The sequence below is a fragment of the Halorubrum sp. Hd13 genome (assembly GCF_002252755.1).
Classification (GTDB): domain Archaea; phylum Halobacteriota; class Halobacteria; order Halobacteriales; family Haloferacaceae; genus Halorubrum.
This window is the reverse complement of the sequence record NZ_NHOY01000017.1, coordinates 1-54,994: the sequence shown is the minus strand read 5'-3', so window position 1 is coordinate 54,994 and position 54,994 is coordinate 1. Positions and strand designations below refer to the sequence as shown.

Genomic DNA, 54,994 nt, shown 5'->3' with positions numbered 1-54,994 from the left:
CCGTCAGCGCGGTATCGACACGATCGTGCTCGTGGGGATGAGTGCGAATCTCTGCGTAGAGTCGCACCTGCGGGACGTCGTCGAGAACGGCTTCGAGGTGCCGACCGTGACCGACGCCACGGCGGCCGCCGGCGAACAGGCGCTTCAGGCGGCGCTCACGAACGACGGGTTTATCGCCCACGAGACCGCCGAGACCGACGACGCCGTCGAGCGGTTGGCGGCGGCAGAGTAGGACCGGCGTCGTAGGGGAACCCGGCTACGCGGCGTCTTTCCACGTATGAATCGTCTGTGGTCGACAGACGGCTGATCGATGCGACTCCTCACGAGGTAGCGCGGTCGAGCCACACAACCGGTACACTTCTTTACAAACGGAAAATAATCGAACGTATGGACCGACCGTCTCCGAGCGACAGTCTCGCGTTTAAATCCGAGGGCGTCGCGATAGCGGTCGTCGCGTTCGCGCTGACGCGGGGGACGGTCGCCGACCTGTTGGTGACGGAGAGGAGATTCGCGACGGAGGTGAGCGCGGTACTGGTGTTAGCGGTCGGATTCGGCGTCGTCCTGTACGGGATCAACCTCGCGGTCAGCGCCCGGGACCGGACGTACACCCGGACCGTCCTCGGCTGGTTCCTCGGCGGCGCCGCGGCGGTCGGACTCGTGCTCGGACCGTTGCTGATCGCGGCGTCACCGGGGGACGCCACTGCGACAGCTGCCGCCGTCGGGATCGTCGGCGGCGGCGCGGGATTGCTCGTCGGGATCCGCGGCGCGGAGGCGGACCGACGGCAGGCCACCGTAGACCGGCAAATCGAACAGGCGCGGCTCCTCAATCGGATCCTCAGACACGAGGTTCGGAACTCCGTCACGATCCTCCGGGGCCACTCGGAGATTCTGTTCGAGGAGCGCGAAGAGACCGCCGACTGGAGCAAGACGGCGATCACCGACGCGATCACGCGGATCGAACGGGCAGTAGACGAGACGCGGTTCCTCACTGTCGGCACAGTCGACGGCGGCAGCGCGCTGGGGCCGGTCCGGCTCGACGAGGCGATCCGGAGACACGCTGAGCGCACGGGTCGCGACGAGTCGGCGGTGTCGGTCCCGTCGGTGACGATCAGAGCGGACCGATACGTTGACCGCCTGCTCGACGAACTCGCGGCGCTCCCCGACTGGGCGGACTCGGGCGCCGATCCCTTCGCGATCGACGTCGGGGACCGGTACGTCGAGTTGTCCGTCACGGCCCCCAGAGCGTGGCTCAGCGCTCGGGAACGGGAAGTGCTCGTCGAGGGAATCCCCGAACAGGAGCGGAACGACGTGGACTACGGCGTCCCGGTCGTCCGGCTCCTCGTCGCGAGATACGGCGGGGATATCGGCGTCGACGACACCGGCGAGGCGGCTACCCTCCGGGTGCGGCTCCCGCGAACCGGCCGAACCGGCACGGCGGGCGACACGCCGGGACTCGCGAGCGGGACGCTGTGGCGGACGCTCGGCATCGGGCTGGCGGCCGGTGTCGCGATGGGCGCGTTCTTTCAGGCGACGACCGGAACACTGCCGGTGATCGGCGCGCTGTACGGAGCGTCCGTCTCGTCGGTGGGGTGGGTCGCGCACCTGTTCCACAGCGCCGTGTTCGCGACCGTGTTCACCGTTGTCCGCTCCGAGATACCCGGCAGGCTGCTCGGTGAGTCCGTCGGGGCCAGCGTCGCCGCGGGGGCCGCGTACGGGCTCTTCCTGTGGTTCGTCTTGGCGGGAGTGGTCATGAGCCTCTGGTTGAACGCCGTGGGAGTCGCGACGCCGCTCCCGAATCTCGGCCAGGCCTCGTTCGTCGGTCACCTCCTCTGGGGCGGACTCGTCGGTGCGCTCTCGACGACGCTTCCGCCGCTTCCAGACCGGCAGACGATCCGGGACCGAGTGTTGGCAGCCATCGGTCGATGACGGGCTGATCACCATGCGACGGTCGAGCGCTTTCTCGGTTCGGTCGAACCGCCCGTGCGCTCTCGACGCACGATCTGAACGCTGTTAACATCCGTTGACTCCGACTTATTATATGGTACAGATTGACAGACAAACCCTGCTCGGCGCCCTCGGGGTCGGGATATCGTCGGTCTCGGGGTGTCTCGGATCCTCCGACGTCGGCGCCGAATCTGGGTCGATTGACGACGGCTCTGACGGATCGAGCGGTTCGGCTGCCGAGGGGCCGCCGACGGTCGAGCGGTCGCTCCCGGCGGCGGCGAAGTCGAATCCCGCGACGCCATTGGCGGCGCCTGCGACCGCGACGACGACGGCGATCGTCGCCGTCAGTTCGATCGAGAGCGCGAGCGTCATACCGCTGCGAAGCGGCGAATGGTCGTAGACGGCTGCTACGTGTGCGGGGCGGAAGCACTGTCTGGCGGGCGGCTCGAGCCCATCGACTTGATCGGACAACCTGACCCGGACCACAGCGTGTGCGATCACACCACACTATCGGCCGGGGCTCATGCCGTCCCGACGCCGACTGACACGTATGCTCCGAACCGGACAGACGGCGCCGACGTTCGAACTTCCGGGTGCGGGCGGCGGACGGATCGACACCCATAGCCTGGCCGAATACACCGACAACGGGTGGGCGGTCGTATTGGTGTTTTATCCGTTCGACTTCCATCCGGTCTGTACGACACAGATGTGTACGCTGCGGGACAGTGAGGCGCTGTCGCTGCTGGAGAACACCGTCGTCCTCGGTATCTCGACCGACAGCGTCTACAGCCACCGCGCGTTCGCGGAGAAACACCGGATCGATTTCCCACTGATCTCGAACAGCGACGGCCGTGTCGCCGAGGCGTACGGCGTGCGCGCCGACGAGATAGACGACCACCGCGGGGTCGCGCGCTCGGCGGTCTGCGTGGTCGATCCCGACCGCACCGTCCAGTACGCGTGGCGAAGTGGGGAGACGGACGACGAGCCGGACCTCACGGCCGTCGAACACGCCGCGCAGTGTCACGGCGACGAGTGCGAACTGCCGGACGGGAAGTCGTACCTGTGAGCACTACCGACGACGACGATTACCGGCCGGTAACCCAGTTACCGATCCGTTCGCGCGCTTTTATTGGGTAGTCTCGTATCTAGGTTACTAGAGGTAACCTGCGTCGGTTCGCCGGCGCGTGTCACACATCATGGTAAGCGTATTCACCGGACTGATCGCTGGACTGATCGCGACCGTCGTCATGACGATGTTCATGATGACGATGGGAGACAGCTCGCCGCCGCCGACCGCCGCCCTCTGGGCGAAGTACGTCGGCGACGAGGGGCCCGAGTCGTACATGAAACAGGGCATGCTGCTCCACATGCTGTACGGGGTCGGCGCGGGGGCCGCCTTCGCGGTCGGCGCGACCGCCCTCGTGCTGGATGTCGGCGCGGGAGTCCTCGTCGGGAGCGTACTCTGGGGGCTCGCTTTCGGACTCGTCCTGATGGTCGGCGGGATGATGTTCTGGATGCGGATCGTCCTCGCGATGGAACCCGACCCGAAGACGATGGCTTCGTTCGGCTTCTTCCACGTCGTCTACGGGGTCGTGTTGGGAGCGGGACTCGCGCTGCTCCCGGTGTAAGGCGTGCGCACGAACACGAACGCGGACGGTCGTCGCCCGGGATGTCTGCGCGACGACCACCCGGTGCGCAGGTGTACCGCGGCGGCCGGCTCGGCGGTCGGTCGCGGGATAGAAGCGGCCGTTCGACGCGCCGCGTTCTGGACGGCGATCGCGTTCCCGGCGGTCTACGTCTTCGGAGCGGTCGATCCCGTCGCGGCGGCACTGCCGGTCGGCTGGCTCCCGCTCGCGATCGCGACGCACCTGCTGTTGCTGTGGGTCGGCCACGGCGCGCACCACTCAGCGTGATCGATGGCGGACGCACTCGCACTGATGGCCGGGATCGACCCGCTGCCGCTGCTCTCAGTAGTGTCGGTCGATCGAGTCCTCGATCACTGGTGGGTGTTCCCCGCGTCGGTGCTGTTCTCGATGGTCGCCATCGCGGCCGGCGTCTCGGGCGCGCTCTTTTTCAGCCCGTTCTTCCTGTTGGCCGTCGGGCTCGGTCCCGCGCAGGCGGTCGGCGCGGGCCTGATGACTGAAGTGTTCGGGATGGGGAACGGTCTCCGGTCGTACGTCAAGCAGGGCGTCGTCGACTACGCGACCGCGAAGTGGCTGTTGGTCGGCGCGCTGCCGGCGATCGTGATCGGCTCGTTCGCGGCACATTACGTCCCCGACACGCTGTTGCGCGGCGGGTTCGGCGTCGGGCTGTTCGTGCTCGGCGGGTTCCTGTTGTACTCCGACTCCCCGGAAGAGACCGAACCCGGCGAGCGCGAGGGCGAGTTCCTCGAAAAGAAGAACGCGGAGTGCGGTACCACCGTCGTCACCGCCAGCGGCGGCGAGCGGTTCGTCTACCCGACCTGCTGGCGCCCGCCGGGCGTCGCGCTCGCGGCGCTCGGCGGAGCGATCACGGGATTGATCAGTGCCGGCCTCCCCGAGATCGTGACGACCCAGCTCGTGGCGCGGTGTCGGATGCCGCCGCGGGTCGCCGTCGCCACGTCGGTGTTCGTGCTCGCGATCGCCGCGGTCGCCGGGGCCGCCGTCCACGCGCTGGCCGCGACGCCCGTCTGGTACGTGGTGGTCTGGTCGATCCCAGGGGTGCTTGTCGGCGGGACGATAGGTGCCCGCGCCGGAAAGTACGTCCCGAGCGGGCTCATGGAGCGCGGGCTCGGGATCGTCTTCGGGGTCGTCGGCGGGGTCGTCCTCGTGACCACATTCGGGGTCTGAGACCGTGGCCGGGTCGGCCTCCCGGAATCCCTCTCCGGCGCAATACACGGCCGCTGGAGGCCCCGGATCGCGGGTGACACGTCATCGCGTGACGAGTCGGCGTTCAGGACACACACTCCCGGGTGGGCCTCGCGGACGACCACCGTTTTTTAATCCCCGTTTCGAACGGCTACGCATGGACACGGCTACGTTCGTCGATCCGGACGGTCGCCCCGTGACGGCGGTCACAGCCGCAGAGATGCGGGCGGTCGACCGCGTTGCAGTCGAAGAGGTCGGTCTCGATCTACCCCGGATGATGGAACACGCCGGTCGAGGGCTCGCTGAGGCCGTTCTTGAGGTCCGATCGAGCAACCGGAGCGAACTCCCCGTCACGGTGCTCGCCGGCAACGGCGGGAACGGCGGCGGCGGGCTGGCGTGTGCTCGGCATCTTGCGAATCGGAACCTCTCCGTCCGAGTCGTTCTCGACCGAGCCCGGGCCGAAGTCGACGGCGTCACCGCGGAACAGCTCTCGATACTGGAAGCGATGGACGTGCCGGTCGAATGGGCCGACGGCGACTCCGGCCCCGACATCGACGCGGCGCTCGAGGGTGTCGTCATCGACGCGCTGATCGGCTACGGACTGACGGGCCAGCCCCGCGGCGCCACGGCAGAACTGATCGAGGCCGTTGGCAGCGCGTCGGAAGCGACCGTGTCGCTCGACGTCCCCTCCGGCACGAACGCGACGACGGGAGAGCGGCCGGGCGTCGCGGTCGAACCGGATCTCACGGCCACGCTCGCTCTGCCGAAGACGGGGGTCGCGGCGGTCGACGGCGACCTCCTGCTCGTCGATCTCTCGATTCCCTCGACCGCGTACGATCGCCTCGGGATCGGGTACACGAATCCGTTCGGAGAGGCGTTTTCCGTGCCGCTATCGAGGACGTGACGCCCGACACGCGGTACGATCCTATTCGTTCGCCATCTCGTACGCCAGGCGGTGCGGCATCAGCGCCAGCGTCCGGACGATCGCCGCGAGGGCGACGAAGATCCCGACGAGGACGTGCGCGACGCCGCCCAGCTTCAGCCAGAGCAGCACGGACGGGAAGGAGTGGATCGCCGCGAGCTGCGAGTTGAGCGCGGTTTCTCCCGCTCTGTCGGCGCCGCCACCGGCGAGGCTCCACCCCGTGTGGGTCGCGAAGTACTCCTCCAACAGCGGGTGGAACGCAGTGATCTCGAGGAAGAGCGCGAACCCGACAAGGAGGTAACCCACGACGGCGAACGCCGCGCCGATCTTGAGCATGCGCTTGATCCCGGCCATCGTCGATTCCATCTCCGCGGTCGTGAGCGGCTGCAACGCGGCCGCCTCGGTCTCGGCTGCCATGTCACTCCCGAAGCGACACCGGACATAAGCGTTGTCTGAGGGGCGCGTGACCGGGTTACGCCCATGTGATGTGGTCACAGGTCAGTCGGTCCCCGCCCATCGAGATCGGCCCTCGACAGGGGCGGTTACTTCCGGCTCACCGGAGGGTTATACGCCGCGAGACGGTGCGTACGGTCGTCAATGGCCCCAGTGATCGCCGACGCGAACCGCGGGACGTGCGACGACGAGAGAACGGACGCGGTGGGGGTGCGACGGACCCGATGAGCGCCGAGAGCGCACGCGACCCCAAACGGGTCGCGACGTGGAGCGACCTCGCGGATCGAGAGCCCTCACACGCCCGAGCCGCCGGCGTCGACCTCGTGGTCGTCCGGTACGACGACGAGGTGTCGGTGTTGTACGGCCGGTGCCTCCACCGCGGTGTACTCCTCGGCGACGGCCGCGTGGAGGGCGAAGACCTCATCTGTGGCGTCCACGGCTGGGACTACCGGTACGACACCGGGGTCAGCGAGTACGACAACTCCGAGCGGTTGGAGAAGTTCCCGGCGTGGATTGAGGCCGACGCCGACGACGAAGAGGCGGTGTTCGTCGACGCGGCGGCGGTCGCCGAGTGGGCGGAGGACCACCCGGAGCCGTACGACCTGCCGGACGGCACAGAGGAGGCGGACGACGTCGACGCCGCAGTGAACCCCGATTTCTACGGGGAGCCGAAGGCGGAGACGGAACCGTACACGCACTACATCCAGAAGCTCGCCCGGGAGGGGCCGGAGGGGATCGGCGAGCACGGGAGCGTCTCTGCGATGGGAGTCCCGCGGACAGAACTGCCGAGCTGGAACGACCTCCAGATCCTCACCGCCCAGCTCGACCGCACCCCTCTCGACGACGAGGCCCCGGTCGACTCGGAGTTGGTGATCGGTCCGAACGCGGAGAACCCGCTCGAACTGGAGATTCCAGTGTTCGTCAGCGACATGAGCTTCGGCGCGCTGAGCGAGGAGGCGAAGGTCGCCGTCTCGAAGGGCGCGGACGCCGCCGGGACGGGGATCTGCTCGGGAGAGGGCGGCATGCTCCCCGAGGAGCAGGCGGTCAACTCGCGGTACTTCTACGAGTACGCCACGGGGAAGTTCGGCTGGGACATCGAGAAGGTCGCGGACGTGCAGGCGTTCCATTTCAAGGCCGGACAGGGCGCGAAGACCGGTACCGGCGGCCACCTCCCGGGCGAGAAGGTCCAAGGGAAGATCGCGGAGGTCCGAGGTCTCGAACCGGGCACCGACGCGGTCAGCCCCGCGCGGTTCGACGATTTGGAGACGCCCGACGACTTCGCGGCGATGGCCGACCGCGTCCGCGAGGTCGGCGACGGGATCCCGGTCGGATTCAAACTCTCCGCGCAACACGTCGAGGACGACATCGACTTCGCGCTGGAAGCGGGGGCCGACTACCTAATCTTAGACGGGCGCGGCGGCGGAACGGGCGCCGCTCCGGACGTGTTCAAGAACAACATCTCGGTGCCGACGGTCGCGGCGATCCCGCGGGCGCGCCGCCACCCTCGACGCGCGCGACGCGGACGACGTGACGCTGATCGCGACGGGTGGGCTCCGCACTGAGTCGGACTTCATCAAGGCGCTGGCGCTCGGCGCCGACGGCGTCGCTGTCGCGAACGCCGCGATGCAGGCGATCGGCTGTCTCGGCATGCGCGCGTGCGATTCGAACAACTGCCCGGTCGGGATCGCGAGCCAGAAGGAGAGCCTCCGGAGCCGACTCGTGATCGACTCGGCCGCGGAAGGGCTCGCGAACTACTTCGCCGCGACGGTCAAACTGATGAAAGTGATGGCCCGTGCCTGCGGCCACGACGCGCTGACCGAGTTCGAGCGCCGCGACCTGACGACGTGGAAGCGCGACGTCGCCGACCTCACCGGCGTCGAGTACGGGGGGGTGGGCGCGGAGGGACGTCGGCGGTGAGCGGTCGGCCCGGCCGAGGGAGTCGGCTCGGTGAAGAGTGTCGACTCAGTCGAGCGAGTCGGGTCGATAAAACGCCTCGGGGCCGTGGTCGTCTAGCCAAGTGAACGCGTAAAGCCGTCGCGCGGGTAGTCGTTCGAGCCGACGACCGTCCGCCGCGGCGCCCGTGGTCGGTTCCCACGTCGTCCCATCTCCGACGACGCCGTCGTCGGTCAACTCGAACTCGTGGCCGGGGTCCGCGTACGCGTGGATACCATCGTCCGTCGTGAAGGCGACGACGTCCCGGTCGCCGATCGTCGCTCGCACGACACCGCCGGCCGCGCGCACTCGGGAGAACGGGAAGCCGACCGCGTCCCCGTCGAATTCGACGCCCACCACGACCGCCTTCGGATCGATGTCCGCCGGGCCGTCCCACTCCCTGCGATCGGCCAAGCCACGGTGCGCGGCGAGACCGAACCCCTCGCCCGAGGCGTACTCCTCGTACGGCGACTCGGCGTAGTCGATCGGGGCGGGCTCGTCGTCGTCGCTCGCGGCTTCGCTCTCTCCGCCCGGCGGATCGAGGACGACGCCGTCCGGGTACGACTCGCGGAATTCCCGGACGGAAAGCATGGCCGCCAGCCGGACGGAGAGCGATTCGCCCTCGAACTCACCGGCGATACACTCGCCGGTGGACTGCTTCCACTCGCTTCCAGTCTCTCGATCGTACATCACGAGATCGTCGTCCGCGAGCTTCCCGGACACCCCGAACTCGAGGGTCCGCCCCGCGTGAGTCCGATCGTACACGATCCCGCTCCCGCAGAGGGGACACCACGTCACGGCGATCGGAACGCTGCCGGACGCCCTGTCGAGGGCGTCGTTGACAATCTCGTGGAACTGGAGGTACCGCACCGGATACGCTCGCGGCGGATCTGCGTCGGTCACGGCGATGACCGCGTCGTCGGCGTCTCCGTCGTACGAGTCGCCGAACCGAGGCTCGTCGACGCTCGGAATCGCGTCCCGCGGAAGGACTCGTCGGAAGTTCACGTCGGTGACTGGCGTTCGCCTCCTATAATTCGGTCGTCCGCGGATTGGGTCCGCCACCGCACAGCGCCGCGCTGTTTATTCGATTGGCCCGGGACAGACGGGTATGAAACGCGTCCGCGTCGACAACGTGGAGAACTCGCTCCAGCCGGCCGCGGTGATGCGACCGCTCACCGAGGCGCTGGGGCTCACCGACCTCGCGGTCAACTACTACGAGCTCGAACCTGGCGACAGCTTCGCGTTCGCGTACCACAGCCACGAGGTACAAGAAGAGGCGTTCTACGTTATCTCGGGCACGGCCACGTTCGAAACGGACGACGGACCGGTCGAGGTGGGAAAAAACGAGATCGTGCGATTCGATCGCGAGGAGTTCCAGCGGGGGTGGAACCGCGGCGACGAACCAGTCCGCGCGCTCGCACTCGGCGCCCCGCTAGAGTACGGCGAGATGCCGCGGCTCCGATACTGTCCCGACTGCGACGCCGAGGCGGACACCGAGTTCGACCGCGTGACGGAGGCGGGCGAGGACGACAAAGCGTCGAGCCGCGAGGCCGTGATCGCCCGCTGCGTCGAGTGCGGCGCCGAGACGGGCCGCTGGTACCGTGGGTCGATGGACGGGGAGGTGCCGTGAGCCGATGACGCCGCCGAGGCTCCCGGAGCCAGTCGAGCGATTCCTCGCCGATAACCGGGTAGACCTCGTTTCGACCGCGGAGACCCTCCTGAGCCACGACACGGCCAACCCGCCCGGCCACACCGCGGCGTCGGTCTCGTGGATCGCGTCGCGGCTGGAGGCGGCCGGCGTCGACCTTGAGCGGATCGCAGTCGACCCGGAGAAGCCCAACCTCGTCGCGACGCTGCCCGGCACCTCCGACCGGACGCTGTGTTTCGTCGACCACGTCGACACGGTCCCGTTCGACGGGACCGAGTGGTCACGCGACCCGCTCGGCGAGCGCGAGGGCGACCGGCTCTACGGCCGCGGCGCGACGGACATGAAGGGGGCCGTCGCCGCGATGCTCCAGGTCGCGCTCGCGTACGCGGAGTCCGACGCAGCACCGCCGGTTGACCTACAGTTCGCGTTCGTGAGCGACGAGGAGACCGGCGGCGACGCCGGCCTCCCGAGCGTCAGAGAGGCGATCGAGTTCGTGCCCGACGCCTGCGTCATTGGCGAGACCACCTCACGGAACGGACGCTGCGCGGTGTCGATCGCGGACCGCGGCGCCATCTGGCTGACGTTAGAGGCGACCGGCGGGGCCGCACACGGCTCGCGGCCGATGCTCGGTATCAACGCTATCGACCGACTGACGGCCGCGATCGACCGGCTCAAACGAGAGTTCGGGACGCGAGAGCTGGCCGTCGCCCCAGAGATGGCGCCGATCGTCGAGGAGTCGGTCGGCTTCCACGAGGGGGAAATCGATGCCGAGACCGTCCGCGACCTCTTCCGGTATCCGACGATTAACCTCGGCGTGATCGAGGGCGGCAGCGCGGTCAACGCCGTTCCGGCATCGGCGCGGGCGGAGGTCGACGTGCGGCTGACCGCGACCGTCGAGACCCGTGACGCGCTCGGGTCGATCCGGCGCTGTCTCGGCGGGATCGAGGGGATATCGATCGCGGACGTCTCGTGGAGCCGCGGGAGCTACGAGCCGATCGACTCGCCGCTGGTCGAAGCGAGTACAGCCGCGGCGGAGTCGGTCGTCGAGGGGCGGATCTACCGCCGGAGCGCGACCGGCGGCGGTGACGCGAAGGATCTGCGCCACGACGGGATTCCGACCGTGGAGTTCGGTTTCGGGACCGACACCGCCCACGCGGTCGACGAGTACACAACGGTCGACGCGCTCGCTCAGAACGCCGAGGCGTACGCGCGGCTCATCGGTGAGTACGCGGTTCGGGTCGACGGCGGAGGCTCCGGAACCGGAGGCGGGAGCTCCGACCGCGACGAGCAGTAAGTGCGGTCAGTCCCCGCCGTACGTGTGGAAGTCGACCGCCTGTTCGAGCAGTTCGTCCGGGATGCCGGGGACCTCCTCATCGCGGACGGGACCCGCCTCCCGCAGCGCCTCGGGCGTTCGCGGGAACTCTCTGAGTGCGAAGTGGATCGAGATGCCGGCCTTCGCGCCGTCGGCGAGCGCGATCGGGAGCTGGTTGTGACCCGGCGTCACGTCGCCGACAGCGTACACGCCGTCGACCGACGTCTCACCGTGGTCGCCGACGTCGACAGTCCCGTCGTCGTTGAGATCGCAGCCGAGTTCGCGGGCGAGCCCGTTGTTGTACTCGGAGCCGTACATCGCGAACCCGCCCTTGTACTCGCGAGTCGTCCCGTCCTCGAACTCCAGCGCCTTCAGCCAGCCATCCTCGCCGTTCTGGACGCCGGAGATGTCCGCGTGCACCACGTCGATCGGGTGGTTCTCGAGCATGTCGGCGGTGTCGTCGCTCCACTCGGGTTCGTGGCCCCGCGTCAGGATGTCGACGTCGTCCGTGAAGTTGAGCATGATACCGGCCACGTGCGCGGTGCTCTCGGCGTGTCCCATCACGTACACCGGCTTGTCGACGAACATGTGCGCGTCGCAGTGGAGACAGTAGTGGAGCCCGCGGCCGGTTCGCGGCAGCGGCGGATCGGGGCGCACGTCGTTGAAACCCGTCGCGAGGACGACGGCGTCGGCCTCGTACACGGCGCTGTTCCCTTCCAGCGCGATGCGGTCGTCGTCGCCCGCGCGATTACACGAGGCGATCACGTCGCGGTGGAGGGCGCAGCCGTACTCCTCCAGCTGTTCTTTCCCGACCCCGAGCAGCTCGTTCCCGCTCGTCTCCTCTCGCGTGCCGATCAGGTTGTGGACCTCCTGCATCATCGCCGCGCGGCCGCCGCCGCGGTCGACCAAGGCGGTCCGGTGGCCTAATCGAGTGCTGTACAGCGCCGCGGTCTGCCCGGCGGGCCCCCCGCCGACGACGACCACGTCGTACGACTCCGTCGGTAACGTATCAGACATGATCGTGCCGTCGGCCGGCGCAAACAAAAACGTGTGTTGTTATCGAATTGCACAACCGTCAGAGCACCCCGGCGCCCCCAGCGGTTCTCGCTCGACTCAGTCTCGATACGCGCAGTGGAACCCGGCGGCGTGCCGGTAGAACGCCGGGAGGACCGTCCCGCGCAGGTCGGCGTCGGGTTCGTCAGCGAACTCAACGCCGACCCAAACGCGTGCGTCGTCGACGGCGGCCGCGACGTGCGGCGGGAGCTCGTACGCGTCGGCCGCGGTGAGATACGATCGCGTGAACGCGTCCGCGAGGCGGTCGAGGAAGCGCTCGGTCGGCTCGAAGCTGTCCCAGCCGTCGGCGACCAGCCGGTAGTAGGTGCGCCGGATCAGTTCCGACCCGTCGTCGATGCCGTGGTCATCGAACGACGCCGTCGTCGTACAGTCGTCGGTTCCGTCGTCTCTGTTCGTGTGGTCTGTGCTCTCGTCCATACCGCTGAAGACGTACGGTTACCTTAAGTAACTATAAGAGTTGTGTGGATACATCGCACAGACGGGACGATTCCAGTCTCGGAGCGCGTTACTCGCCGTCCACAGAGCGGTGACCCAGTCGAAATCTTGAGACCGATGCGAAAGGCGTGCTCCACATGAAGGTGACGTCGGCAAGCCATCGCAGTGGTTCTATTGAATACCTATTTTCCGGACACATTACCGTCTGAAACAGCTGTTGGTTAACGAGTGGGGAGATATGCCTCTGTTGAAATCCTCTTCTTCAAACATATTATTGCCTGAAACAGCCGGTCAATGAGAACTGCGTATTGATCGTCGTTCAGTGGTGCAAGTTCCGTGATGGTTCTGTAATCGTCACACTTTCGTTCAGTGCTGTTCTAATCCAATTCCGTAACTTGCGTATGCACCGGCGGAGATTCTGTATTGCAGCAGGTGGGGGACTCCTCGGAACGTCAGGATGCCTAGAGGCCGGTTTCGAGCAGGGACTTCATTTAGGTGGTGTTGTATTAGCCAACCAGCGAGCAGGCGACATTGTGGTTCAACTTCGGATACAACAGGGAGACACAACGGTCGTCGATAGTGAATATTCACTAGAACCATCTGATAGCTCTGAATCTGGTATCACTATAGACGACGCGTGGAGCGCTCGTGTAAATCAATACACCGTCACAGTAGGTCTTGACGATGGGATGACAGATTCATTTGTTTACGCAGACGATCAGAGTCACGGGGACTGCACGGTGGCATATATCGGAATACGGCCTTCTACTTTTCACTTCTCTGCTCACGAAACTCCTGACGAGACATTCTGCTCTACGACCAGTGATTGAGAGATGAATCCTCTGTACTGACCGCGACTGGGTCAGAATATATCACTTGCTGAGGATTTCAACAGAGCCGGATATATTGAACTAGTCTTGAGTGACTGTGTCAGTTGGTCGCTCCGTCGCAGGTGCGGGCGGCTCGTGTGTCCCAAAGTCTGGGTGCGTCTCTTCCATCCAGACGTACACGATGGCGCCGGAGATGAACATGAGAAGTGCAGTCATGTAGAATGCGGCTTCGGCGCTGACGAGCTCCATCGAAAGTCCGATCAGGATTGCACCGACTGCGTAGCCGGAGTCACGCCACATTCGATAGACACCCATACCCGCTGACCGCCACGTCGGGTGAGCGGCGTCGCTCGGCACAGTCATCAGGTTCGGATACAGTAATGCCATACCCAAACCGGAGACAGCGGCCAAGACGGCCCACGCGAAATACCCCTCGACGAGCACCATTCCGAGGACGCCGGCCCCTGCGAGGAACATCCCCCAGATCACGGGCGGTCGGCGGCCGATACGGTCAGCGAGCCCACCGGTCGCAATCTGGAGGAAGTACATCGCGCTGTGGACGCCGACGACGACACCGACAGCCGCAATACCGAGGCCTTGGCTCACCAGATACAGCGGGACGGCGATCCAGAACAGCGTGTCCACGAAGTTCTCGATATGGCCGGCCTGAGCCGCAGCGAACAGCGTTCTGTCGCCGTAGGTCGCTCGCTTTACCACCTCGTTGAACGGCAAGTTCGCGTCGCGGTGGTCGTCGTCACCTTCGGCCTGGGCGTACTGGACGGTCTCTTTGATCAGGAAGATCGAGATGAGGAACGCCAGCACGACGACTATTGCGAGGAAGTAGAACGGTTCGGGCCGAAGGCTCCACTGCCCGGCGATGACGCCAGTGAGCCACGCACCGACAGCGACGCCGGTGTATCCGAACGATTCATCGATGCCGACTGCGAGACCGCGCTGGTCGGATCCTGCGAGATCGATCTTCGCGTTGATCGCCATACTCCACGTCAACGCTTGGTTGATACCCAGCAGGATGTTGCCGACCGTGATCCACCCCCAACTCGGAGCGAAGATGAGGATGACCGGTAGGGGGAGTGCCGTCGCCCATCCGGCGACGAGAACTGGCTTCCGGCCGTACTCCTCGCCCCATTTGCCGGCGTAGAGATTGAGGATCGACTTCACAATCCCGAACGAGACGACGAACGAACCGATAACGAGGAACGACGTGACGCCGAGGACATCCTCTCCCAGAACGGGGACGACGGTCCGTTCGGACCCGATGGTCAATCCGGTGGCGAACACGAGCAGGACGTGTAGCGAGAACTGCCCGAGGTGCTCGCGGATTCCCTGTTTGATTTCAGTACCCGTACTCATGTTTATTCGGCAGCGCAGTTGTTGGGACCCAGCTCCAGTTCAGCTAACTCGTCGGTAGGAACCGACTCTCGACCGACGTTCGTTCGCTTGACACGCTCGAAATTCGGGGGATGGTCCGGGATATCCGACGCGAGTTCTTCGACGAACTCGTCGCGGTCGCGGCCGAGGTCCGTGTTCCGTTCTTTGACCTCAGCGAGGGTCGCAGTCACCGGCGGTTCAGGCGAGCCGGGATCGTGTGCAGGCAGCACAACCGCATCGTCTGGCCTGTTCAGCAGCCGCTGAAGGCTCTCGTAAAGCGTCGCAGCGTTCTGTTCGACGTCGGCGTCTTCGATACCGGCTTCGACGCCGAGTTCGACACGCCCGACGCTCTCGTGGAAGAGCGTATCGCCCGTGATCAACACCGCACCGTCGATATCGAACGAGACGCTCCCTTCGCTGTGTCCCGGTGTGTGAATGACCGCGATATCGAGACTGCCGGCCGTGACAGTTTGTCCATCTTCAACCGGCGTCGCATCGATGGCAAGCGCATCCTTCGGGTGGAGATAGTACGGGACGCCGTGACGATCTGCGAGTTCCGCGGCACCCGAGACGTGGTCCGCGTGTGCGTGGGTGTCGAAGACACCGATGAGGTCGGCGTCGTACTCGTCCAGAATCACGTCGTATTCGTCGAGATAGTGTGACGGGTCGAACACTACGGCTTCGCCGTTAGAGATGAGGACGTGTGAGAGGCAGCCTTTCCCCGGGCGTGCAACCTGAATGAGCGTGCCATCGAGATCGACCGGAACCGTCGCCTGCCGGTGTACGCGGCTCCAACCGTTCAGTCCGTCCGTGAGCGTCACCGCGTCGTAGTCCAGTTCTCGGAGCACTTGCGTCGCGGTCTCCGAGACGACACCTGCGGGACAGACGGTAACAATCTCCTCTTCACGGGGGAGGTCCGATAGGTGTTCTTTGGCTTGTTCAGGGTTGTCGGTTAATTCGTCGTAGACATCGACGTTGACACTACCCGGAATATGCCACTCCTCGAAGTCTTCTCGATGGCGAATATCGAGGACGAGTGGCTTGCCGTCGCCATGTCGCAACTGCTCGCTGAGTTTTTCCGGCGAGATATCTTGCATCGGTGTTTGTAGATAGGATTATATTCGCATATGAGTACTGCCGGACATGACCGGTACTGTTAATCCTAACCCGTTCAAAATACGTAGTATGAGCTTGTACGAGGCCTCGATTCGCGTTAAACACGAGTGTCCGTACCGGGAGATCTCGGAACGACATCCGGACTTGACCATCCGTGAGTGGCCGCTGAGCGACTGCCAAGTGCTGGAGATCACATCAGAGACGACCCCGACCGATGGGCTGCGTGACGATATCGACCACCTCGGAACCGTTCTACACGAATCGAAAGATGACGACGGGTATCACGTTGTCACACAGTCGTGTCTCTGTTCACTCGAACGGTCCATCATCGACCGCTTCGAGAAACACAACTGTCTGTATCAGTCGCCGACGATCTACCGCCAAGGCTGGGAACACTACACCGTAGTAGCATTCGACGGTGAAGACGTCCGGGAGTTACTCGGTGATCTGAGATCCGACAGAGAGATCGAACTGCTCTCGAAGACCTCGATTTCGGAGACGCAGATCCCCCACAGCATGCTGGCTCCGGCGAGTGAACTGTTCGAGGACCTCACTGACCGACAGCTTGCGGCACTCCAGTTAGCACTGGAAAGTGGGTACTACGAGCAACCGCGGGGGACCTCGCTTCGAGATCTGGCCGATCAGACGGCCGTCGCTCGTTCGACGTACGAAGAACACCTCCGGAAAGCGGAGAACAAACTCCTCACGAACGCGGGACAGTTCCTACGACTGGTTACCGCGACATCCACCGACGACCCGCTACAAGTAGAGAAGACCCGACGAACCGAACGAACCGCCGACTAATCTGTCATCAGTTCGCCAGGCAATAAGTTATTTATTCAATAGCAATCGCCCAATGAGATGAGCGACGTCCGGAGTTTCGTTCGATTCTGTGAGACCGAGTTTGGGACTGCGGTCATGGATCGAGAGGCCGCCTATATCAGACAGCACGTCACCGAAGATGACCGGATTCTGAACGTTGGATGCGGCATCGGGTCACTCGAAGAGCGCTTTTTACAGTACGAAATAATCGGTTTAGATCGCTCGGAGGATATGGTTCAAGCAGCCCGGGACCGAGTTGCTGCACCGATTGTTCTCGGTGATGCGACCGCACTTCCCATTGCAACGGCGTCGGTCGGTACTGTCGTCTTCGTTTCAACGCTCGAATTCATTCCCGATGTCGATTCAGCGCTTGCCGAGGCGACCCGCGTCCTCGCTTCCGAGGGAGCCCTAGTTGCACTGGTGTTGAACACGCGCTCCGAGTACGTGCAATCGAACCTGCAGCGAGAGGGGTCCTATTTACCGCGGATGATCCACCGAGGTTCTGAGACGCTGACCCAAACGATATTGGAACACGTCGATGGCGAGCAGGGGTTCTTTTTGTGTATCTCCGACGAGGAAGTCTTCGAGAGCTCTGATCCGACGACTGCCGCCATCTCGGCGATAGTCGGGACCCCAACCGGCTGACCACAATATCCTTGTCTGGCCCCGCGAACACGAAAGACATGACCGACTCGCCCGGTTCAGGTTCTTCTCCGCTTTTCGACGCGAAAGAATTCGACGAACCGTCCGTTTTCACACCAGAAGCGCTGCTGGAGAACGCCCGACGGCAGAAAGACCTCCCGGAATGCTCCGTGCCCGATATCTGTCTCCTCGATCCGGACGGTGATATCGTGCGCCACCTGAAGGCCACCGGAGAAGCGGACAAAGTCGAAACGTGGCCCGGCTACCACACTGATCTCTATCGGTTCGAACGGAACGGTAAGGTGTTCGGTATCGTGGGATGCGCTGTTGGGGCATCGTTCGCCGTTCTCGTTGCGGAGCAACTGTTCGCCGCTGGCTGTCGATTTCTCGTTAGCGTAACCTCTTCGGGGCAGATTGTGCTGAAGGATGATCCACCGTACTTCGTTCTCATTGAGCGTGCGCTCCGCGACGAAGGAACGAGCCACCACTACCGTTCGACCAGCCGTTATGCGACTCTCGGTGACGAGCTCAGCGCTCCGGTCGAAGAAGCGTGCAAAACTGTGTCACGTCCTGTGTACACGGGAACGACGTGGACGACGGATGCGCCGTTTCGGGAAACGGAGACTGCGATTGAACGTGCTAGATCAGAAGGAGTTCTTGCCGTCGAAATGGAGGCAGCGGCGCTGTACACGTTCGCCGAGGTTCGAGAGTTGCCAGTCGTTTGCGTCGCTCATGTAACCAATCAGATGGGACAGACCGAGGACGATTTCGAGAAGGGGGAAGCAGCTGGAAGTCAAGATGCGTTAGAGGTGATTGATGCAGCCGCTGCCGCCTGGCAGTCTCTCAATTGAGTAGAAATTCATCAGACGGAGAGGCGGTTACTGACACGAAGTTAGTGGAGCAGCACTGTACGTTGATACGTGTGTTCCCTGTACTGAGCGACTGTTGGTGAAAAACAATCGGCTGCTGAGTATTTCAACAGAGCGGTCGCAGTTCTTCGCCTCCCAGTCGAGAGAACCCCAGCAAGAACGCGAGACCCTGTCGGGAATTGCTAACTTTCCTGTACGAGGAGGAAGTAGCCAAAACGATGCGGGTTCGTGGCCGGCCGTTCTCGTTCTGGCTCCTGTTACGGAGAATCAAGGAGAAAGCCTCGCGCTTCAGCGCGCGGATGAATCCGACAATTCTCTACAGTAACCAGGAACTTCTGGTCGGGTGGTTCAAGTGAGTGATTCTCGTACTACTCGGTAGCCGAGGCGGTCTACCCGCCCATCTAATCGGACAATATCGGGATGGCCCGAACCCACACAGAAAGCACCCTTTCTGTTGTGGATTTCAGGGTGCAGTAAGAAGTACCTCTGAATCCCAAGTCGGGATAGGAGTAACGGCTGATTGACACAGCCAGTAGCCGTCACCGAGACAGCTACAAACCGTAAACACCCCAACCCAGCGGTACGGTGCCGTGGGAATCTTCGCCCTTCAGGGCGGAGAGGATGTCAAGGGCTGAGAATACATCGGGTCCGAACTGATATGCGAAGACGCGTCGACGCCCGCCGCGATCCGATGTCCGCCAGACCGTCTCAGCGCTCCCCGTCCTCACTCCAGCGCCGCCCGAATCGTGTCGGCTCCCGTGACGCCGACGAACCGCTCGATCTCCTCGCCGTCGCGGTAGACCGCGACCGTGGGGATCGACCGGACGCCCGCCTCCGCGGCGAGTCCGTTGTGTTCGTCGGTGTCGACGCCGAGGATCGGCGCGTCGATCATGCCGGACAGCTCCTCGAGGATGGGCGTCTGCTGTTTACACGGACCGCACCAGTCCGCGAAGTAGTCGACGACGACTTGATCGTTCTCTGCGACCGCCTCATGGAACGACTCCGCGCTCTCCACGTCGACAATACCGTCTGTCTTCGCACCGCCGCCGGAAGCCGCGTCAGATGACATATCGGATCGGAGGGCCTACGCCTTCATATCGCTTCCCGAACCACGAGGTAAACGGGTTACCATCGGCTCACCGGCGAAGAGTCGAACATGATCATGCCGAATGGTAACGCAAGTACATTATCGCCTCGGTCTTATCAACGCACCAATCGTTCACCGACCATGCCAGTCGAGTCGAACGCGCCGTCGGTACCGAGTGACAAGGACGCGATTCTCAGCGCGCCGCGCGACGACGGTGCGAACGTCCTCTTGACCGCGAACAGATACGACGATCCTCAGCGCGACCGTCACGGCGCAATTATCGAGGAGACGTCGGCGTTTCGGTCAGACATCGAGTTATTCTACGATCTCCACACACTCGCGTGGAACGCCGACGAGGAACACACGCTGGACGCCCGCGACGACGCCGTTGAGAGCGACGTCTCGTACGCGTCGAGCGAGGTCCCGGAGATAACCCTCGAGAACCGCTTCGACGAGGACGGATCGACCGGGACCCTCACGCAGCGCGTCGTCGCGAGCGTGGACACCTGCGGCCTGCTGATCGAGACAAACGCAGAGTTCGAGACGGTCGCGGAGCGGACCTTCTACACCGTCGCCGACCTCGGAATCCACGGCCACGACCACGAGGACCCCAACGCGGTTCAGGAGGCGTTCGTCACTGAGCGCGACGGCGCGGAGCTAGTGGTCGCGACCGACGGCGACCGGTGGGTGGCGATAGCACAGGACCGCGACGGGGACCGCGAGTTCGACGGGCGCCGGATCGGCCACACCGGCGTCGCGGAGGGCCCGGACCGGAGCGCGTGGGCGGATATCTACGAGAGGAACCACGGATTCATCGACGACACCGACCGGGCCGAGGGGAACCTCGACGTGGGCGTCGGGCTGTACGTCGGCGAGACCGACGCTGCGTCGTGGCTCACTGGGGTGGGATTCGGGTACGGCGAGGAGGCGGCGGTCGAGCACGCCCTCCGGCTCCTCGACCGCGGTTACGAGTCGGAGCGGGAGTCGTTCGCGGCGGCGTGGGAAGACTGGCACGAGACGGTCTCGGACGGGCCGACAGACGACCCCGATGTCAACGACCTGTACGAGCGATCGCTGACGGCGATGAAGTGCGCGCAGGACGGCTGCTGTGGCGTCATCGCCGGCGCGTTCAAGCCGAGCGATATGACGTACAAGTTCATCTGGCCCCGCGATCAGGTTATCATCACGCAGGCGCTGGTCGCGGCCGGGGCCGAACGCGAGGCGCGACTCGCGCTCCGGTGGTTCGACGAGAACCAGATCACCGGCGACGTCGTCGACGACCGCGGCATCGACCGGCACGGGACGTGGTGGCAGAACTACTTCGTCACCGGCGAGGCCCACTGGCGGGCGCTCCAACTCGACCAAATCGGTGGGCCGATATACGCCCACTGGCTCGTCTGGCGGGAAACGGGCGACGACGACCTCCTCGACGAGCACTACGACATGTCCCGGCGCGCCGCCGAGTTCCTCCTCTCGTACGACAACGGCTACGGCTTCCCGGAGAAACACCAGGACCCGTGGGAGGAGATCTGGGGCCACAGCACCGAGGGCACCGCCGCGGCGATCGCCGGACTGCGCTCGATGGGGGAGCTCGCCGACGCGCACGGGGACGAGGCGTTCGCCGAGGAGTGCCGCGAGCGGGCGGCGGTGTGGGCGGATAACTTCGAGAAGTACTGTTTCAAGTCCACGCCGTACGGCGACGCCCTCGTCACGGCGGACAGCCCGGAGACACCGGCCGATCCGCCGGCCGACGCCCGGCCGGACGCGGCGTCGTTCATGGCCGTCTGGCCGTGGAACGTCGCCGACGCCGAGAGCGACGCCGTCACAGCGACCCTCGACGCCGCCGCCGACGAGGCGTGGGTCGCCGGCGACTCGCCCTGTCTCGGGCGGTACCCCGGCGACCGCTACACGCCCACGGGGACCGTCGAAGACGGCGGCTGGCCGCTCTGCGAGGCGTACGCCGACGTCGCCAGGCGGCTCGGCGGGAGCGGCTCGGACGCTGTCGCGGACCACGTGTTCGAGGACGTCCACGAGTGGACAACGACGGCCGGGCTCCTCCCGGAGCGCGTCGACGGAGGCGGTCGGGTCCGCTGGAACTCGAACCTCCAGTGGAGCCAGGCGACGTACCTGCTGCTCGTCGAACACCACGTCCGCGACGAGGCGTTCGGGCTCGCGCCAGACGGCGGGACCGACTGACCGGCGTGCGGGAAGGCTCTCCGACGACGCCCGCCGCGACGAAGAAGTCGTGTCGATCGGCGAACCACCTGGAAACTGCGCGACCGGCGGGAGTAGACAAGGGTTAACACGACCGGTCCGAACCGTACCGAACGATGTCAGACTCCAGTCCGATTCCGACGGAGAGTGAGGGCCGGTGAAGGTCGCGGTGTACGGGGCGGGCGGCGTCGGCGCGTACTTCGGCGGTCGTCTCGCTCGGGCCGGCGCCGACGTCCACCTCATCGCGCGAGGCGACCATCTCGACGCGCTCCGCCGCAACGGCCTTCGCGTCGAAAGCGTCGACGGGGACTTCTCGGCGAATCTGCCCGCGACCGACGACCCGGCCGACGTCGGCCGCTGCGACGTCGTGCTGTTCACGGTCAAATCATTCGACACCGAGGCGGCGGCCCGTGAGCTTGGGCCACTTCTCGGTGACGACACCGCCGTCGTCTCGCTGCAGAACGGCCTCGACAACGAGGAGACGCTCGCCGCCGAGATCGGCCGGGAGCACGTCATGGGCGGTGTCGCCTACATCTTCTCGACGATCGCGGAGCCGGGCGTCGTCGAACACACCGGCGGTCCGACTAGCTTCACCTTCGGCGAACTGGACGGCGCGCACAGCGACCGGGCCGAGCGGTTCTTGGAGCGGTGCGACCGCGCCGACGGAATGGAGGCCGAGCTGTCCGACGCCATACGGATCGATCTCTGGGAGAAGGCCGCGTTCATCTGCGCCCAGGCCGGGATGACCGCGGCGGTGCGCCTCCCGCTCGGCGAGATACGGAGCCACAAGGAATCCCGGGAGATGTACCGACGGATCGTTCAGGAGGCGTGTCGGGTCGGCCGGGCCGCCGGGATCGAGCTCCCGGAAGGGACCGTCGACCGGTGGATGGAGTTCCCCGAGGGCCTCGGCGCGGACTCGTACTCGTCGCTCCACTACGACATGACGCACGACAAGCCGATGGAGCTCGAAGCCCTCCACGGCGCGGTCGTCCGGCGGGGTCGAGAGCACGGCGTCGCCGTCCCGATGAACGAGGCCGTCTACGCGGTTCTGCAACCGTGGGCGCAGCGAAACCGGTCGAGAAAATCCGACGACTCCTGACTGCTGTGAAAACTGCGCTACTCTGACACAACCGCGTTGAGCGCGGCCGACCGCCAGCGGTCGACCGCCCGCGCGACGACGTCGTCGCTCGATCCGACGGCGGAGTACTGGTAGACGTGCCCGCCCGCGTCGAGTAGGCGACGGTTCCGCGTCACCAGTCCCGCCTCTCGGAGCCGGTTCAGCGACCGGTTCACGTTGCTACGGTCGCGGTCGAGGTCGTCTGCGAGCTCCCGGGTGGTGGATCCCGGCGACTCGGCGACCGCGTCGTACGTCCGGACGTCGTGGCCGCCGAGCCCGAACACGGTGCGGAGCACCTCCTCGCGGGAGGGCTCCTCCACTGCGAGCCCGTCGTCCCGGTCCGACCGGCCACCGGTCCCGCGCGTCGCGAGAGCGTCTGCGGTCGCGCTGCCGCCGCGGTCGGAGCGACTACTCATCGGCGACCTCCTCCCCGCCGGGGCGACCCGGGAGACGCGGGCCGGCCGGCTCCCGCGGACGGTCGACTACATCGCCGGCGAGATGCTCGCGACCCCACCTGAGCATCGGATCGAGGACCGACTCTAGTTCCCGCCCGCGGCGGGTCAGGGTGTACCGGACCCGGACCGGCTTTTCGCTGACGACCTCTCGGTCGACGAGCCCCTCTGATTCGAGCGTCGAGAGGCTGTCCGAGAGCATCTTGTTCGACACGTCGTCGATCGCCGCCCCGAGCTCGCTGAACGTGTGCGGCTCCCCGTTCAGCAGTTGGGTGAGGATGACCGGATGCCACTTGTGACCCAAGACGTCGGCGACCTCGATGAGGAGGCGCTGCGTGCGCTCGTGTGAGCCGTCGAGACGGGATATCGGGATCGGTTCGGTGCTCATGGTTCTGGGGTCACTCCCCAGTAGTATGGTCACCCACGCTACGTGTCTCGGTGGAGGGGTACCGAGACACATAGGGTCCCGGGTCACTCCGTCACTCTCGCTCGTCGTCGACGAACGACGAGACGAGGGTGTGCTCCGCCGCGCGCAGGTGCTGGTGCAGCGTCGCCGAGGCGATACCGAGGCTCTCGGCAACCTCTTCGGCCGTGTGCCTACGGGGCCAGTCGTAGTATCCCTCCTCGTAGGCCGTCTCCAGTACCGACCGCTGCCTGTCGGTGAGGCCCGCCGCGCCGTCTATCGGGACCGGGAGGTCCGCCCTGCGGGTCGGGGTCTGGCGCTTGGCGACCAGTTCGACGCCGTCCCAGTGCTCCGAGAGCGTGTCGAGTACGCGCGTAACGTCCTCGTCGCTCGGGACCTCGGCCATCAGTCTCGTGTCGCCGTCGCTCGCGTGTAACGACACCAGACTGAACCCGGCCTCGGCAAGCAGCCCCGGTGGGGCGCCCGCCACCGTGATCTCGACGACGCACGTCGCGCCGCGACGCTCGACGAGGCGACACTCTCGGACCGCGGGGTAGTCGTCGAGAAACGCGCGGATCTCGGCGAAGTCGCCGTGGGTGATCCGCGTCTCGTAGGCGTGGGCGTCGCCCGCGTCGGTGACGCTACCGAGGTGATCACACCGGCAGTCGAACGCCGCTGAGAGATCCCCGAGCGGGCTTTCGAAGGAGAACTCCAGTTCGACGGAGTCGCTCTCGATCAGCGTGTTCCGGCGCCGGTCGGCGATGATCGCGAACCCGAGCGTCTCACCGAGCAGTTCGAGGCCGCTCTGCGTCGCCTCGGCGAACCCGCTCTCTTCGGCCCCGGCCACGGCGAGCACGCCGAAGCGTTGGCGGCCGCAGGCGACGGGGACCGCCGCGGCGATGGACTCGTCGTCCGCGACCGACTCGGCTTCGTCACGGCTCTCGGACTCGAAGCGTCGGCGCTCGACGACCGCGGTGTCAGCGTCGTGTGCCTTCCGGACCAGTCGGCGCGCGAACGGCGACGTGAGGAACGACTCCTCGTCGGTCTCGCTGAACGAGCCCGTCGCGACCGCACTGGAGTCGATCGTCACGGCGTCGGCGTCGTCTCTCGTCTCCACGGTCGCGATCCACGCCGCCTCGTACAGCGACGAGCCGGCGAGTTCGTCACAGACCGACTGCCTGACAGCCGCACCGCTGGTCGCTCGCAGGACCGAGCGAATGACCTCGGTGACGAGGGTGTTGAATCGGTCAGCCGCCGCCAACTCCTCGCGGCGGCGCTCCAGTTCGCTCCGCCGGGTCCGGAGTCGTTCCTCGCGCTCCGCACGGGTGAACGCCGAGCGAACGACGCCGGCGAACAGCTCGATCAGCCGAACGTCGACCGCCCCCATCGGTGCCTCGCGGTCGAAGGCGCTGAGGACGCCGAACTCGCCGAGCGGCACGTGGACTTCGGCCCGACACGGGTCGTCCGTGTACGCCTCGTCGGTCGGCGACTCGTTCCGGACGGTCTCCCCGCTCCGGTACGCCGCGCCGGCGTTCGACGACTTGAGGTCGTACGCGAGCGCCGACTCGACGAGCTCCGCGGCCGCGTCCGACGTGACCGTCCGAACCAACTCGTTGGCGTCGGCGTCGTACAGTCTGACGCAGGCGATTTCGTGGCCGAGGATATCGACGACGGTCCGGATCGCGATCCGGCTCACGTCGTCGCGGTCGGTCGCGGCGAGGAGGTCGCGGCTCGCCTCGGTCAACCCCGTGAGCCGGCGTTCTCGCCGACGCTCCTCACTCACGTCGCGAGCGACGCAGACGAACTCGCCGTCCTCCAGTCCCGTCACCGACGCTCGGACGGGCACGTCGTCGCCGTCTTCCCGCGGGACGGTTAACTCCCCCCGCCACTCGCCCGACTCGGCGACCGAGGGTCGGCAGTCGAGTTCGAATCGGTCCGGATTCGCGTACAGTGCGCCCCACGTCGCACCGGCGATAGCCTCCGGGTCGTCGTACCCGAACAGCGAGGCGTACGCCTCGTTCGCGTGGACGACCGCACCCTCGCCGTCGAGCACGGCGATCCCGTCGTCGGCCGCGGCCATCGCCGCCGATCGACGGCGCAGCTCCCGCTCGCGCTTCGTACGCGCCGATGCGTCCCGCACGATCGCGAGTATCCGGTCGTCTCCATCGAACCGGACGGTCGTCGCGGTGACGTCGACGGGGACGACTTCGCCGTCCCGCGTGTGACACGACAGCTCCGCGGTGAACCCGCTTCCGCTGTCACGGACGCGTTCGACGAACTCCTCGAACACCTCGTAGTCGTGCGGATGGATGTCCGGCGGTCCGAGTGCGAGGAGACGCTCCCGATCGTATCCGAGCAGTTCGCAGGCCCGGTCGTTACAGCGGAGGATGCGGTTCGCCTCGGCGTCGATGACGAGGACCGCGTCTGGGGTGTGCTCGAACAGGCGCTCGAAGACGGTGGCTTCGTCGCCCGACGCGGTCCCGGATTCGGAGGTCCCCGTCATGGCGTCGGAGCGCGGCGGGACACGAGGCGTGAGTGGATCATTCGAGCGTTCTCTCGTCCGGTTCGTTCGGTGCGCTCGGTTAAGAAACCAGCCACGCGAGAGGGTCGCGGCTCCGACGAGACGGGGAACGTGCCTCTCGTCCGCGACGGCGTCGGTCCGGACTCACGACATCGTGAGCAGTTCGTATCCGTCGTCGACGAGGGCCGCGACGTCCGGTCCGTGTTCTTCTCCGGCCGTTCCGAGAAGAGGAATGCCCTCCGTTCGACAGCCCGACGTCGCATTGAACGCGGCCGCGCAGAACGCGCAGGCGGCGATCTCGACATCGCCGGCCACTGCCCGGTCGAGGTTGTCGCGAAGCGGGTGGTCGGCTCGCGTCGCCAGTTCGCCGGGCCATCGGGTCGCCCGGCCGTCGAGGTACACCCGCACGTCGTGGCCGTCGTCGGCGAGCCGGAGCGCGTACTCCACCCCGTTAAGCGCGCTCCCGGTCCTGTCGGGACCGGCGCTGAGCAACACCGCGTACTTTCCCATACGGGCCCGCAGGTGCGTTCAATATAAACCCTATCGGGGGACTCAGTTACCTCGTTACGACCCAGTTACCGGCGAGGAGAGGGCCGGAGACCGAGACATACCGCGCCAACCAGCGCGGCGTCAGTCGTCGGCCGCCGACGGCGCGTCACTGCGTTGCCCCTCGGCCGACGGTATGTCGCCCCGGTCACGGGTCCGGAACGTCGCGAGCGACTCGCGGAGGCGGGTCGTCCGATCCGCTAGGCCCTCCACCTTCTCGGAGACGCGGTCCGAGGAGACGGACCACTTCCGAGAGTTCGAGGCGGCGCTGCCAGACCTGCTCGCCGGCGAGCCGGAGGTCACACGGTTCGAGGTCGACTCGGCGACCGAGATGGAACTGTGAGGCGAGCGTAGCCGGTTACTCGTCGCCGGACGAATTTATCGACCCGTCGCCTCATCCGTTCGATCGTTCAGCTCGTTCGCCTGACTGATCGCGTCGATCACGTATCGAGCGATGTCGTCGAGGTTGTCCGCGTACGCCTGCGTCGTCTCGGTCACTTGGTCGACGTTCTCCGACGTCCGAACCGCGCTGTCGGCGATCCCGTCGAGGTCGTCAACCGCGTCCGTGATCGACGCCGCCGCGGTGTCGGTACGCGTGTCGACCGTTTCGATCTGATCTATCGTCTCGTCTGCGGTCGATCGCACCTCCTCAACGGTCGCCTCGATCTCCGTCGCGCGCTCCTGTGCCTGTTCGGCCAAGTCCTTGACCTCGTCCGCCACGACAGCGAAGCCGGAGCCCGCCTCACCCACGCGAGCGGCCTCGATCGAGGCGTTCAACGCGAGCATGTTCGTCTGGTCGGCGATCTCGTTCAACATCCCGACGATGTCGTCGATCTCGGTGACCGTCTCGCGGAGGGTCTCCAACTTCTCTTCGGCCGCGGCGGCCGCGACCTTCGCTTCGTCGACATCGGCGTTCGCCTCCCGAGCCGATCCACGTGCCGTCTCCGCCAACGAAGCCGTGTCAGAACTGGACGCGTTCGCCTCCGCGGCGCCGCGAGACAGCGACTCGATCGCGTCGCTCGACTCGCTCAACTCCGTCCCGATCTCCGAGAGGAGCTTCGCGTGCTCGGCCGTGAGCGTCGAGAGCGGGGTCTTCCCGTCTCGATCCGCCGCCTTGTCCGATCCTCCGCTTCCGTTGTGATCGCGTGATTGTCGACTCATGAGTGTGCGTCCGCCGAGGCGGTTGGCGTACACTTCCGCGGGGGCTATTTAATCGTGGTCCGCACATTATCAGGAGTGACGTAAAACAGGCTTTCCGCCGCGGGGAGTGGTATGCCGTCGTGCGGCCCGATCGACCGAATCAGACACTGGAATTTCAGACGAGGACAGCCGATACATGGGTAACGAACCGACGGGGGGTAGAGACGTCGAAGCGAGCGAAAACGGTGGCGGCCGGTCGTCGGTCGAGGAGCGGTACCGAAAGGTATTCGAGCACAACAACGACGCCGTCATGATCGTCGACTTCGGGACCGAGTCGTTCGTCGACGTCAACCCGAGGGCGTGCGAGCTGCTGCGATACTCCCGCGAAGAGCTCCTGTCGATGGACCCCGAAGCCATCCACCCAGACGACATCGCTCGGGTTCGCGAGGAGTTTATTTCGCAGGTCAAAACGGAAGGAACCGGCTTCACCGACGACCTGACGTGCCTGACGAAGGACGGAGACGAGGTCCCGACGGAGATATCCGGAGCGGCGCTGGAGCCGGCAGACGGGGGCGATGCCGCGGCGGACGCCGAACCGAAGCAGATGGTCGCGATGCTCCGGGACGTGTCTGATCGCGTCCGGAACCGCCGGCAATTAGAAGAGAAGGTCGAGCGGCTCGACCGGTTCGCCGGTATCGTCTCACACGACCTCCGAAATCCCCTCTCAGTGATTCAGGGGCACGCGGAGCTCGCCAGACAGACCGGCGGTTCGGAGCATTTCGACGCGATCGAGAACGCCGCCGATCGCATGGAAGAGATGCTGTCGGAACTCCTCCAGCTCACCCGGGAAGGCGACTTGATTCACGAGCGGACCGAAGTCGACCTGGCGGCGGTCGCGCAGACCGTCTGGGTCGACTGCGACATGGCGCCGGCGACGCTCGAGATCGAGTCCTCGACGACCCTTCGAGCGGACCGAGACCGATTCCACGAGCTTTTCGTAAACCTCTTCGAGAACGCCAGCGACCACGGCGGGTCGTCGGTGGCTGTTCGGGTCGGAACGCTCGACGGGTCGGACCGGAGTGGCTTCTACGTCGAAGACGACGGGGCGGGTGTCCCGGCGGACGAGAGGAACGACGTCTTCGAGTGGGGTCATACGACGACGGGAGACGGAACGGGGTTCGGGCTGGCGATCGTCGCCGAAATCGCGGAGGCCCACGGCTGGGAAATCGGAGTCGGAGCGTCAGCGAGCGGCGGAGCCCGGTTCGAAGTCAGCGGAATTGACCTCTGACGCGGGCTCGGACACCTCGACGCGGACGGACGCACCGCTGCCGCAAATGTCGTGAACTCACGGCGAACGTGTCCCTTCCGTGACTGTCCGCGACATATATGTCTCGTTAATGGGTATCTCTCGGTTACTCGAGAGAGCGGTCACGGGCGTCTGTGTATTCGAACTGGACCGGCGAGAGAGTTTTTTCAATACTAATTGATAGTTGAGACCGGTGCTCTCAATGCATATAGATCGTAGGCCGGGACAGAGCGACGGGGAGTCTTTTAGGCGAGTTTGACAGCTGTGCCGTAGGCGATCACTTCCGACGCGCCCTGGGTGACCTCCGACGTTTCCATGCGGACGTTCACGACGGCGTCCGCTCCCATCTCAAGTGCGTCCGCTTCCATCCGCTCGATGGCCTGATCTCGGGCATCGGCAAGCAACGTCGAGTAGGCCTTGAGTTCGCCGCCAGCGAGATTCCGAATCCCCTGGGTGATATCGCGTCCCACATTCCGTGCTCGGACAGTGTTGCCCCGGGCGATACCGAGCACCTCCACAATCTCGTGGCCAGGGACCGTCTCGGTCGTGACGGTGGCGACAAGTGACTGCTCTACATCTGTCAAAACGGCTTCTGAGGACATATCTACCGCTAAGAGGGGGGCAGAGATGATAAACCAGTAGTGACCCATGCGTTCACCTAGCGCGGCTACGGCCTCGATAGAGGCGGGCAGGTCGCTATGCGAACCAGTGGCCACGCAACTATATCGCGTCACCCGACGTGTCACTAGTATGAATACACGACCTCGCTCTGGTCGCGAACCCGCTGCCACTGATAGCATGGAGTTTTCCGAGCAATCTGCTGGCTCGGTCGACGGCGGTATTCGACCTGCCAGGGTGTCTCGGTTCGGGGACCTCTACGACGACGCCATCAGCGTACTCCTCGATGTCCCCGTTACCGACCGGCGGATCGAGACCAGAACAGGCCGAACGCACGTCCTGACTGCTGGGGATGCAACTGCACCGCCGGTAGTGGTGTTCCAGGGCGGCAACGTCACGAATCCGGTGACCCTCGCGTGGGTTCAGGAACTTTCCAGCGAGTACTACCTCATCGCGCCGGATACGCCCGGACAGCCCGGCTGGAGCGACCCGCACGAACCCGACGAGTACGGTCCGTGGGTCGCCGACGTGCTCGATGACCTCGGAATCGATCGGGCAGCGATGATTGGGGTCTCTCACGGTGGGGGAGTTCTCTTGGAGGCGGCAGTTCACGCCCCTGACCGAATCGCTGCAGCCGTACTGGTCGCTCCCGCAGGGTTCGGTACTCCCCTCTCGTCGGCTCTCGCTCGAATCGTCGTTCTGTCGCTGGCGTATCGAGTCGTCCCACGACGAGGGCTATTGAGCCGTGCCCTGGCCCCGATGTTCAGCGATCCGATAGAAACTGTCGACGACGTCGTCATCGAGACTGTCGGGCAAGCACTCCGGACGGGCGATCTTCAGGCTTCATTCCCCGGTCCGGACGACCTGGCAGACCTGGCCGCGTTCGACACGCCGACCCTGGTCATCTTGAGCGAACGGGACCCGTTCTTCCCGGCGAGTCGAATTCGTCCGCGTGTCGAGCAGACGTTACCAGCACTCGTCGAGTGTATCACCCTGGCTGGCGAACGGCACTTCCTCTCGCTCCCAGGCCAAGAACGTGTAACCGACCATATTCGGGGATTTCTGGATGAACGGTTTGGCCCTGACGAGGAGTGACCTTCCCGCTCGAGATACCCATCTTGTCGTTGTCGGACGGCATGGATGGTGAAGACCGAGTATATAAAACACGGATGAGTACTGTGCGAGAACACTTCTGCTGTTCAGACGTCTCTATTCATATGACAACCTTCGTCGAGCGTCGCCCGCTGAGCTTCGCGGTCGGAACCCTCGGGTTCATCGTCGCCTTATTCATCGCCACGCGATACATACTGGGCGCCGTATTCCCGAGCCTCACGCTCGATGGCATCTCCTTGATCACGAACTGGATCTTGGTCGCATTCGTCATCGGGCTCGTCGCGTGGCTCGGCTGGTGGGGCAAGATCCGCTTGGCCGCACCGGTCAATCGCCGTGCGCTGGTGTATCTCGTGCCGCTATTCGGGTTCGTGGCCCTCCCGTTCGCGTTCGGAATCGCCATTCCCGACGTTTCGCTCACTGAGGGCGCGACATTATCCGGATGGGTCGCGTTGCTCGTCATCGTCGTCGGGAGCGCACTGGGTGCTGGTCTCAGCGAAGAACTCCTCTACCGAGGAGTGTTACTCCGCGCCCTCGAATCGAATGGGCGATTGTTCGCCGCCCTCGTGACTGCAGCACTGTTCGCGCTATCCCACGTCTCGCAGGTGATATTCGGTGCATCGGTCGGTGACTGGCTGATCGGGGTCGTCCTGATGATTCCGATGGCGATCGGCCTGGCAGCTGTTGCGTTCCGACTGGGGAGCCTCTGGCCGCTCGTCGTCTGGCACGTCGCGGCCGACATCACGCTTCCGCTGGTCCCCGCCACAATCGGTGCTGAGGAAACGACGACGTTCATACTCGCGTATCTCGGCCTGTCAGTCGTGGTCGGTCTGATGGGGATGTGGCTCCTCTGGCAGGACCGGCGTGCCGCCCAAGCTGGTGGTGAAGCTGAGATCAGTCCTGATGCTGTCGAACGGCCATCTGGATAGAACTGGGGTACAAAGTTATACCACAAAACATCATTGCACGAACTGTTAGCACGTCCGAGGATCGCCGATAGCAGTCACTATTGAGTCAGACGCTCGGATCAGTTATCCGCCCCCAAACATACCGAAATCCCCTCTATCTCCTGCTGACGTTCCCCTTAGGAAGACTGTATTTTGTCGTCCTAACAACTGGATTGACACTCGGCATCGGACTCGTGGTTACGCTACTCGGAATTCCGCTCTTGATCGCTGTCGTAATTGGGAGTCGCCGGCTGGCTTCGTTTGAACGCCGCCTTGCAAACAACCTCCTTGGGCTTGGTATTCAAGCACCCGACGATATGGAGACCGGGGTGGACGAGGGTATCTGGTCGCGAGCGAGGACTCGCCTGACGGCGCGTTCAACTTGGGTGGGGCTTTGCTATCTGCTTTTGAAGTTCCCGGTCGGCATCGCGTCCTTTACTCTCGTAGTGACGACACTGACCGTCTCAATCGGGTTGCTCACGGCACCACTCACCTATTCCCTCGTTGAAGACGGCATCCAACTCGGCGTCTGAACGATTGATACATTACCGGAAGCGATCGTAGCGGTTCCTATCGGTATTATTGCCCTCGGGATTACCGCCTACATCCTAAACCAGGCCGCACGATTATCGGGCCGAATTGCTACAGTGTTTCTCGAAACACAGTGAGCCCTCGCGGATGATCGCCGACGAGAGTGGGGAAACATCGTGGCACCGTACTAAGCCTCGGTTTCGCCACTACAGACACTCTTCCGAACAGCTATTGAGTTCAGTTGGGAACTATTATTCTAGAAGCATCTTCGGAGAGTTCCGCGTGCCACCAAGCGTCCTTACACTCTCCGAGATGTCACGGCCGAACCAGAGACGTACGGTACAGGGGTGGTACCGTCCCGTCGTATCCATCGAGTTTCCATATACTGGTACCGTCGCAGAAAGGTTTCAACCCCTAGTGCTGTCTACTCGCTGGCGTTGTCTTCGGGTTGGTGTCGCGATAACTACGACTCTCATGAAGGCTGCGTGAACTCCCGATAGCCGGAAAGGGGAACCAAGAATAGTCGGAACGGGAGTAGTAGTATTTTCGGGCGAAGACGGGGCCGCCGATATCTGCTAGCCTAAACCCGATCCCCCCTCTATTCGGCGTCACCGAACGTGTTAGCGAACGATGGGTGGGTGCCCAGGTAGGCACCGAGGATGCTCAGGCCGACCATGTACGCCACAGAGATTATCAGCGAGAATGCCAGGGTAGCGACGATGATCGCCGTCAGCCCCGTGGCGCTCTCCAGGAGACTCCAGATGACGACTGCGAACACGGTGATGACCGGGATGGTGGCGAATAGGCCAGCCAAGCCACCAGTTCGAACGGCACTGCTATCCGATCCGCGGTTGAGGTAGCCAGAGACCCCGCCACCGATGACGGGGGAGAACGGCACGAACGACGCGACGATCGTGACCATCGCCCCGAGGATGGCGTTTTCGGTCGTGCTCGGCGATACAATCCCGGTTGCGTCGAAGCGTCGACGCGCGCGGGTCTGGAACCCGAAGAACGCGATACCAGCCACGACCAGCATCACGCCGGTTAGTGTCAAGCTGACTCCGTTTCCCCAAATGAAGGCGTAGACCGCGTCGATCAGTTCGGGGTCACTCATCTCAGTCGATGTAATCCGTCCGGAAGCTACCCAGGACGTGACCCGCCCAACGTCCGCGAACCCGGCGAGGAGGTATCCGGCAGCTCCGAAAACCGCTCTGCGAGTACGAGAAACAACGAGATAGCCACATCGAACGTTCTGCTCAGCGGCTGCGTCTGCTCGTCACGATCCTGTACAACTGTCTCTTCATCAATTGTTGCTCAGGACATACCAATAGATACGATCTGTATGGACACATGGCTCCCGCCGTATCCATCCGTGCATTATATATTGAGACACAGTAGGACAGTCGGTATTCTCGATGTCGTCCTGAGATTATGGTGCGATTCAGGGACTCCTCGAATTGAACTGTGGAACACATCACCCGCCAGAGAAACTTCAGGAACGCCATGTATAGGACGGAATATGAGGGTGTCATAGAACGGTTAGCATGGTGTGGATAGTAGCGGAGAAGACGGCTACCATGGGTTCACAGGCCCTGGCAAAAACTCTGCTATCAGCTACCGTTCACTCAGCTACTACCGAAGGTATGTGGAGAGTTCTATGGCACCCTCTGCGGAGTTAGAACTGTTTCATACCCTGATGGTCGTGCTTCCCGGAGCATCCCCGCGCTCGTAGTTTGTGATTACGACGACCAGCCGGAGACATAGCGCGAGGAAGACTTGCGCTCGCGCGTGGACGCGGCCTCTGGCGCGCAGCGTCCCGAGGCCGCAGTCCTTGCAGGCTCCGAGTGTTCGTTCGGCCTGTGACCGGCGGTTGTACGTCTCGTCTAAAATTGATTGCTTGAGATGGACACTCTCACTGTGAGTCTCGATGCGGTCTTCGACCCTGTACTCGATGTCGAGCGGGTCATCGGTATTGCGCGGGTTGTACGGGACGACCGGCACCACCCCTGTACTCAGCAAATGATCGTGCCAGTCGAGGATATCGTAGGCGCTGTCGCCGAGCATCCACATCGGCTGCTTGACGACGAGCGCGTCACGGGTAACACGCATCGCCGTCTCTTGGGACGCCTGCTTGCTCTGGGTGAACTCCGCCGCAATCGGAATCTTTGCGCCGGTCGAGACTACCGTGCAGCCGTAGCCGTAGTAGTACTCCTCGGCAGTCGGGTCGTAGTTCTTCGAGGCGTCGGAATCGGTAGGCATAGCCCGGATATCGGTCGAATCGATGCAAAACGTAGAGTCGAGCAAGCCCCGTCGAGCGGCCTGCTTGACGAGGCGCTCGAAAACTTCCTTGACGATGTGTTCGAGGTCGGTGAGAAAGCGGTCGACTGCGTCTCGTGAGGGTGGCCGATTAAAGCCACATCCGAGCCAGACGGGGTCGTTGTTGAGTTCGCGTGTAACCGGGCGGATGCCGTAGATGTCCTTGTAGTAGCAGTGCAGAAAGCCTCAAAACAGCTCCGGCGGGTGGTGTTCACGTGTTCGCCCCTCGGGAGTGGGGGCGAACACATCGAATTCGGTCAGGAACTCGAATTGAAGATGCTCGAACAGTGCGAGAGTCTCCGTCTCTACAATATCGAAAAACGCCTCAATGTAGGAGTCCTCTCGTAGAATAGTCAAACTCATTTACCTCAGCACTCACTTCGGTCGCCGGTTTCGATATTTATCTTATATATGATTGATGTGAGAACGAATGACATGATTACTGGACTTTGGCTTTGGAAGCTCGGTTGAGCAGGTGGACGGCAAACCCACCGAGAACGACGTTGAAACCGATGAGAACGGCGACAGAAGGAATTACTGTATTCCAGAGACCCGAGAAGGCCGTTACGTAAAAAACCGTCATCACATTCTGGCCGAGCATGAACGCTCGAACACCGTCAACACCGTAGGTGATAGGATTGACCACTGCAACTGACTGAATCCATCCTGGAAGAACCTCAAGCGGGACAAACGCACTGGAGATGAACAACAGCGGAAACGTCAGAAGATTGGCGATCATGGTCGTCGCCTCTTGATCATGCGTTACGAGCGCGACGATATTCGAGAACGCCATGAACGCGCCACCGAATATCACTGCAATCGCTATGACGCCAATGAAACCCAGTAGCCCTGTCCGGAGATAGCTCCCGACCGACGCGCCTGACTGGAGATACAGCATCACGTAGCCAAGCAAGAGGATGATTGTGGTCTGGACGACAATTCGGACCACCTCCGACAGGACTTTGCCGAGGAACATGGCACCCCGGTCCATCGGTGAGGCGAGGAGTTTCTCGAACATTCCCGTGTCCATGTCGTCGACTAATCCGATACCGGAGACCGCAGCCGCAGCGAGCGCGGACTGAATCACGATGGCTGGGGTGAGGTACGTGATGTAGTTGATGTCACTACCGACCGTCTGAGCCAGTGCGCCGCTGACAATAGCGCCGAGGACTTCAGCCATCAACACGAAGAAGATGACCGGCTGGATCAGCGATGAGAACGTCACGAAGGGGTTCCGGGATGTCTTGACGAGCCACCGTTTGACACTGATCTGCATGTCTGCCACAGAGCTGTTCCCCGGAGCTTTCTGTGCGGTATCGCTACCAGAGACATCACCCTCATCGGTGATATTGCTCATTCGGCCACCTCCTGTTCAGGGACAGTAACTCTCTGTTCGTTCGCCCCGTCTTGGTTGGAAGCCTCCAGACTCTCACCAGTGAGCGTAAGGAACACGTCATCAAGCGTGGGCGACCGGACATCGAATCCAGTGACTACGACGTCAGCCTTGTGCAGCGCGACGAAGAGGTCACCTACAGCTTCCCGAGCGTCTTCGGCTGTGATGGTGAATCCATCGTCCGTTGTTTCAATAGTCGCCGCTTCGAGGGCGTCCGATTCACGCACTACTTCTATTGCGCGTTCTGTCTCTTGTCTGGACGAGTCTTCTAGTGCTAGGTCAAGAATGTCGCCACCAACAGCCGACTTGAGAGCGTCCGGGGTGTCAGTTGCGATAATTTTCCCGTCCTGAATCACGGACAGGCGGTCGCAGAGACGGTCCACTTCTTCGAGATACTGTGTCGTGAGAAACACGGTCGTTCCGTGTTCGTTGAGCTGCTCGAAGTAGTTCCAAAGGCGCATTCTGGCTTCAGGGTCGAGCCCGGTCGTCGGTTCATCAAGGAACACCAGCGGCGGTCGATGCACGAGGACGGTGGCAGCGTCCAGTCGCTTTTTCATCCCGCCGGAGTAGTTCTCTGCCCGCTTGTCAGCAACGTCCGTGAGACCGACCAAATCGAGAAGTTTCTCGATACGTTCATCTTGCTCGGAGGCTGGGACCCCATACACCTTGCAAGCAAATTGAATGTTCTCACGCGCGGTGAGTTCCTCGTCGACGCTGGTCTCTTGAGCCATGTAGCCGATGGATTCAGACACCGCCTGTGGCTCCGTTTCGACGTCATATCCGTTGATGGTCACCGAACCGTGATTCGGATGGAGCAGTGTCACGAGGGTCTTGATAGTCGTCGTCTTTCCGGCACCATTCGGACCCAGAAAGCCGAAGAATTCGCCCTTCTCAACAGTGAGATCGACACCGCGAACGGCCTCCGTCCCATCCGCATATGTGACATGTATATCGGCCGCATCAATGGCAAGTTGCTCTTCGTTTGGCTGGCGTACACGATCGACCTGCATTCGGGGAGGTTGCGACTCCATAGGGGTATGCCATACTTCGGAGGAGTCCCCGCTAAGCCTGTCTCTCACTTGTGCGGCAGTTTATATGCGGCGCAGGAGAAACCGAAATCTCACTCGGGGAGCGGCGGCCACGTCGACGCAACAGTTGTTTCGATGAGGTGGGTTTGTGCCCGACGGAGACGCTCGGAGAGCGACGAGGCGGTGATCCCAATCTCGCCAGCGATTTCATCGAGCGTTGCCATTCGCGGAATGTCGAAGTACCCCATCTCGTAGGCGATTCGCAGTGCCTCACGCTGCTGGTCAGTAAGTCCATCGCCCGCTTCTGCGGCCTCGCCATCGTACGTGAGTCGCCGCAAGGCGAATTCACCGTTACGCTGCCAGAACGTGCGAAACTCGTCCAACACCGCCTTATCGTTGAACCATCCACTTTGTATCCACCCGGTCGGCGTGACGCGGATTCGGTCAATAATAGAGTCGGTAGTGGCGAGTGCACGGAGCTCTGAGGGATCCTTGATATGATCGCCGAGTTGGGCTTCCATTCCCAGAGCCGGCAAAACCTGATATCGACACGTTTCGCCTGCCTGCCCGATCAGAGTATACTCCGCAACGAACGATGATGACTCGAATGCTTGCTCTATCGACGCGGGCGTTTCATGCGTCGCGTGCACGATGAACGGTGGAGGATTCCCGTGATTGGGCTGGAGTTCGACATCCAGCGTTGCTTCTGGAACATCCCCTGCGACCCCCACCAGCGGGAGACGCTCACAGGTGATCTCGTATTCAGCGATGAGACCCATATCTCTCAATACCCACCATCACGGATATACAACTTGGAACGATTGCCCGCTCATCGCCGCTTAGTCGGCAATTGTCGACACTGTGCGAAAAGTTCTATGACACCCTCCGGAATATTGCAAATAGACTCGGCTAGGTAACGAGCACGTGATTATCCTAACTGTACACCACTTACGAATGGGTACGACGAAAGGATGTTGACGTTCGACCGAATATAAGATAGCCAGTATAAATGGCTAATACCATCTTTCAAACGGCATCCTCACGCGGAGATTCACGTCTTGACCTCATAGCCTGATGATATACACGCCCGAATTCGACTCCGAAGAGAGTGGATCCGTGACCGACGGGCAGGGTTTCGATGGTTCGTAGACGAGCAAGCGGTAGCAGGGTGCATTCCTCGACGATAGCGTGGTGTGGTACCGGTGCGGTCGTGGGAGTGTTCTGCTGGACCGCCTCGTCGTTGCTGGAACCCGTCGTCTTCGGTACCAGACCATACGATGCGACCGTATTCGACGTCTTCAGGCTACTGGGTTGGACGCTGATGATAGGCGGGGTGATCGGAGTGCCAGCTACTCTCGGCGACCAGTACGGGCGAATTGGCCGAATCGGCCTCGGAGTGGTAGCTTCCGGGATGGTTCTGGTCGCAGGACTACACGTTCGGGCTGTCACCGCGTCGGTGTCGGCTGGCTTCCGGGTAGTGCCCGCAGCCGGAGAGAATACGCTGTTTCTCATTGCTGCATATGGGGGATATAGTCTCGTGGTCGTCGGAGCAGGCTTGCTCGGAATCGGCCTGTGGAAGGATCCTGATCGCCCGACGATTACGGCTGTGCTTCTCGTATTCGCAGCCGTGCTTCCAATGGGGATGCTCCTCCCCTACGACGTTCTGCCGGCGGCGCTGCGAATGCTGTTACTGCAGTCCAATAATCTTCTCGTGCCGTTTGGAGTCGCTTGGGCGGCTCTCGGTGGCCTCGTTCACCGTCGCGCACGCCGACAGGACTAAGTTGATAATCGTGTGCCGACTCTTCAGCTCTGCTGACACTATACTGCCTCCCGAACAGTTATTCAATCCCATTTAGAATTGTTACTCTATGAGCATATTTGGAGAGTTCCGCGTGCCTCCAAGAGCCCTCGCTCTCTCCGAAACGTTCGATGCCGAGCCGACGACGGTGGTCGAGATCGACCGGCTTGTCGCCTCGGATATGGAGTCTCTGACCCCGTATTTCGTCGTCTCGGGGGTATCGAACGCGGCCTTCGAAACCGCCGCCCGTGCGGACGACTCGATCGACACCCTCCACCGGATGCAAGACGCCGAGAATCTCACTACGTACCGCGCGACGTGGGGTGACCACGTCGAATCCCTCGCCCAAGAGTATACGAGCGATGGAACATCAATCCTCAAAGCCAGGGGAGACGCTAATGGATGGGGTCTCCGAATCCGATTCGACAGCCAGGCACGTATCGGCGAGTTCACCCGTTTCCTCCGTGACCGGGGATTCTCGTTCGACTTGGTGCGCCTCCACGAGATGACCTACGCCAAGACCGGTAGCAGATTCGGGCTCACCCCGAAACAACAAGACGCACTGGTGACGGCCTGGCAGATGGGATACTTCGATCTTCCGCGTGAAGCGTCGATGGCGGCCGTGGCCGAGGAACTGGGTATCACGCCGCAGTCGCTCTCCGACCGCTTGCGCCGGGCCCATCACACGCTCATCGGCGACACGCTACGTGCGGCTATGCCCATCGATCGAGATGGCACCTCAAAAACTGAGTGAGGCTTCAGGTCTGAAGATTCGAGTCGTAGCCCGCTCAGCAACAGACACGAGCCACCGGTGACGGCTTCAACAATTACGCGGTCGGCCTTGTTGAAATCTACTGTCGGTGACAGTATTGGCATGCAAGATACAGAGGATGTAGTCAGCAGAGCGGGAATGACGACAACCGTCACGCGACTTCGTTCACACACTTCACTACGAGTATTTATTCTCGGCCAGCGTAATCGTGGCATGTACCCGAAATTCATACTTCGGTTAGAAGGGGCTGGGATCGCCGCTGTGGCGACGGCAGCATATTTCACGATTGGTGGCCCGCTGTGGCTGTTCGTGATCCTTGCGCTCGCCCCCGACATCTCGATGGTGGCGTACCTCGCTGGCCCTCGGGTCGGCAGTGCCGTCTATAACGCGTTCCACACGTACCTCACGCCAGTCGCACTCGGGGCGGCTGGGATGTGGTTCGGCATGGCGACCGTCATATGGGTCGCACTCATCTGGGCCGCTCACATCGGAGTTGACCGTGCGGTTGGCTACGGACTAAAGTATCCGACCGGATTCAAACACACGCACCTCTCCGGTGCGACCGACCCCGGCACTCCGGCGGGGAACCCCGCCGAAGCTGTCTCCGACGCCGCCGGGACGAGAAACGACTGAAACGAAGCCGCAAACAACGTTTCCGAGGCTCGAACTGTCCGTACAGCGGCTCCTCAACGAACCGTTTCGGGGCTGCCGGTACCGGGGTAACCGATTCTGTGACTGATATCGCCAAATTCGGATTTCTAAATTTGAAATAGGGGCCATTCGATACGTCCTCAACACCCCGTCTCCTCACATCATCCGCAGGGAGACGTCGCCCACATCGCTGAAGACGTGGACGCGGGAGCCGCCGGCGTTGAGCCGGCCGGAAACCCGCCGGCGCCCAGACTGGATTCCGGTGAGCGGAAGGTCGGAGTCGACGCCGGCGTTGGACTCGGCTACCACGTCGAGGTCCAGCGTCTCGTCGATGCCGACGACGACGTCGCCCATCTGGGTACCGATCTCGATATCCGTTCGGAGGCCCGCGAGATCGACCTTGATCTGGCCGAGTTCGGTTTGGACGCGGTCTAACCCCGTCACGTCGTCGGCGAGGATCGTCCCGAGCTCCGACTCGAGAGTGAGGTAGCCGTCGACGCGAGCGGCCGTCACGTCCCCCAGATTCGTTCGGGCGATCGTATCGCCGCGAGTATCGAACAGGGAGACGTTCCCGAGCCGAGAGGCGACCGAGGAGACGATCGGTCCGGCAGTGCCCTGTGGCACGGTAATCGATACATCCGTCCCCGGCGAGGAGCGGGTGAACCACGTCACGTCGTCGTCGAGACTCGTTCCGACGGTGAGGACGCCGCTCTCGACCCCGATCCGAACGGTAACTGCTCTCTCTACGGGCTTCTCTATGTATCCGTCGACCGGGAGGGCGGCTATTTCGGGAGACAGCAAGGCAGTTGTGACCATGACCACCTGCGCGTCGCACCCGTTCTCATCAAGCCGGTTTGGGACTTCGTCAACGGAAAGGCTCGACATTCGGCGGTTGAGAGGCATACCGTCTTTCTCGTGGTCCGCCATGCCCTCCAGCGCTGCCCCGCCAGCATAGGCGACTTGAACGTCGCCCTTGCCTGCGAGCCACACCCCGTAGGGATCAACCAGGCTTTGCTCGTCCTCAGCGATGCGGACGCGCGTCTGTTCCGCGGCGGCGGGCATCGTGTCTGCTCCGGCACACGCACGCGCTGACGGCTTTCTGCTGACTCGCTACACACAGCGTGTTAGCTGTCGGATGTCGAACGGTACTGACGTGACGTATTTTCTCTTTATCGGTCACGCTCGATAATCACACGGACGGAAGAACTGTACAGGAGCGTCACCCGACAGCCCTGAAACTGAAACTCTACCGACGGAGCCCATCCGTGATTGTCTACTGCCTTCGTCTTGAACAATCCATTCAATCTCTCGGCGTCGACGAATTGATACAGGGGCGGTGTCTCCGAGAGTTCTGGCCATTGTGAAATAGCTTCATCAATTGTAAACATGATGGCGTCACTGACCTTTACCGGCCGGTCGAACCCTCGTACTAGTTTCGTGTCCGTCGTCCATCCCGACGTGCTTTGTGTGCCTGCTTCCTGCGGGCTTTCTGCGTTTGGTACTCTGTCCGAGTCCCGATGACTGCTCATAGTTGAAAACACATCCCGAATGGTATATCACCTCTACCTCACCCCATCGGTGTAACAGTGAGAGTACCGATTTATATCGGTTACGGGACGTGCGTACACATGATAAAGAGACGAGCGCATACCCTTGTCGTTAGCCGGGGGTCAAGCGGACGATAGCCTACACACCCACCGACGACGCCACGTCTGGATTTCCCACGGTTCATCTGGAGTATTAACATGACGACGGAGCATCATGTACAGCACGGATGAAGACCACACGGCACGCGAGCTACGACCTCAACTAGCACATAGTGCGGTTGCCGAAGTACCGTCAATCGGTACTCGTCAACGTGGTCGCTGACCGTGTGCGGACCATCCTCGACGAAATAGACGACGTGTTCCACCGCGTCACCCGCGAAGTCGTGGAGTACGCCGAATTCGTCGAGAATCCCGTTCTCGTTCTGGAAGACCTGACGTACATCCGGGAGCCGATGGACTACGGCGAGTTCATGAACCGGCGTCTCCACGGATGGGGGTTCGCAAAACTCCACGCGCAGATACGGTACAAGGCCGTCGAGAAGGGTATCCCCGTCGAGACGGTGAATCCGCGTAACGCGTCCAAGGGGTGCCACGCCTGCGGTGAAGTGGGATACCGCCCGCGTCAGGCGACGTTTAACTGTCCGAACGACGCTTGCTGGATGAGCGAGTACCAAGCGGACGTGAACGGCGCGATTAACATCGCGGACCGCTACCTCAACGGAGAGAGCCATTCGAGAGAACACACGGATGGCGATGACTCGGCTGAGGATTGGGGGCGTTTGGCCGCCCCACAAGACACCTAAGCCGATGCTACCACAGACGAAACGCCTAGGACGTATGCGTCTTGAAACCGTAGGGCTACGACAGGCCTGAAAACCCGTGGTGGGATTCCCGCGTCTTCAGGCGCGGGAGGAGGTCAAAGGATTGGAAGATCGGAACCGACGTCTACGAGAACAGTTCTTCGAGTAGCTTGCGCTCTGCCGTTCGAAGGTGCTGGCTGAGGGTCGACTGCGCGATTCCGATCTCCGCAGCAACGGTGTCTGCGTCGGCGCTCCGCGGCCAATCGAAGTAGCCTGCGTGGAATGCCATCTGAAGTGCCTCGCGCTGTCGGTCGGTCAGTCGGTCGTCTATGGTCGTGGCGACAGTCCCGTTCGACTGCCAATCGATGGATTTGGAACTTTTTGCGACCAACTCGATACCGTCTAGCGCGCCGGTGACGGTGTCTACGTACTCCCGAACGTCAGTCTCGTATGGTAACTGTACCGTCACAGCCAGGTGTCCTGAATCGGGACGTATCTTCACCTGCCTGAGTGCGGCACCCTGTCTGATCAGTTGCTGGGTCGGCGACTCCGGACCCAGCGTCAGGACGCAAGTCACACTAGTCGCGTCGGTGCGGAGCACCGATGCGCCGGGCGTGTCCCTCAGCTGGGTTTCGATCCGATCACTGTCGCGGCCGGCACTGACCTCGACCGCGGCGAACACCGCATAGGTTCCGTCGTCCTGACGCGAGACGTCAGTTACTGAAACCGGCGCATCGACGGCCGTCACAAACCGCGACAATCCCGAATCCGAGTCGACCCGGAAGGTGAGATCTATCCCGCCACCGGACAGAAGTGCGTCTCGCTGTCGGATCGCACCGATAGCGTGACCGATGGTCACGCCGAGTTCAGCCAGGGCTTCGACCTCTTCTTCTGCCATCCCTCTGGGACGATCAAGGTGTACTTCTATCGCGCCGAGTCGCGTCGACTCGTGGACGACCGGTACCGAGACGACTGAGTTTGTTCCGCGTTCCAAACCCCGGTCGCGCCACCACACGCCTGATTCGACGGCTACGAGATCCCTCACAGACACTGACGACCGCGTCTCGTAGGCCTGTCTCGCGGGGACTGCCGGTGTCGCCTCGACAGCCCCTGTCCGGTCCGTCTTCGACGTCGCCTGTGGCACGTCCGAGAGATACGTGTCAAGACTCCCCGCCCGAGCCCTGCAGACAGTTCCGTCGGTCGAGGGGTCGACGTCTGCAACCCAGGCACCGGTAATTGTCTCCATCTGGAGGAGGTGGCGACACACCGCCGTCTCGACCTCCCCGCGAGTGTCCGCACTCACCACTGCCGGGCCGACAGAGCGGATCAGCCGATTGATCCTGTTTAGCCGCGACAGCCGCTGGTTCTGGCGTTCCAGCTCCCGGTCACGCTCACGGAGATTCCGAGTCTGTGCGAGCTGTTTTAAGGCCTGTCGCGTGTTCGCGGCCCACGTCTCTGCGAGTGTCCGCTTCGTCGATGAGAGAGAGCGCCCGTCCGTCGTGGCCACGAGAAACACGCCCTGTTCGCCGAGCGGACAGAGGATCCAGTCGTCGAACGCATCGTCGAGCCACCCGCCGGACCCGTTACCTCCTCGATACGTCTCGGCATCCGTCCGGTCCACCCGATCGGTGAATGCCGACCAGATCGGGTCGGTTCCCCCCGAGACCGTCGGCAACGTCGGGTCCGTCTCGGGGATAGCTGCTTCGCTGGCCGCCGGAACGAGATCGCCAGTGGCTTCGTCTCTGGTAAACACCGCGGCGTACGGGAAATCGAGAGCGCCTGTCGCAGTCGCGACCGCGTGGGTGGTGACATCCTCGTCTGTCTCGGCAGTCATCAGCTCCCGGGTCGCGCGGTGGAGGGTCTGGAGGTACTGTTCGCGCCTGTACCTGGTGGTGATGTCGTGATAGTGTTCGATCCGCCCGCCCGCGTATAATCCGGTCTCGATCGGTGCACTCCAGTATTCGAGCCACCGCTCTGTCCTCGCCTCGTCTTCGGGTACGTGAACGGTGGCGTCGAGCTGGTCTCCGCGGCTCGACAGTCCGGCCCGTATCAGCGATGCGAGCGACTCTGCGCCGGCTTCGATATCCTGGAAGTGGTCGGTCGCGGCACTCGCGTACTCGCGCCCACGGAGGTCACTCCGGTCAACCCCGAGCAACGTCTCCGTCGCCGCGTTGGCCCACACGACAGAGCCGTCGGCGTCGACGACGACCGTCGCTTCCTGTGAACTGTCGAGTACGTCCTCGGTGAGCGATTCGTACCGACGCTCACTCGTTCGTTCGGCGGCCGTTCGCTGGAGGCGCTCGACGGCGACGCGAAAGTCGTCGTCCGGGAGTTCAGTCAGCAGTGACTCGACGTCCCTCTGCACCGCCACGAGGCGGTCGGTAAGCGAGCGATACTCCTCGCTGGTCTCGAGTTCGGCCGGGCTTTTCACCGCTTCGAGCGTGTCCTGTCGCTCGATCAGCGAGAACAACTCCTGGAGCTTCTCGTCGTACTCGGCGCGGGCCAGCATCCGGTCGACCGTCTCGTGCAGCGCTGTGGCATCGACCGGTTTCTCGAGGTAGGCGTCGAATCCCATCTGGACGACGTCGAGGTCGGGGGTGACAGCCGAAACCATCGCGACCCGATGGTTGACATCGGCATCCCGGATCGACTCGAGAACTTCGCCCCCCGCGAGCCCGGGCATCATCCGATCTAGCAACACCACGTCCACGGTCTCGTCCAGCTGTTCGAGGGCTTCGGTCCCATCGTAGGCAGTCTCGACGTCGTATCACCCCTCGAGCCACTCGGTATACAGGTCGGCCACGCTCCGGTCGTCCTCGACGACGAGGACGACTGCCCGGTTCGACTGCCCAGGTGTCATCTCGGCGTCTCGACAGACAGTCCGCTACCCACTGTTCGGCTGGCCGGCACCCGCAAACACACCTCCGTTCCGTCATCTGTCGTCTCGACCGACGCGTCACCGCCGGCCCCAGTCACGATCATCCGAACCATCCACAGACCGAGCCCCTGCCCGTGATTGAGCGGCGTCTCTTCGCCAGTCTCGATGCGCGTCAGAAACCATAGGGGAGGTCAAAGTAGTCCCTGCTGGCTTCCANNGGAATCGCGGATTGCGCCCGATCGCTTCCTCGCGAGTGTAGCCAGTCATCCGCTCGAACCCGTCGTTGACGTAGACCAGCGGATTATCCGCCTTCGTGGGATCGGTGATCTGGATCCCGACGTTGGCTTCGTCCATCGCCCGTTCTTTGAGTTCGAGTTCGCGCTCGCGGGCCTTCCGTGCTGAGATGTCCCTGATCACACAGATAATCACGACCACTTTTGAAGTACCCCGCCGCCGTCGGTGAAGCAGGAATGCTGCAATCGCCTCAGGACGGCGCTTCCCCCAAGGGTAGAGCCACCAAGACCGGGCCCCGAGTTTGCTCTGGCTACCCTTAGCTGAGGTCGAGGCGATGGCGAAGAATAGAATTCAGTATAGGACTAATGACCTCAACCTATATTAAGACAAAGCCCGAACGGTGTTGTATGACCGAAGACGAATCGAACTCCGAGGGCCTGATTGAACGCCAGACCACGGGTGAGGACCGCGTGAGGATGACCGCCCGGCAGCTGTCGGAGCCGCGGACAGTCAACTGGATCGCTTCCGAAGCGAGCTGGTCACACGAGCCGACCAAACGCGTCCTCAAACGGCTCGTCGACGATGGCATCCTCCACCGTGACGATAGCGGTACTCACACGACGTACTACCCCGATTACCGGCGTCAGACGATGCAGGAGGCGATGCGCCTCCGGGACAGTGGACACACTGTCGAGGAGCTCACGGACCGTCTCGCCGACATGAAGGCGCAGATCCGCGACTTGGAGGACGAATTCGGCGTCGAGTCGCCGAACCAGCTTCGCGGCACGCTCGCTGAGGAGTCCCTCGATGCCGACGAAGAGGACCGTCGCCGTGAGATCGCCCGCGAGTGGGAGCATCTTCAACGGCGTATCCAGATCGTCGGCTTCGCCATCCGCGAATGGGACTTCCTCGCGCCGACGACAGAGCCCGCTGAGGCCAGCAGCTAACGAATGTCGGTTCCACATCCAGGTGGTGATCCGAACGCGAACCTCTACGCCCAGCTGAAGCGAGACGTCCTCGACCGTGTTCCACAGGTCACGGCCGTCGAGTACGTTCCTGACGATATCGAGGCAAAGCAGCTGCGGGCGATCTTCGATCCGGCCCGCCTGGATCCCCCGACAGGCCCCGATTCGCCGGAACTGACCGTCAAGTGGTATCGACAGGACCCACACGATTGGTTCCGCATCTATTACACCGACCCGAACACGAGCTTTCACGCCGGCTGGCACCAGGACGAAGACCATCCCGATCTGGGACGGACGCACTTCCAGTACTCAGTCGCCGATACGGAGGACCGCTGGGGGATCACATTCGAACACGAGACTCCCTCTCTGATTCTCTGGGAAATGGTCGAAGAGCTCCTTGAGAACATTCGTCCGACCTACCAGTACGCTAACGAGGAACCATGACACCCCGAGAACGCGCTGATCAGTCACTCACGAGTTCCTTCGAGCGCTACCTCCAAGACAAGGGGAAAGGCCGCGGCGGCGACGGTGGGAACTATCGACGCAACGCAGCCCGCGAGCTCGAGCGGTTCGCCGAGTGGGCCGCCGGCGACCGCGGCGCCGACGACTGGACCGGGATCGTCCCCGACGACGTCGACCGCGAGCCGACCTTCGACGATCTCGACGAACGCGTCTTCCGGGAGTACGCCCGACATCTCGGCGGAGATCGGGGACTCAAGCAGAACACGGTACAAACCTATTACCGCTATATCTCTGCGTGGTGTCAGAAGATGAGACTGATCGTCTCAATGCATACGGGCCTGACACTGATTTCTTTACACAGGGTCTCTCGATCAGTCGAGCCCGTGGATTAATTTGAGCGCGTCGTCGATCTCGGCTATTGTCGAGTCGTCGAGACTGCCAGCCACCGAATGGATTCGGTTCTCGACAGACACGACTCGAATTTGGTCAACCCGCACGAAGGGGTCTTTCTCAAACAGTGAGTCCGACGCTTCCACAAGTAACGCCAATCAACCCGTCAAGAAGTGAGAACGATGATACCCAACCGAGGACTTGTTCTGTCCGACATACGACGGTCGGTAGCGGCCGAAGATTACAATATACACTGAGTATTGAACGAAACAAATAACCGACGCAGCGAATGTTGACCAGCGAGAGACGCGGCCCGAGAGCCTGACGTTCTGTTAGCTGGATATAGGCGCTAAGCCCCCACCCTACTCCGCTCCCTTCGGTCGCTCCTTGAGGAAGGGAACTCCGCGCTACCGCTTCAGTTGAACGGATCATCTCCGTAGACGACGTCGCCGCGTTCGAAAATCGGTCTCTCTTCGTCGGTCACTGTTCGTCCTCGACGCTCGGATGCGGTTCCTCGGGTGCGTGTTCGCGCCGAGACTCCTTGTCCTCAGTACCGAGTTGCTGGTTGAACAGGGCGGTCGCTCGTTCGTACCCGCTGTAGCCGTCGAGTCGCTCTGTGTCGTCGGTTATCGCCCAATACGTCGCTTTATGTTCGACGAGATCGCGGTCCTTCAGTCTCGAGAGCGCAGTGCTGACCGCGCCCTCATCGAGACCGATCTGAGAGGCGATTTCGCGGGCCTTAAACGCGCGATCATCGTTGGCGGCGAGAAATCCGAGGACCTGATCCGGGACGGAAAGTTCCTCGAGTTCGTCCTCGCTCGCCTTCTCGAAGGTATCTCGGTCGATGGACATCGTTGAGCAGAAATACGGTGTCAACCGTAATGAGTGTTAGGTGTGAAAGCCCCGAAAATTCTAAATGCCGGGATTCCCTGCTTGTAGAAAGACGGCTCGAGGAAGTTCCCATGTCCGCCCGTCGATGAGGTGTAGACATCAACCACAAAGAATTTGTTTTGAGGATTGTATTTTTGCCCGAACATGTATTGTTCCCGCCGCCGCGCCCTCCAACTGCTCGGCGCTTCCGCAGTTACGACCTCAACTGCCGGTTGTTTGAATTCAGGTAGTCTCGATGAGTACGCGCTTATTGCAGACGAACTGGACCTTTCGTCGGTCGGTCGGCCGTATCTAAAGCCCGACCTGACGGAGATCGAAGCTGTGACGCGAGTCGATTTTTCTGCCGAAATGAAAGCGCAGTACGTTTCGGAACTGTTTGATCAGGGCAGTGTTACTATCAAACAGTGGCCACTCGTAGGACGGGACGAGTGGGGAAGAGAGACGAAGCCGTACCCGACATTCTGCCAGCGAAACAATAGCTTCTATCACGTCCGGATTGCTGACGAACGGCGGCTTGAGCGTGAACGATGGCATTTTGCAGTCGAGCGGACCGATGAAACGCCACCTGACGACGCGACAATTGAAACTCGTCCGTTCGATCTGTCAACACAAGACGAACGAGTGCTTGACGCAGCACTTGACGCGGTCTATGCTGGAAACGATGGATTCCTCGGTGATCCTGAATTCGACGAGTTGCAAACCGTGGAGTTCCATCACGGCCTCGATCCCGACGCTAGTGATCTTATCCCGTCGGCTCCGTTTGATTTTGTCGAGGTTAATGAAGCGTACTTCCGGCCAGTTACGGAGCAACGAAGGGTTCAGGTTCCAAAGTGGACGTATACCGTCACCGAGATCACACAGTCACGCAGCGAATTCGACGAGTACGCGAGAACCGAAATCGTCGAACACGACCTGAGGTCCAGCGGTCTCTCCGAGTCCGCACGGAGTGTAATTGACGACGCGATCAGCGAAGACCCGCGACGGTACGAGGAGGGAGCACCGCCCTCAGACGGTCTCTCCGAAGTCTTAGAGGCACTCAATATCGCCAGCGATCTTGAACCAATAGATAGCTACGAGGATCGAGTTGATTTTCGAAACGTCGTCGCCGAGTACCAAGACACAATCTATCGGTTTGACCTGATCGTGACGCCGTGACGCAGCGCGCACCCAATTCGATTACGCGAGTTGCCGGCGTCTACCAATCGAAGCGATAACGAGTGCGATCACTGCGGCGGTCAAGTACCCGATCTGAATCGCAATAGATCCGGGGGCTTGCGTGGCACCGACGTAATCGAGCAGCCCGAGTCCGTTCATCGGCCCGAGATACCACGCTACCAGATATCCGATCTCGAACAGGCTTGGGCGACCCGACCAGACGCCCGCGGCGAGAGCGGCCGCCGGGAGGAACAGCACCGCTGTGACTGCACCGACCAGCCCGATTGAACTCCCGACGAGAGCGTACCGAACGAGCGCGGGGCTGATCACGGCCGTTCCGACACTGACACCGGCAAGATACGAGACTGCCAACAGTCGAAGCGGGTTACTGGTGGCAAAAATCAGCTCCTGAGTTCTGTGTATCTGTTCGCGTGCTCCTGATTGTGACCACACTGGGAGCGGCAACAGCAACGCGATCGGAACCACGGTTGGTCGGAGAGATCCGAGAGGGGCGACAGTCGTACCAACGAGAGCGGCGATACAACCGACATACCAGAGTCGTCGCCGGCCCCGAAGTGCCATTTTCAGCTCAGCTATGAATGCCCGCTGCAGACGAAATCCGCTAGCCGTGACAGACGCGAGCGAGGGACCGCTGTCAGAACTTGAACGAGACATCTCGGTCAACTGAGTAGACGGCAGCTCGGCTGTTGCTTCAGCGTCTGATGATCCATGATCAAACAGCCCAAACGACCACGCTTGCGTATCGTCGAACCGGTCAAAGCATAAGACACTCACGACGAGCAAGCCACCGATAATGACAAAGATTGGTAGACGCGAGACCAGAGCGGGGCCCACCGAAAGTCCGGCCCATCGGAACATCTCCATGCCGGTCGCAGTATCTGTGTACGCGAATGAACCGATTGGGCCCTCAAAACCCGGATACTGGCCAGCGATCGACGACGCCATACTCTGGCGCAACGCCACGAGGCCGGTCAGATCAACCGGGGACTCAGGTGGGATGCTACCGATAACGCCTGCAATCGCGAGCAAAAAGTAGAGGGCGGTCCCGCCAGTGCCTCGGAGAGGACCTAGCGTTTCGAAACAGACACCAGCGGCAGCCACGACTGCCATCGTCGGAAGTGTCAGTAAAATGAATGGGAGAGCCATATCGACCAGATTGAACGGGCCGGTTCCTTGGAGCAGAAATGACACAGCGGTCGCGCCGAACAGAAGCGTCGTGACCACAGCCAGGAGTGTGAAGTTACTCAGCCACTTTCCGACGAGGTAGCTACTGTTTGACAACGGTGCAGACGCTACGAATTCAGCGACATTCGTGGTACGATCATAGGCGATGCTGCCGTGAACGAGCGGATAGCCGAACAACAGCAACACCGTCGTCCCGATACCTGCGACCAACCCGCCGTACCACGCGGCTGTCGGGACACCGGTGTACGTATTGCCGACGACAAGCGTCGAATCGACGGTGACTAGCTTTGCAAAGTACGCCAACACGACCGGAATGACGACAAGCTTCGACGTGCGGGAGCGTTCTCGAAAATCTGCGAGTGCGACAGCGGCTGCATCACGAGACCAGCTCATGGCCGGGGGTGTCCTCCGACCGCATGCAGATAGGCATCTTCTAACGTTGGCGCAACGCTCTCGGCTTCGGGTGCTGGCGCTGTCTCACTGACCACGCGGACGCGAACGCCGTCTCTGCCGCGGGTGGCACTACTGATCGTGTAGTCGGCTCTGATGGCCTCGGTGCGCGACTGAGGAACGACCCACTCCCAGACCACACCATCGGCATCCGCAAGGAGGTCGGCCGGTTGGTCGTGAGCGAGGATTTCACCGCCATACAGCAGCGCGATGTCGCTGGCTGTCGCTTCGATATCAGAGACGACGTGGGTAGAAAGAATGACAATCCGCTCGTCCGCGAGATCGGCCAAGACGTTACGGAATCGCACGCGTTCTTCAGGGTCAAGTCCAACTGTTGGTTCGTCTACGACGAGCAGATCCGGATCGGCTAGGAGCGCCTGTGCAATTCCAACGCGCTGGCGCATACCGCCAGAGAACTCACCGAGGCGTTGCTCTCGGGCCCCAGAGAGGTTAACCAGTTCCAGCAAGTCGTCGATACGGGCTTCAGTGTTACCGACTCCGCGAATCGCAGCGAGATACGAGAGGAACTCACCGGCAGTCAAATTCGGATACACGCCGAACGACTGCGGGAGGTACCCGACAATGCTGCGAATTGCCTGTGGAACCTTTGTCGTATCCGTGTCGTTCCAGTATACTGCACCTTCTGTAGGCTCAATAACGGTCGTAATGAGCCGCATGAGTGTCGACTTTCCTGCACCGTTCGGTCCGAGTAGTCCGATAACTCCGGGTTCAAACGTGAGATCTATCCCGTGGACGGCCCAGGTATCTCCGTAGCGCTTCCCCAAGTTCTCGACAGAAAGCGTGTTCATTTGTATGCCAAAACCGTGAGTTCTGTCTCGGAATTTGTGCTTGTGGAATCACTACTGAAGCTTAGACATCCCGTTAAGCCAGTGGTCCCACCGATGAATCTACCCGCAAGCAACCGCCGATACTGGTGGACGGAATTAATCATACGAAGGCTTCGTCACAATCATGCAAAGTGGTTCTCGAAGCTCAAAGATGCGTTTGAGTGAATCCCCTGGTGGAGTAGCATTCTTTAGACTATGCACGTTCAATGATTTCACTCTTGATCAGTTTGCGAGTGAGTGTTTTCAGCACCGGCTTCTCGCCCCCCCACGGAGTTTTCAGCTCTCGGTGTCCACTGCGTAATACGGTGATCGATATCAAGAGAGCCATCCCGCCAACGGATGTAGCCTACAAGCAATAGCCCACCGACGGCTGCGAAAAGCATCCTGAGGATCCCCTCTTCGCCGATCCAGACTGTCGGCCCGCTAACATTGAGAACAAAAACTTCGGGAGTCTGCTGTGAGACTCCGAGACCGAATACGGCACTCATACTGAAATTATAGAACACGTGAAATCCCATCGGAAGAGCGAGGTCCCCTGTTAGAACATACACACAGCCGAAAATAAGCCCAGCCAGCAAGTAATAGCTGTAGCCACCGGGTCCAGTAACCTTGCCGCTGTGCATGAACGCGAAGATGCCAGTGCTGATGAGGAGGGCGATGCCGACGGCAACCCATCGTGGAACGTATCCATCGGCGCCTTCGGCGAGGTTTTTCAGCATCGCTCCTCGGAAAATGAACTCTTCCCACGATGCCAGGACGCCGGTATATGCGAGCACCAAAAGCATCGCTGACAGGAACGGGAGGGAATCGGACCCTTGAAAGAATCCGGTTACGGTTGCCCATCCGACAGCAATCGCGGTGAGCAACGTTCCGGCATTGATTACAATCCCGATGAACCCACCAACGGCGAACGACCGTAGCCATTCGCTGTCTAACGCTAGCCCGTACTCTGCTGCCGGTCGACGGTCAAACAGTCGTGCTCCGATTAGCACAGCTGCGACGAGGACCACGGCCATCAGGCTGAATTCGAGCACCTCTCGTAGTGGGTGTTCGAACCGACCTCGGACGACTGTCACAACAACTCCGAAGGCGAGAAACGTCATCACGAGTGGCAGCAGCGCACGTAGCGGTGCGCGGAGCCGTTTCGAATCGTGATTCCAAACTGGGCTGGTGAGAATTCGCCACCCCTGTTGCAGTCGATTCGGTACCGTTCGATCAAGTGTCGTTTGTAACGACATATTCACACCAAGGGGCACAGTAGACGTATCACCACAGGCACGGCTTCCAACTCAGAAGTCGTAGCAGGCTTTTTACTATTACCCGGATGTGGGATGTGTATGGATGAGGACGAGGATGTCGTCTTGGCGGTACTCGACGACGAGTACGCGCGAGCGATCCTCGCTCACCTCACAATTGAACCGATGTCAGCCGATGAACTCTGTGCAGCCTGTGACATGTCTGATGCGACGGCGTACCGCCGTCTCAACCGGTTACAAGAAGCAGAGCTGGTGGCTGAACAGCAGGAACTTGACCCCGACGGACATCACTACAAGCGGTATACAGCTACGGTTGAGACAGTCACGGTCACGTTCGCTGATGGGAGCTGCGAAGTAGCAGTGACGCGCTCGGCAACCGACCCTGCCGACCGCTTCACAGATCTATTCGAGGGGTTGTCCTGATATGCCCCTCTTACAGTTGGAGGCAGCCGGAACAGACCCGTTCATCGCACTCGGTGTACTCGTTCTTTCTGTGGTCTCTGTAGTGCTGTCACTGACTATTACCGTCGTTCTAATTCGTGGTTACCGTCAAGGACCGGCTCACCGCGGAATGCTCTGGCTCGCGGTGGGACTCATCTTCCTGATTACGGTGCCCGAGGTGCTCCGTGTCGGGTTGCCGACGGCGACCGATATTGGGACCGTCGGTCGGTCGATACTCGTCAGTGGCTGTGAGCTATTTGGATTAGGTACGATCCTGTGGATCGTGTACAGAGGTGAGATGCGGTGATCGTAGCGAGTGTGCTAGCAATGGAACCGTTCAGTGTGGTATCGATCACCCGTAGCGTGACTGCTCTCGTTGGATTGTTTGTCGCTACGCTGGCCTATCGGGGATACCAACGAAACAGTTCTCCAAAGATGCGGGCGTTAGCCATCGGTATCGGTCTGCTAACGGCAGGGGTGTACGTGGCTGTTATGCTGGCTGACCTGACTGGCGGGGCGAATGGGATTGTCTTGCTCGTACGGAGTCTCGTGACGGTTATCGGCCTGAGTGTCGTACTGTACGCGATTACCGTGGCATAGCGACTCTGTAGAATGCGATAATCCAGATGTTCACTCGTCCAGCTCTGCTGAGATCCTCAGAGGTGGCTCTGTTGAAATGTTTAAGTTCTTTATATGATCGCCGTGCGAGATACAGAGGTTGCATGCAGCAGTTGATCGTCATTTGTTTCACCTCGTCAGCGTCAAAATAACCGTCAGATGAATGTGCGAACTGAACACCCGAAGAGATTTTTCCGGGGGAAGGAACGATACGAGTATGAATGTAACTAAGCGACAGGTCGCTGTGGTCCCGTTCGTCCTTTTATCAGCTGTTGTCGGTGCTGTACATCGTGTTCAGATGAGCTGATTCCATGCGAAGCTGAACGAACTGAGCCAGTCGTTCGGCGTTTTCTGCTTCGGCGTTGCTGAAACGGTATGCGAAACAGATAGTTCGGCGTTTTATTTCTCTGAAGATACGTTCGACAGCGTTCCGATTTCCATGTTTCTCGTATCTGAAATCGAAGCCGTGGCGGTGACGCGCAGCTTGTAACGAGTGCGATCCATCGACGAGAAACACGGCGTCGGAGACGTCGTGTTTCTCGGAAAGTTCCGTGAGAAACGAATGAGCGAGAACCTTCGTTGTCGTCGGTTCAAGCTTTGTATGGAGTAATTCGTTTGTCTCGGGATCGACGGCAGCATACAGCCAATATTGCTCATCGTTGAGTCGGA

At 62.1% G+C, this 54,994-nt stretch carries 54 protein-coding genes and 9 pseudogenes (1 of these 63 cut by a window edge); 32 read left to right on the top strand and 31 right to left on the bottom strand.

All coding sequences use genetic code 11. The features are described 5' to 3' along the window. Both DJ81_RS02440 and DJ81_RS02435 read left to right on the top strand, forming a co-directional pair. Nucleotides 1-232 (top strand): annotated as a pseudogene (locus DJ81_RS02440) (cysteine hydrolase family protein); its annotated part reaches 89 nt to the left of the window's first position; the annotation flags it as partial. Between the two features lie 155 nt (nucleotides 233-387). Next, entirely contained in the window at nucleotides 388-1,926 is a 1,539-nt protein-coding gene (locus DJ81_RS02435) for a HAMP domain-containing histidine kinase (protein WP_094588270.1), read from the top strand. 108 nt (nucleotides 1,927-2,034) lie between these two features. Here DJ81_RS02435 and DJ81_RS19555 read toward each other — a convergent pair whose 3' ends face one another. Next, nucleotides 2,035-2,316 carry a hypothetical protein gene (locus tag DJ81_RS19555; RefSeq protein ID WP_094588268.1) on the bottom strand — a complete coding sequence of 94 codons (282 nt, stop codon included), beginning with the start codon at nucleotides 2,314-2,316 and terminating at the stop codon, nucleotides 2,035-2,037. Nucleotides 2,317-2,494: 178 nt separating this feature from the next. On the opposite strand from DJ81_RS19555, the gene DJ81_RS02425 reads away from it, so the two are divergent. The 5 genes from DJ81_RS02425 to DJ81_RS02405 all read left to right on the top strand — a co-directional run bounded on the left by DJ81_RS02425 (nucleotide 2,495) and on the right by DJ81_RS02405 (nucleotide 5,694). Beyond that, a complete protein-coding gene (locus tag DJ81_RS02425; protein WP_094588266.1) occupies nucleotides 2,495-3,010 on the top strand; it encodes a redoxin domain-containing protein in 516 nt (171 codons plus the stop codon). Nucleotides 3,011-3,140: 130 nt separating this feature from the next. Continuing rightward, the gene (locus DJ81_RS02420; protein ID WP_094524495.1) at nucleotides 3,141-3,572 is read left to right on the top strand and encodes a hypothetical protein; all 432 of its coding nucleotides are present in this window, start codon (nucleotides 3,141-3,143) and stop codon (nucleotides 3,570-3,572) included. A gap of 63 nt (nucleotides 3,573-3,635) precedes the next feature. Continuing rightward, nucleotides 3,636-3,857 carry a hypothetical protein gene (locus DJ81_RS02415; protein ID WP_141212019.1) on the top strand — a complete coding sequence of 74 codons (222 nt, stop codon included), beginning with the start codon at nucleotides 3,636-3,638 and terminating at the stop codon, nucleotides 3,855-3,857. 24 nt (nucleotides 3,858-3,881) lie between these two features. Then, entirely contained in the window at nucleotides 3,882-4,772 is an 891-nt protein-coding gene (locus DJ81_RS02410) for a sulfite exporter TauE/SafE family protein (protein WP_212589819.1), read from the top strand. Nucleotides 4,773-4,947: 175 nt separating this feature from the next. Further along, the gene (locus DJ81_RS02405; protein ID WP_094527537.1) at nucleotides 4,948-5,694 is read left to right on the top strand and encodes an NAD(P)H-hydrate epimerase; all 747 of its coding nucleotides are present in this window, start codon (nucleotides 4,948-4,950) and stop codon (nucleotides 5,692-5,694) included. Between the two features lie 21 nt (nucleotides 5,695-5,715). On the opposite strand, the gene DJ81_RS02400 is transcribed toward DJ81_RS02405, so the two are convergent. Next, on the bottom strand, nucleotides 5,716-6,129 hold the full coding sequence (locus tag DJ81_RS02400; protein WP_094527536.1) for a hypothetical protein: 414 nt from the start codon (nucleotides 6,127-6,129) through the stop codon (nucleotides 5,716-5,718). A 260-nt stretch (nucleotides 6,130-6,389) separates the two neighbouring features. Between DJ81_RS02400 and DJ81_RS02395 the strand changes: the two genes are divergently transcribed. Then, entirely contained in the window at nucleotides 6,390-7,727 is a 1,338-nt protein-coding gene (locus DJ81_RS02395; RefSeq protein ID WP_212589817.1) for a glutamate synthase-related protein, read from the top strand. Continuing rightward, nucleotides 7,693-8,082, top strand: coding sequence for a glutamate synthase-related protein (locus DJ81_RS19760; RefSeq protein ID WP_212589816.1), 390 nt, complete (start codon nucleotides 7,693-7,695; stop codon nucleotides 8,080-8,082). The genes DJ81_RS02395 and DJ81_RS19760 overlap by 35 nt, the downstream gene beginning before the upstream one ends. A gap of 45 nt (nucleotides 8,083-8,127) precedes the next feature. On the opposite strand, the gene DJ81_RS02390 is transcribed toward DJ81_RS19760, so the two are convergent. Continuing rightward, on the bottom strand, nucleotides 8,128-9,102 hold the full coding sequence (locus tag DJ81_RS02390; RefSeq protein WP_094588260.1) for a DUF3179 domain-containing protein: 975 nt from the start codon (nucleotides 9,100-9,102) through the stop codon (nucleotides 8,128-8,130). Nucleotides 9,103-9,205: 103 nt separating this feature from the next. On the opposite strand from DJ81_RS02390, the gene DJ81_RS02385 reads away from it, so the two are divergent. Further along, complete coding sequence (locus DJ81_RS02385; RefSeq protein ID WP_094527534.1) at nucleotides 9,206-9,727, top strand: cupin domain-containing protein; 522 nt, start codon at nucleotides 9,206-9,208, stop codon at nucleotides 9,725-9,727. A gap of 4 nt (nucleotides 9,728-9,731) precedes the next feature. Further along, nucleotides 9,732-11,039 (top strand): M20 family metallopeptidase, encoded by a 1,308-nt coding sequence (locus tag DJ81_RS02380; RefSeq protein WP_094588258.1) that lies wholly within the window; start codon nucleotides 9,732-9,734, stop codon nucleotides 11,037-11,039. 6 nt (nucleotides 11,040-11,045) lie between these two features. On the opposite strand, the gene DJ81_RS02375 is transcribed toward DJ81_RS02380, so the two are convergent. From DJ81_RS02375 to DJ81_RS02360, 4 genes are all read right to left on the bottom strand, one after another. Beyond that, nucleotides 11,046-12,074, bottom strand: coding sequence for an NAD(P)/FAD-dependent oxidoreductase (locus DJ81_RS02375; RefSeq protein ID WP_094524489.1), 1,029 nt, complete (start codon nucleotides 12,072-12,074; stop codon nucleotides 11,046-11,048). A 96-nt stretch (nucleotides 12,075-12,170) separates the two neighbouring features. Next, a complete protein-coding gene (locus DJ81_RS02370; RefSeq protein ID WP_094527531.1) occupies nucleotides 12,171-12,548 on the bottom strand; it encodes a hypothetical protein in 378 nt (125 codons plus the stop codon). Between the two features lie 929 nt (nucleotides 12,549-13,477). After that, nucleotides 13,478-14,767 (bottom strand): MFS transporter, encoded by a 1,290-nt coding sequence (locus tag DJ81_RS02365; RefSeq protein ID WP_094524487.1) that lies wholly within the window; start codon nucleotides 14,765-14,767, stop codon nucleotides 13,478-13,480. Nucleotides 14,768-14,769: 2 nt separating this feature from the next. Further along, entirely contained in the window at nucleotides 14,770-15,882 is a 1,113-nt protein-coding gene (locus tag DJ81_RS02360) for an MBL fold metallo-hydrolase (RefSeq protein ID WP_094588256.1), read from the bottom strand. Nucleotides 15,883-15,970: 88 nt separating this feature from the next. Between DJ81_RS02360 and DJ81_RS02355 the strand changes: the two genes are divergently transcribed. Genes DJ81_RS02355 through DJ81_RS02345 form a run of 3 tightly spaced genes read left to right on the top strand, consistent with a single transcriptional unit; the run spans nucleotide 15,971 to nucleotide 18,216 of the window. Then, nucleotides 15,971-16,705 (top strand): helix-turn-helix domain-containing protein, encoded by a 735-nt coding sequence (locus tag DJ81_RS02355; RefSeq protein WP_094588254.1) that lies wholly within the window; start codon nucleotides 15,971-15,973, stop codon nucleotides 16,703-16,705. A 57-nt stretch (nucleotides 16,706-16,762) separates the two neighbouring features. Beyond that, nucleotides 16,763-17,368: a class I SAM-dependent methyltransferase gene (locus DJ81_RS02350; RefSeq protein ID WP_094588252.1), complete on the top strand. Its 606-nt coding sequence runs from the start codon at nucleotides 16,763-16,765 to the stop codon at nucleotides 17,366-17,368. A gap of 38 nt (nucleotides 17,369-17,406) precedes the next feature. Beyond that, nucleotides 17,407-18,216: a nucleoside phosphorylase gene (locus DJ81_RS02345; RefSeq protein WP_094588250.1), complete on the top strand. Its 810-nt coding sequence runs from the start codon at nucleotides 17,407-17,409 to the stop codon at nucleotides 18,214-18,216. A gap of 742 nt (nucleotides 18,217-18,958) precedes the next feature. Here the strand turns inward: DJ81_RS02345 and DJ81_RS02340 are convergent. Continuing rightward, a complete protein-coding gene (locus tag DJ81_RS02340) occupies nucleotides 18,959-19,303 on the bottom strand; it encodes a co-chaperone YbbN (RefSeq protein ID WP_241881461.1) in 345 nt (114 codons plus the stop codon). A gap of 159 nt (nucleotides 19,304-19,462) precedes the next feature. On the opposite strand from DJ81_RS02340, the gene DJ81_RS02335 reads away from it, so the two are divergent. Continuing rightward, nucleotides 19,463-21,517, top strand: coding sequence for a glycoside hydrolase family 15 protein (locus DJ81_RS02335; RefSeq protein WP_094588248.1), 2,055 nt, complete (start codon nucleotides 19,463-19,465; stop codon nucleotides 21,515-21,517). A 175-nt stretch (nucleotides 21,518-21,692) separates the two neighbouring features. After that, nucleotides 21,693-22,634, top strand: coding sequence for a 2-dehydropantoate 2-reductase (locus DJ81_RS02330; RefSeq protein WP_094588246.1), 942 nt, complete (start codon nucleotides 21,693-21,695; stop codon nucleotides 22,632-22,634). Between the two features lie 17 nt (nucleotides 22,635-22,651). Here the strand turns inward: DJ81_RS02330 and DJ81_RS02325 are convergent, their stop codons facing one another. From DJ81_RS02325 to DJ81_RS02310, 4 genes are all read right to left on the bottom strand, one after another. Then, nucleotides 22,652-23,068, bottom strand: a complete 417-nt coding sequence (locus DJ81_RS02325) for a helix-turn-helix domain-containing protein (protein ID WP_094527525.1) — start codon at nucleotides 23,066-23,068, stop codon at nucleotides 22,652-22,654. After that, entirely contained in the window at nucleotides 23,061-23,492 is a 432-nt protein-coding gene (locus DJ81_RS02320) for a helix-turn-helix domain-containing protein (protein ID WP_094524479.1), read from the bottom strand. The genes DJ81_RS02325 and DJ81_RS02320 overlap by 8 nt, the downstream gene beginning before the upstream one ends. 91 nt (nucleotides 23,493-23,583) lie before the next feature. Beyond that, the gene (locus DJ81_RS02315; protein WP_094527524.1) at nucleotides 23,584-26,010 is read right to left on the bottom strand and encodes a PAS domain S-box protein; all 2,427 of its coding nucleotides are present in this window, start codon (nucleotides 26,008-26,010) and stop codon (nucleotides 23,584-23,586) included. 162 nt (nucleotides 26,011-26,172) lie between these two features. Next, nucleotides 26,173-26,538, bottom strand: a complete 366-nt coding sequence (locus DJ81_RS02310; RefSeq protein WP_094524477.1) for a DsrE family protein — start codon at nucleotides 26,536-26,538, stop codon at nucleotides 26,173-26,175. Between the two features lie 172 nt (nucleotides 26,539-26,710). Here DJ81_RS02310 and DJ81_RS19550 point away from each other — a divergent pair, with 172 nt between their 5' ends. Beyond that, nucleotides 26,711-26,917, top strand: coding sequence for a hypothetical protein (locus tag DJ81_RS19550; RefSeq protein WP_094524476.1), 207 nt, complete (start codon nucleotides 26,711-26,713; stop codon nucleotides 26,915-26,917). 35 nt (nucleotides 26,918-26,952) lie between these two features. Here DJ81_RS19550 and DJ81_RS02300 read toward each other — a convergent pair whose 3' ends face one another. Next, the gene (locus tag DJ81_RS02300; protein WP_249269050.1) at nucleotides 26,953-27,735 is read right to left on the bottom strand and encodes a methyl-accepting chemotaxis protein; all 783 of its coding nucleotides are present in this window, start codon (nucleotides 27,733-27,735) and stop codon (nucleotides 26,953-26,955) included. Between the two features lie 175 nt (nucleotides 27,736-27,910). On the opposite strand from DJ81_RS02300, the gene DJ81_RS02295 reads away from it, so the two are divergent. After that, nucleotides 27,911-29,002 (top strand): PAS domain-containing sensor histidine kinase, encoded by a 1,092-nt coding sequence (locus DJ81_RS02295; protein WP_094557134.1) that lies wholly within the window; start codon nucleotides 27,911-27,913, stop codon nucleotides 29,000-29,002. A 263-nt stretch (nucleotides 29,003-29,265) separates the two neighbouring features. On the opposite strand, the gene DJ81_RS02290 is transcribed toward DJ81_RS02295, so the two are convergent. Next, the gene (locus DJ81_RS02290) at nucleotides 29,266-29,622 is read right to left on the bottom strand and encodes a YbjQ family protein (RefSeq protein WP_094527522.1); all 357 of its coding nucleotides are present in this window, start codon (nucleotides 29,620-29,622) and stop codon (nucleotides 29,266-29,268) included. Nucleotides 29,623-29,818: 196 nt separating this feature from the next. Here DJ81_RS02290 and DJ81_RS02285 point away from each other — a divergent pair, with 196 nt between their 5' ends. The 3 genes from DJ81_RS02285 (at nucleotide 29,819) to DJ81_RS02275 (ending at nucleotide 32,228) form a co-directional block, all read left to right on the top strand. Continuing rightward, the gene (locus tag DJ81_RS02285; protein WP_094588244.1) at nucleotides 29,819-30,733 is read left to right on the top strand and encodes an alpha/beta fold hydrolase; all 915 of its coding nucleotides are present in this window, start codon (nucleotides 29,819-29,821) and stop codon (nucleotides 30,731-30,733) included. A gap of 122 nt (nucleotides 30,734-30,855) precedes the next feature. Then, nucleotides 30,856-31,677, top strand: a complete 822-nt coding sequence (locus tag DJ81_RS02280) for a CPBP family intramembrane glutamic endopeptidase (RefSeq protein WP_170938225.1) — start codon at nucleotides 30,856-30,858, stop codon at nucleotides 31,675-31,677. Nucleotides 31,678-31,757: 80 nt separating this feature from the next. Next, a complete protein-coding gene (locus DJ81_RS02275; protein WP_094588240.1) occupies nucleotides 31,758-32,228 on the top strand; it encodes a sensor domain-containing protein in 471 nt (156 codons plus the stop codon). A gap of 596 nt (nucleotides 32,229-32,824) precedes the next feature. Here DJ81_RS02275 and DJ81_RS02270 read toward each other — a convergent pair. From DJ81_RS02270 to DJ81_RS02250, 5 genes and pseudogenes are all read right to left on the bottom strand, one after another. Then, nucleotides 32,825-33,340 carry a DUF5518 domain-containing protein gene (locus tag DJ81_RS02270; RefSeq protein ID WP_094588238.1) on the bottom strand — a complete coding sequence of 172 codons (516 nt, stop codon included), beginning with the start codon at nucleotides 33,338-33,340 and terminating at the stop codon, nucleotides 32,825-32,827. A gap of 572 nt (nucleotides 33,341-33,912) precedes the next feature. Then, nucleotides 33,913-34,905, bottom strand: a pseudogene (locus tag DJ81_RS02265) (transposase). Nucleotides 34,906-34,981: 76 nt separating this feature from the next. Further along, a complete protein-coding gene (locus DJ81_RS02260; protein WP_094524467.1) occupies nucleotides 34,982-35,899 on the bottom strand; it encodes an ABC transporter permease in 918 nt (305 codons plus the stop codon). Next, nucleotides 35,896-36,945, bottom strand: a complete 1,050-nt coding sequence (locus DJ81_RS02255) for an ATP-binding cassette domain-containing protein (protein ID WP_094524466.1) — start codon at nucleotides 36,943-36,945, stop codon at nucleotides 35,896-35,898. Before DJ81_RS02255 ends, DJ81_RS02260 begins: the two co-directional genes overlap by 4 nt. A 110-nt stretch (nucleotides 36,946-37,055) precedes the next feature. Continuing rightward, nucleotides 37,056-37,742 (bottom strand): helix-turn-helix domain-containing protein, encoded by a 687-nt coding sequence (locus tag DJ81_RS02250; RefSeq protein ID WP_094588236.1) that lies wholly within the window; start codon nucleotides 37,740-37,742, stop codon nucleotides 37,056-37,058. Between the two features lie 389 nt (nucleotides 37,743-38,131). On the opposite strand from DJ81_RS02250, the gene DJ81_RS18620 reads away from it, so the two are divergent. The 3 genes from DJ81_RS18620 to DJ81_RS02240 all read left to right on the top strand — a co-directional run bounded on the left by DJ81_RS18620 (nucleotide 38,132) and on the right by DJ81_RS02240 (nucleotide 40,166). Beyond that, nucleotides 38,132-38,743 carry a hypothetical protein gene (locus DJ81_RS18620; protein WP_141212509.1) on the top strand — a complete coding sequence of 204 codons (612 nt, stop codon included), beginning with the start codon at nucleotides 38,132-38,134 and terminating at the stop codon, nucleotides 38,741-38,743. Nucleotides 38,744-38,831: 88 nt separating this feature from the next. After that, entirely contained in the window at nucleotides 38,832-39,515 is a 684-nt protein-coding gene (locus DJ81_RS02245) for a helix-turn-helix domain-containing protein (RefSeq protein ID WP_094524464.1), read from the top strand. A 231-nt stretch (nucleotides 39,516-39,746) separates the two neighbouring features. Continuing rightward, complete coding sequence (locus tag DJ81_RS02240) at nucleotides 39,747-40,166, top strand: DUF4260 domain-containing protein (protein ID WP_094588234.1); 420 nt, start codon at nucleotides 39,747-39,749, stop codon at nucleotides 40,164-40,166. 174 nt (nucleotides 40,167-40,340) lie between these two features. On the opposite strand, the gene DJ81_RS02235 is transcribed toward DJ81_RS02240, so the two are convergent. Next, on the bottom strand, nucleotides 40,341-41,246 hold the full coding sequence (locus DJ81_RS02235; RefSeq protein WP_094588232.1) for a hypothetical protein: 906 nt from the start codon (nucleotides 41,244-41,246) through the stop codon (nucleotides 40,341-40,343). A gap of 107 nt (nucleotides 41,247-41,353) precedes the next feature. Then, nucleotides 41,354-41,572 carry a HalOD1 output domain-containing protein gene (locus DJ81_RS19965; RefSeq protein WP_394338288.1) on the bottom strand — a complete coding sequence of 73 codons (219 nt, stop codon included), beginning with the start codon at nucleotides 41,570-41,572 and terminating at the stop codon, nucleotides 41,354-41,356. 428 nt (nucleotides 41,573-42,000) lie between these two features. Here DJ81_RS19965 and DJ81_RS19415 point away from each other — a divergent pair. Further along, nucleotides 42,001-42,087, top strand: a pseudogene (locus DJ81_RS19415) (IS200/IS605 family transposase); the annotation flags it as partial. Next, nucleotides 42,073-42,534 (top strand): annotated as a pseudogene (locus DJ81_RS02230) (zinc ribbon domain-containing protein); the annotation flags it as partial. The pseudogenes DJ81_RS19415 and DJ81_RS02230, both read left to right, overlap by 15 nt. Nucleotides 42,535-42,676: 142 nt before the next feature. On the opposite strand, the gene DJ81_RS02225 reads toward DJ81_RS02230, so the two are convergent. The 3 genes and pseudogenes from DJ81_RS02225 to DJ81_RS19545 all read right to left on the bottom strand — a co-directional run bounded on the left by DJ81_RS02225 (nucleotide 42,677) and on the right by DJ81_RS19545 (nucleotide 45,676). After that, complete coding sequence (locus DJ81_RS02225; protein ID WP_342764957.1) at nucleotides 42,677-45,040, bottom strand: helix-turn-helix domain-containing protein; 2,364 nt, start codon at nucleotides 45,038-45,040, stop codon at nucleotides 42,677-42,679. A gap of 18 nt (nucleotides 45,041-45,058) precedes the next feature. Next, nucleotides 45,059-45,286 (bottom strand): annotated as a pseudogene (locus DJ81_RS19895) (response regulator transcription factor); the annotation flags it as partial. Nucleotides 45,287-45,487: 201 nt separating this feature from the next. After that, entirely contained in the window at nucleotides 45,488-45,676 is a 189-nt protein-coding gene (locus DJ81_RS19545) for a hypothetical protein (RefSeq protein WP_249269053.1), read from the bottom strand. Between the two features lie 332 nt (nucleotides 45,677-46,008). Here DJ81_RS19545 and DJ81_RS02215 point away from each other — a divergent pair, with 332 nt between their 5' ends. The 3 genes and pseudogenes from DJ81_RS02215 to DJ81_RS02205 all read left to right on the top strand — a co-directional run. Continuing rightward, on the top strand, nucleotides 46,009-46,590 hold the full coding sequence (locus DJ81_RS02215) for a hypothetical protein (protein WP_094588228.1): 582 nt from the start codon (nucleotides 46,009-46,011) through the stop codon (nucleotides 46,588-46,590). A 3-nt stretch (nucleotides 46,591-46,593) separates the two neighbouring features. Beyond that, entirely contained in the window at nucleotides 46,594-47,052 is a 459-nt protein-coding gene (locus DJ81_RS02210) for a hypothetical protein (RefSeq protein WP_094588226.1), read from the top strand. Next, nucleotides 47,049-47,372, top strand: a pseudogene (locus DJ81_RS02205) (site-specific integrase); the annotation flags it as partial. The gene DJ81_RS02210 and the pseudogene DJ81_RS02205, both read left to right, overlap by 4 nt. 69 nt (nucleotides 47,373-47,441) lie before the next feature. On the opposite strand, the pseudogene DJ81_RS19960 reads toward DJ81_RS02205, so the two are convergent. From DJ81_RS19960 to DJ81_RS02195, 3 genes and pseudogenes are all read right to left on the bottom strand, one after another. Beyond that, nucleotides 47,442-47,612: pseudogene (locus DJ81_RS19960) on the bottom strand (type II toxin-antitoxin system PemK/MazF family toxin); the annotation flags it as partial. 269 nt (nucleotides 47,613-47,881) lie between these two features. Continuing rightward, nucleotides 47,882-47,944, bottom strand: a pseudogene (locus tag DJ81_RS19955) (type II toxin-antitoxin system PemK/MazF family toxin); the annotation flags it as partial. Next, nucleotides 47,941-48,312, bottom strand: coding sequence for a helix-turn-helix domain-containing protein (locus DJ81_RS02195; protein ID WP_094524369.1), 372 nt, complete (start codon nucleotides 48,310-48,312; stop codon nucleotides 47,941-47,943). The pseudogene DJ81_RS19955 and the gene DJ81_RS02195, both read right to left, overlap by 4 nt. A 183-nt stretch (nucleotides 48,313-48,495) precedes the next feature. Between DJ81_RS02195 and DJ81_RS02190 the strand changes: the two genes are divergently transcribed. Beyond that, the gene (locus tag DJ81_RS02190; RefSeq protein ID WP_094588224.1) at nucleotides 48,496-49,506 is read left to right on the top strand and encodes a hypothetical protein; all 1,011 of its coding nucleotides are present in this window, start codon (nucleotides 48,496-48,498) and stop codon (nucleotides 49,504-49,506) included. A gap of 21 nt (nucleotides 49,507-49,527) precedes the next feature. On the opposite strand, the gene DJ81_RS02185 is transcribed toward DJ81_RS02190, so the two are convergent. The 3 genes from DJ81_RS02185 to DJ81_RS02175 all read right to left on the bottom strand — a co-directional run bounded on the left by DJ81_RS02185 (nucleotide 49,528) and on the right by DJ81_RS02175 (nucleotide 53,113). Then, on the bottom strand, nucleotides 49,528-51,105 hold the full coding sequence (locus tag DJ81_RS02185; RefSeq protein ID WP_094588222.1) for an ABC transporter permease: 1,578 nt from the start codon (nucleotides 51,103-51,105) through the stop codon (nucleotides 49,528-49,530). Then, nucleotides 51,102-51,971 carry an ABC transporter ATP-binding protein gene (locus tag DJ81_RS02180; protein ID WP_094588220.1) on the bottom strand — a complete coding sequence of 290 codons (870 nt, stop codon included), beginning with the start codon at nucleotides 51,969-51,971 and terminating at the stop codon, nucleotides 51,102-51,104. The genes DJ81_RS02185 and DJ81_RS02180 overlap by 4 nt, the downstream gene beginning before the upstream one ends. A 251-nt stretch (nucleotides 51,972-52,222) precedes the next feature. Continuing rightward, nucleotides 52,223-53,113 (bottom strand): CPBP family intramembrane glutamic endopeptidase, encoded by an 891-nt coding sequence (locus DJ81_RS02175; RefSeq protein ID WP_249269049.1) that lies wholly within the window; start codon nucleotides 53,111-53,113, stop codon nucleotides 52,223-52,225. A gap of 228 nt (nucleotides 53,114-53,341) precedes the next feature. Between DJ81_RS02175 and DJ81_RS02170 the strand changes: the two genes are divergently transcribed. Further along, complete coding sequence (locus tag DJ81_RS02170) at nucleotides 53,342-53,689, top strand: helix-turn-helix domain-containing protein (protein WP_394338287.1); 348 nt, start codon at nucleotides 53,342-53,344, stop codon at nucleotides 53,687-53,689. A 1-nt stretch (nucleotide 53,690) separates the two neighbouring features. Next, nucleotides 53,691-54,014 (top strand): hypothetical protein, encoded by a 324-nt coding sequence (locus tag DJ81_RS02165; protein WP_094524375.1) that lies wholly within the window; start codon nucleotides 53,691-53,693, stop codon nucleotides 54,012-54,014. Between the two features lie 605 nt (nucleotides 54,015-54,619). On the opposite strand, the pseudogene DJ81_RS02155 reads toward DJ81_RS02165, so the two are convergent. Further along, nucleotides 54,620-54,994: pseudogene (locus DJ81_RS02155) on the bottom strand (IS6 family transposase); the annotation flags it as partial.

Bases quoted from the DNA above. Each gene is read 5' to 3' on its own strand.
- DJ81_RS02435 (WP_094588270.1), top strand. From the start codon at position 388: ATGGACCGACCGTCTCCGAGCGACAGTCTCGCGTTTAAATCCGAGGGC.
- DJ81_RS19555 (WP_094588268.1), bottom strand. From the start codon at position 2,316: ATGACGCTCGCGCTCTCGATCGAACTGACGGCGACGATCGCCGTCGTC.
- DJ81_RS02425 (WP_094588266.1), top strand. From the start codon at position 2,495: ATGCTCCGAACCGGACAGACGGCGCCGACGTTCGAACTTCCGGGTGCG.
- DJ81_RS02420 (WP_094524495.1), top strand. From the start codon at position 3,141: ATGGTAAGCGTATTCACCGGACTGATCGCTGGACTGATCGCGACCGTC.
- DJ81_RS02410 (WP_212589819.1), top strand. From the start codon at position 3,882: ATGGCCGGGATCGACCCGCTGCCGCTGCTCTCAGTAGTGTCGGTCGAT.
- DJ81_RS02405 (WP_094527537.1), top strand. From the start codon at position 4,948: ATGGACACGGCTACGTTCGTCGATCCGGACGGTCGCCCCGTGACGGCG.
- DJ81_RS02400 (WP_094527536.1), bottom strand. From the start codon at position 6,129: ATGGCAGCCGAGACCGAGGCGGCCGCGTTGCAGCCGCTCACGACCGCG.
- DJ81_RS02395 (WP_212589817.1), top strand. From the start codon at position 6,390: ATGAGCGCCGAGAGCGCACGCGACCCCAAACGGGTCGCGACGTGGAGC.
- DJ81_RS02385 (WP_094527534.1), top strand. From the start codon at position 9,206: ATGAAACGCGTCCGCGTCGACAACGTGGAGAACTCGCTCCAGCCGGCC.
- DJ81_RS02380 (WP_094588258.1), top strand. From the start codon at position 9,732: ATGACGCCGCCGAGGCTCCCGGAGCCAGTCGAGCGATTCCTCGCCGAT.
- DJ81_RS02375 (WP_094524489.1), bottom strand. From the start codon at position 12,074: ATGTCTGATACGTTACCGACGGAGTCGTACGACGTGGTCGTCGTCGGC.
- DJ81_RS02370 (WP_094527531.1), bottom strand. From the start codon at position 12,548: ATGGACGAGAGCACAGACCACACGAACAGAGACGACGGAACCGACGAC.
- DJ81_RS02365 (WP_094524487.1), bottom strand. From the start codon at position 14,767: ATGAGTACGGGTACTGAAATCAAACAGGGAATCCGCGAGCACCTCGGG.
- DJ81_RS02360 (WP_094588256.1), bottom strand. From the start codon at position 15,882: ATGCAAGATATCTCGCCGGAAAAACTCAGCGAGCAGTTGCGACATGGC.
- DJ81_RS02355 (WP_094588254.1), top strand. From the start codon at position 15,971: ATGAGCTTGTACGAGGCCTCGATTCGCGTTAAACACGAGTGTCCGTAC.
- DJ81_RS02350 (WP_094588252.1), top strand. From the start codon at position 16,763: ATGAGCGACGTCCGGAGTTTCGTTCGATTCTGTGAGACCGAGTTTGGG.
- DJ81_RS02345 (WP_094588250.1), top strand. From the start codon at position 17,407: ATGACCGACTCGCCCGGTTCAGGTTCTTCTCCGCTTTTCGACGCGAAA.
- DJ81_RS02340 (WP_241881461.1), bottom strand. From the start codon at position 19,303: ATGTCATCTGACGCGGCTTCCGGCGGCGGTGCGAAGACAGACGGTATT.
- DJ81_RS02335 (WP_094588248.1), top strand. From the start codon at position 19,463: ATGCCAGTCGAGTCGAACGCGCCGTCGGTACCGAGTGACAAGGACGCG.
- DJ81_RS02325 (WP_094527525.1), bottom strand. From the start codon at position 23,068: ATGAGTAGTCGCTCCGACCGCGGCGGCAGCGCGACCGCAGACGCTCTC.
- DJ81_RS02320 (WP_094524479.1), bottom strand. From the start codon at position 23,492: ATGAGCACCGAACCGATCCCGATATCCCGTCTCGACGGCTCACACGAG.
- DJ81_RS02315 (WP_094527524.1), bottom strand. From the start codon at position 26,010: ATGACGGGGACCTCCGAATCCGGGACCGCGTCGGGCGACGAAGCCACC.
- DJ81_RS02310 (WP_094524477.1), bottom strand. From the start codon at position 26,538: ATGGGAAAGTACGCGGTGTTGCTCAGCGCCGGTCCCGACAGGACCGGG.
- DJ81_RS19550 (WP_094524476.1), top strand. From the start codon at position 26,711: ATGTCGCCCCGGTCACGGGTCCGGAACGTCGCGAGCGACTCGCGGAGG.
- DJ81_RS02300 (WP_249269050.1), bottom strand. From the start codon at position 27,735: ATGAGTCGACAATCACGCGATCACAACGGAAGCGGAGGATCGGACAAG.
- DJ81_RS02295 (WP_094557134.1), top strand. From the start codon at position 27,911: ATGGGTAACGAACCGACGGGGGGTAGAGACGTCGAAGCGAGCGAAAAC.
- DJ81_RS02290 (WP_094527522.1), bottom strand. From the start codon at position 29,622: ATGTCCTCAGAAGCCGTTTTGACAGATGTAGAGCAGTCACTTGTCGCC.
- DJ81_RS02285 (WP_094588244.1), top strand. From the start codon at position 29,819: ATGGAGTTTTCCGAGCAATCTGCTGGCTCGGTCGACGGCGGTATTCGA.
- DJ81_RS02280 (WP_170938225.1), top strand. From the start codon at position 30,856: ATGACAACCTTCGTCGAGCGTCGCCCGCTGAGCTTCGCGGTCGGAACC.
- DJ81_RS02270 (WP_094588238.1), bottom strand. From the start codon at position 33,340: ATGAGTGACCCCGAACTGATCGACGCGGTCTACGCCTTCATTTGGGGA.
- DJ81_RS02260 (WP_094524467.1), bottom strand. From the start codon at position 35,899: ATGAGCAATATCACCGATGAGGGTGATGTCTCTGGTAGCGATACCGCA.
- DJ81_RS02255 (WP_094524466.1), bottom strand. From the start codon at position 36,945: ATGCAGGTCGATCGTGTACGCCAGCCAAACGAAGAGCAACTTGCCATT.
- DJ81_RS02250 (WP_094588236.1), bottom strand. From the start codon at position 37,742: ATGGGTCTCATCGCTGAATACGAGATCACCTGTGAGCGTCTCCCGCTG.
- DJ81_RS02245 (WP_094524464.1), top strand. From the start codon at position 38,832: ATGAGCATATTTGGAGAGTTCCGCGTGCCTCCAAGAGCCCTCGCTCTC.
- DJ81_RS02240 (WP_094588234.1), top strand. From the start codon at position 39,747: ATGTACCCGAAATTCATACTTCGGTTAGAAGGGGCTGGGATCGCCGCT.
- DJ81_RS02235 (WP_094588232.1), bottom strand. From the start codon at position 41,246: ATGCCCGCCGCCGCGGAACAGACGCGCGTCCGCATCGCTGAGGACGAG.
- DJ81_RS19965 (WP_394338288.1), bottom strand. From the start codon at position 41,572: ATGTTTACAATTGATGAAGCTATTTCACAATGGCCAGAACTCTCGGAG.
- DJ81_RS02225 (WP_342764957.1), bottom strand. From the start codon at position 45,040: ATGCTGGCCCGCGCCGAGTACGACGAGAAGCTCCAGGAGTTGTTCTCG.
- DJ81_RS02215 (WP_094588228.1), top strand. From the start codon at position 46,009: ATGACCTCAACCTATATTAAGACAAAGCCCGAACGGTGTTGTATGACC.
- DJ81_RS02210 (WP_094588226.1), top strand. From the start codon at position 46,594: ATGTCGGTTCCACATCCAGGTGGTGATCCGAACGCGAACCTCTACGCC.
- DJ81_RS02195 (WP_094524369.1), bottom strand. From the start codon at position 48,312: ATGTCCATCGACCGAGATACCTTCGAGAAGGCGAGCGAGGACGAACTC.
- DJ81_RS02190 (WP_094588224.1), top strand. From the start codon at position 48,496: ATGTATTGTTCCCGCCGCCGCGCCCTCCAACTGCTCGGCGCTTCCGCA.
- DJ81_RS02185 (WP_094588222.1), bottom strand. From the start codon at position 51,105: ATGAGCTGGTCTCGTGATGCAGCCGCTGTCGCACTCGCAGATTTTCGA.
- DJ81_RS02180 (WP_094588220.1), bottom strand. From the start codon at position 51,971: ATGAACACGCTTTCTGTCGAGAACTTGGGGAAGCGCTACGGAGATACC.
- DJ81_RS02175 (WP_249269049.1), bottom strand. From the start codon at position 53,113: ATGACGTTTCTCGCCTTCGGAGTTGTTGTGACAGTCGTCCGAGGTCGG.
- DJ81_RS02170 (WP_394338287.1), top strand. From the start codon at position 53,342: ATGTGTATGGATGAGGACGAGGATGTCGTCTTGGCGGTACTCGACGAC.
- DJ81_RS02165 (WP_094524375.1), top strand. From the start codon at position 53,691: ATGCCCCTCTTACAGTTGGAGGCAGCCGGAACAGACCCGTTCATCGCA.